This window comes from Paucimonas lemoignei, from assembly GCF_004342585.1.
GTDB classification, from domain to species: domain Bacteria; phylum Pseudomonadota; class Gammaproteobacteria; order Burkholderiales; family Burkholderiaceae_D; genus Paucimonas; species Paucimonas lemoignei.
Genome location: NZ_SLZQ01000007.1, coordinates 113,401 through 169,603, shown reverse-complemented (window position 1 = coordinate 169,603; position 56,203 = coordinate 113,401). Strand labels below are relative to the sequence as shown.

The 56,203-nt window shown below is 57.5% G+C and carries 57 protein-coding genes (1 of these 57 cut by a window edge); 24 read left to right on the top strand and 33 right to left on the bottom strand.

The features are described from left to right. The first annotated feature begins 215 nt into the window (after positions 1-215). From EDC30_RS12480 to EDC30_RS12440, 9 genes are read left to right on the top strand one after another with little or no spacing between them, the layout of a single operon-like run. Positions 216-1,094 (top strand): dialkylrecorsinol condensing enzyme, encoded by an 879-nt coding sequence (locus EDC30_RS12480; RefSeq protein WP_243656761.1) that lies wholly within the window; start codon positions 216-218, stop codon positions 1,092-1,094. After that, the gene (locus EDC30_RS12475) at positions 1,087-2,217 is read left to right on the top strand and encodes a beta-ketoacyl-ACP synthase III (RefSeq protein ID WP_132259166.1); all 1,131 of its coding nucleotides are present in this window, start codon (positions 1,087-1,089) and stop codon (positions 2,215-2,217) included. The genes EDC30_RS12480 and EDC30_RS12475 overlap by 8 nt, the downstream gene beginning before the upstream one ends. Beyond that, positions 2,218-2,613: a DarG family dialkylresorcinol biosynthesis protein gene (locus EDC30_RS12470; protein ID WP_132259165.1), complete on the top strand. Its 396-nt coding sequence runs from the start codon at positions 2,218-2,220 to the stop codon at positions 2,611-2,613. After that, positions 2,610-3,602, top strand: coding sequence for a BtrH-related acyltransferase DarH (gene darH / locus EDC30_RS12465; RefSeq protein ID WP_132259164.1), 993 nt, complete (start codon positions 2,610-2,612; stop codon positions 3,600-3,602). The genes EDC30_RS12470 and darH overlap by 4 nt, the downstream gene beginning before the upstream one ends. Further along, positions 3,602-4,507 (top strand): ABC transporter ATP-binding protein, encoded by a 906-nt coding sequence (locus EDC30_RS12460; RefSeq protein ID WP_132259163.1) that lies wholly within the window; start codon positions 3,602-3,604, stop codon positions 4,505-4,507. Before darH ends, EDC30_RS12460 begins: the two co-directional genes overlap by 1 nt. Before the next feature lie 2 nt (positions 4,508-4,509). After that, the gene (locus tag EDC30_RS12455; RefSeq protein ID WP_132259162.1) at positions 4,510-5,670 is read left to right on the top strand and encodes an ABC transporter permease; all 1,161 of its coding nucleotides are present in this window, start codon (positions 4,510-4,512) and stop codon (positions 5,668-5,670) included. Then, positions 5,667-5,915, top strand: a complete 249-nt coding sequence (locus EDC30_RS12450; protein ID WP_132259161.1) for a phosphopantetheine-binding protein — start codon at positions 5,667-5,669, stop codon at positions 5,913-5,915. Before EDC30_RS12455 ends, EDC30_RS12450 begins: the two co-directional genes overlap by 4 nt. After that, positions 5,912-6,991: a beta-ketoacyl synthase N-terminal-like domain-containing protein gene (locus EDC30_RS12445; protein WP_132259160.1), complete on the top strand. Its 1,080-nt coding sequence runs from the start codon at positions 5,912-5,914 to the stop codon at positions 6,989-6,991. Before EDC30_RS12450 ends, EDC30_RS12445 begins: the two co-directional genes overlap by 4 nt. Then, a complete protein-coding gene (locus tag EDC30_RS12440; RefSeq protein ID WP_132259159.1) occupies positions 6,972-7,559 on the top strand; it encodes a hypothetical protein in 588 nt (195 codons plus the stop codon). The genes EDC30_RS12445 and EDC30_RS12440 overlap by 20 nt, the downstream gene beginning before the upstream one ends. A gap of 105 nt (positions 7,560-7,664) precedes the next feature. On the opposite strand, the gene EDC30_RS12435 is transcribed toward EDC30_RS12440, so the two are convergent. The 4 genes from EDC30_RS12435 to EDC30_RS12420 all read right to left on the bottom strand — a co-directional run bounded on the left by EDC30_RS12435 (position 7,665) and on the right by EDC30_RS12420 (position 11,903). Next, positions 7,665-8,174 (bottom strand): DUF1993 domain-containing protein, encoded by a 510-nt coding sequence (locus tag EDC30_RS12435; RefSeq protein WP_132259158.1) that lies wholly within the window; start codon positions 8,172-8,174, stop codon positions 7,665-7,667. 63 nt (positions 8,175-8,237) lie between these two features. Continuing rightward, positions 8,238-9,227: a HEAT repeat domain-containing protein gene (locus EDC30_RS12430; RefSeq protein ID WP_132259157.1), complete on the bottom strand. Its 990-nt coding sequence runs from the start codon at positions 9,225-9,227 to the stop codon at positions 8,238-8,240. A gap of 80 nt (positions 9,228-9,307) precedes the next feature. Then, positions 9,308-10,450 (bottom strand): extracellular native short-chain-length polyhydroxyalkanoate depolymerase PhaZ7, encoded by a 1,143-nt coding sequence (phaZ7, locus tag EDC30_RS12425; RefSeq protein ID WP_132259156.1) that lies wholly within the window; start codon positions 10,448-10,450, stop codon positions 9,308-9,310. A 367-nt stretch (positions 10,451-10,817) separates the two neighbouring features. Continuing rightward, a complete protein-coding gene (locus EDC30_RS12420; RefSeq protein ID WP_165973812.1) occupies positions 10,818-11,903 on the bottom strand; it encodes a sensor histidine kinase in 1,086 nt (361 codons plus the stop codon). A 175-nt stretch (positions 11,904-12,078) separates the two neighbouring features. Here EDC30_RS12420 and EDC30_RS12415 point away from each other — a divergent pair, with 175 nt between their 5' ends. Next, a complete protein-coding gene (locus EDC30_RS12415) occupies positions 12,079-12,804 on the top strand; it encodes a Crp/Fnr family transcriptional regulator (protein ID WP_165973811.1) in 726 nt (241 codons plus the stop codon). A 58-nt stretch (positions 12,805-12,862) separates the two neighbouring features. Here EDC30_RS12415 and EDC30_RS12410 read toward each other — a convergent pair whose 3' ends face one another. The 4 genes from EDC30_RS12410 to EDC30_RS12395 all read right to left on the bottom strand — a co-directional run bounded on the left by EDC30_RS12410 (position 12,863) and on the right by EDC30_RS12395 (position 15,530). Beyond that, positions 12,863-13,132, bottom strand: a complete 270-nt coding sequence (locus tag EDC30_RS12410) for a DUF5985 family protein (RefSeq protein WP_132259153.1) — start codon at positions 13,130-13,132, stop codon at positions 12,863-12,865. Beyond that, on the bottom strand, positions 13,132-13,392 hold the full coding sequence (locus tag EDC30_RS19770; protein WP_132259152.1) for a DUF5985 family protein: 261 nt from the start codon (positions 13,390-13,392) through the stop codon (positions 13,132-13,134). The genes EDC30_RS12410 and EDC30_RS19770 overlap by 1 nt, the downstream gene beginning before the upstream one ends. Before the next feature lie 2 nt (positions 13,393-13,394). Continuing rightward, positions 13,395-13,793 carry a hypothetical protein gene (locus EDC30_RS12400; RefSeq protein WP_243656760.1) on the bottom strand — a complete coding sequence of 133 codons (399 nt, stop codon included), beginning with the start codon at positions 13,791-13,793 and terminating at the stop codon, positions 13,395-13,397. Between the two features lie 102 nt (positions 13,794-13,895). After that, the gene (locus EDC30_RS12395) at positions 13,896-15,530 is read right to left on the bottom strand and encodes a response regulator (protein ID WP_243656759.1); all 1,635 of its coding nucleotides are present in this window, start codon (positions 15,528-15,530) and stop codon (positions 13,896-13,898) included. A 267-nt stretch (positions 15,531-15,797) separates the two neighbouring features. Here EDC30_RS12395 and EDC30_RS12390 point away from each other — a divergent pair, with 267 nt between their 5' ends. Continuing rightward, entirely contained in the window at positions 15,798-21,827 is a 6,030-nt protein-coding gene (locus tag EDC30_RS12390; protein WP_132259151.1) for a HAMP domain-containing protein, read from the top strand. Then, positions 21,812-22,663, top strand: coding sequence for a CheR family methyltransferase (locus EDC30_RS12385; RefSeq protein WP_132259150.1), 852 nt, complete (start codon positions 21,812-21,814; stop codon positions 22,661-22,663). Before EDC30_RS12390 ends, EDC30_RS12385 begins: the two co-directional genes overlap by 16 nt. A 109-nt stretch (positions 22,664-22,772) precedes the next feature. Here the strand turns inward: EDC30_RS12385 and EDC30_RS12380 are convergent, their stop codons facing one another. Both EDC30_RS12380 and EDC30_RS12375 read right to left on the bottom strand, forming a co-directional pair. Continuing rightward, positions 22,773-23,174 carry a hypothetical protein gene (locus tag EDC30_RS12380; RefSeq protein ID WP_132259149.1) on the bottom strand — a complete coding sequence of 134 codons (402 nt, stop codon included), beginning with the start codon at positions 23,172-23,174 and terminating at the stop codon, positions 22,773-22,775. Positions 23,175-23,340: 166 nt separating this feature from the next. Continuing rightward, positions 23,341-24,429 carry a GNAT family N-acetyltransferase gene (locus EDC30_RS12375; RefSeq protein ID WP_132259148.1) on the bottom strand — a complete coding sequence of 363 codons (1,089 nt, stop codon included), beginning with the start codon at positions 24,427-24,429 and terminating at the stop codon, positions 23,341-23,343. Positions 24,430-24,678: 249 nt separating this feature from the next. Here EDC30_RS12375 and EDC30_RS12370 point away from each other — a divergent pair, with 249 nt between their 5' ends. Continuing rightward, positions 24,679-24,972, top strand: coding sequence for a 2Fe-2S iron-sulfur cluster-binding protein (locus EDC30_RS12370; protein ID WP_132259147.1), 294 nt, complete (start codon positions 24,679-24,681; stop codon positions 24,970-24,972). 506 nt (positions 24,973-25,478) lie between these two features. Further along, positions 25,479-26,390, top strand: coding sequence for a diguanylate cyclase domain-containing protein (locus EDC30_RS12365; RefSeq protein ID WP_243656758.1), 912 nt, complete (start codon positions 25,479-25,481; stop codon positions 26,388-26,390). Positions 26,391-26,449: 59 nt separating this feature from the next. On the opposite strand, the gene EDC30_RS12360 is transcribed toward EDC30_RS12365, so the two are convergent. Then, positions 26,450-26,902, bottom strand: coding sequence for a PA2169 family four-helix-bundle protein (locus tag EDC30_RS12360; RefSeq protein ID WP_132259145.1), 453 nt, complete (start codon positions 26,900-26,902; stop codon positions 26,450-26,452). A 438-nt stretch (positions 26,903-27,340) separates the two neighbouring features. Here EDC30_RS12360 and EDC30_RS12355 point away from each other — a divergent pair, with 438 nt between their 5' ends. Both EDC30_RS12355 and EDC30_RS19500 read left to right on the top strand, forming a co-directional pair. Then, complete coding sequence (locus tag EDC30_RS12355) at positions 27,341-28,549, top strand: RtcB family protein (RefSeq protein WP_132259144.1); 1,209 nt, start codon at positions 27,341-27,343, stop codon at positions 28,547-28,549. Positions 28,550-28,552: 3 nt separating this feature from the next. Then, on the top strand, positions 28,553-28,720 hold the full coding sequence (locus EDC30_RS19500; RefSeq protein WP_165973810.1) for a hypothetical protein: 168 nt from the start codon (positions 28,553-28,555) through the stop codon (positions 28,718-28,720). A gap of 18 nt (positions 28,721-28,738) precedes the next feature. Here the strand turns inward: EDC30_RS19500 and EDC30_RS12350 are convergent, their stop codons facing one another. The 3 genes from EDC30_RS12350 to EDC30_RS12340 form a co-directional block, all read right to left on the bottom strand. Next, complete coding sequence (locus EDC30_RS12350) at positions 28,739-29,587, bottom strand: alpha/beta fold hydrolase (protein WP_132259143.1); 849 nt, start codon at positions 29,585-29,587, stop codon at positions 28,739-28,741. A 364-nt stretch (positions 29,588-29,951) separates the two neighbouring features. Further along, positions 29,952-30,152 (bottom strand): hypothetical protein, encoded by a 201-nt coding sequence (locus tag EDC30_RS12345; protein WP_132259142.1) that lies wholly within the window; start codon positions 30,150-30,152, stop codon positions 29,952-29,954. A 33-nt stretch (positions 30,153-30,185) separates the two neighbouring features. After that, positions 30,186-30,401 carry a hypothetical protein gene (locus tag EDC30_RS12340; protein WP_132259141.1) on the bottom strand — a complete coding sequence of 72 codons (216 nt, stop codon included), beginning with the start codon at positions 30,399-30,401 and terminating at the stop codon, positions 30,186-30,188. A gap of 78 nt (positions 30,402-30,479) precedes the next feature. Between EDC30_RS12340 and EDC30_RS12335 the strand changes: the two genes are divergently transcribed. Together EDC30_RS12335 and EDC30_RS12330 are read left to right on the top strand one after the other, a co-directional pair. Continuing rightward, entirely contained in the window at positions 30,480-30,797 is a 318-nt protein-coding gene (locus EDC30_RS12335) for a hypothetical protein (protein WP_132259140.1), read from the top strand. Between the two features lie 126 nt (positions 30,798-30,923). Further along, positions 30,924-31,352 (top strand): organic hydroperoxide resistance protein, encoded by a 429-nt coding sequence (locus tag EDC30_RS12330; RefSeq protein ID WP_132259139.1) that lies wholly within the window; start codon positions 30,924-30,926, stop codon positions 31,350-31,352. 82 nt (positions 31,353-31,434) lie between these two features. On the opposite strand, the gene EDC30_RS12325 is transcribed toward EDC30_RS12330, so the two are convergent. From EDC30_RS12325 to EDC30_RS12285, 9 genes are all read right to left on the bottom strand, one after another. Next, positions 31,435-31,776: a PilZ domain-containing protein gene (locus EDC30_RS12325; RefSeq protein WP_132259138.1), complete on the bottom strand. Its 342-nt coding sequence runs from the start codon at positions 31,774-31,776 to the stop codon at positions 31,435-31,437. Positions 31,777-31,965: 189 nt separating this feature from the next. Continuing rightward, positions 31,966-32,193, bottom strand: a complete 228-nt coding sequence (locus EDC30_RS12320; protein ID WP_132259137.1) for a hypothetical protein — start codon at positions 32,191-32,193, stop codon at positions 31,966-31,968. Positions 32,194-32,349: 156 nt separating this feature from the next. Further along, positions 32,350-32,913 (bottom strand): hemerythrin domain-containing protein, encoded by a 564-nt coding sequence (locus EDC30_RS12315; RefSeq protein ID WP_132259136.1) that lies wholly within the window; start codon positions 32,911-32,913, stop codon positions 32,350-32,352. Between the two features lie 205 nt (positions 32,914-33,118). Beyond that, positions 33,119-33,913: an SDR family NAD(P)-dependent oxidoreductase gene (locus tag EDC30_RS12310; protein WP_207907272.1), complete on the bottom strand. Its 795-nt coding sequence runs from the start codon at positions 33,911-33,913 to the stop codon at positions 33,119-33,121. Between the two features lie 2 nt (positions 33,914-33,915). Further along, complete coding sequence (locus EDC30_RS12305; RefSeq protein ID WP_132259135.1) at positions 33,916-34,920, bottom strand: 3-hydroxyacyl-CoA dehydrogenase; 1,005 nt, start codon at positions 34,918-34,920, stop codon at positions 33,916-33,918. Between the two features lie 65 nt (positions 34,921-34,985). After that, positions 34,986-36,293: a histidinol dehydrogenase gene (hisD, locus tag EDC30_RS12300; RefSeq protein ID WP_132259134.1), complete on the bottom strand. Its 1,308-nt coding sequence runs from the start codon at positions 36,291-36,293 to the stop codon at positions 34,986-34,988. 176 nt (positions 36,294-36,469) lie between these two features. After that, positions 36,470-37,528: a LacI family DNA-binding transcriptional regulator gene (locus EDC30_RS12295; protein WP_207907271.1), complete on the bottom strand. Its 1,059-nt coding sequence runs from the start codon at positions 37,526-37,528 to the stop codon at positions 36,470-36,472. Positions 37,529-37,746: 218 nt separating this feature from the next. Then, positions 37,747-39,000 carry an extracellular catalytic domain type 1 short-chain-length polyhydroxyalkanoate depolymerase gene (locus EDC30_RS12290; RefSeq protein ID WP_132259132.1) on the bottom strand — a complete coding sequence of 418 codons (1,254 nt, stop codon included), beginning with the start codon at positions 38,998-39,000 and terminating at the stop codon, positions 37,747-37,749. Between the two features lie 20 nt (positions 39,001-39,020). Then, complete coding sequence (locus tag EDC30_RS12285) at positions 39,021-39,434, bottom strand: CopG family transcriptional regulator (RefSeq protein WP_132259131.1); 414 nt, start codon at positions 39,432-39,434, stop codon at positions 39,021-39,023. A 377-nt stretch (positions 39,435-39,811) separates the two neighbouring features. On the opposite strand from EDC30_RS12285, the gene EDC30_RS12280 reads away from it, so the two are divergent. Together EDC30_RS12280 and EDC30_RS12275 are read left to right on the top strand one after the other, a co-directional pair. Continuing rightward, positions 39,812-40,009, top strand: a complete 198-nt coding sequence (locus tag EDC30_RS12280) for a hypothetical protein (RefSeq protein ID WP_132259130.1) — start codon at positions 39,812-39,814, stop codon at positions 40,007-40,009. 32 nt (positions 40,010-40,041) lie between these two features. After that, positions 40,042-40,299, top strand: coding sequence for a DUF1488 family protein (locus EDC30_RS12275; RefSeq protein WP_132259129.1), 258 nt, complete (start codon positions 40,042-40,044; stop codon positions 40,297-40,299). Between the two features lie 26 nt (positions 40,300-40,325). Here the strand turns inward: EDC30_RS12275 and EDC30_RS12270 are convergent, their stop codons facing one another. Genes EDC30_RS12270 through EDC30_RS12260 form a run of 3 tightly spaced genes read right to left on the bottom strand, consistent with a single transcriptional unit; the run spans position 40,326 to position 44,832 of the window. Continuing rightward, a complete protein-coding gene (locus tag EDC30_RS12270; RefSeq protein ID WP_132259128.1) occupies positions 40,326-41,729 on the bottom strand; it encodes an efflux transporter outer membrane subunit in 1,404 nt (467 codons plus the stop codon). Between the two features lie 9 nt (positions 41,730-41,738). Next, on the bottom strand, positions 41,739-43,679 hold the full coding sequence (locus EDC30_RS12265; RefSeq protein ID WP_132259127.1) for a MacB family efflux pump subunit: 1,941 nt from the start codon (positions 43,677-43,679) through the stop codon (positions 41,739-41,741). Positions 43,680-43,692: 13 nt separating this feature from the next. Continuing rightward, complete coding sequence (locus tag EDC30_RS12260) at positions 43,693-44,832, bottom strand: efflux RND transporter periplasmic adaptor subunit (RefSeq protein WP_424446917.1); 1,140 nt, start codon at positions 44,830-44,832, stop codon at positions 43,693-43,695. 243 nt (positions 44,833-45,075) lie between these two features. On the opposite strand from EDC30_RS12260, the gene baeS reads away from it, so the two are divergent. Continuing rightward, on the top strand, positions 45,076-46,488 hold the full coding sequence (baeS, locus tag EDC30_RS12255) for a sensor histidine kinase efflux regulator BaeS (RefSeq protein WP_207907270.1): 1,413 nt from the start codon (positions 45,076-45,078) through the stop codon (positions 46,486-46,488). Then, positions 46,485-47,183, top strand: coding sequence for a response regulator (locus EDC30_RS12250; protein ID WP_132259125.1), 699 nt, complete (start codon positions 46,485-46,487; stop codon positions 47,181-47,183). Before baeS ends, EDC30_RS12250 begins: the two co-directional genes overlap by 4 nt. A 52-nt stretch (positions 47,184-47,235) precedes the next feature. Here EDC30_RS12250 and EDC30_RS12245 read toward each other — a convergent pair whose 3' ends face one another. From EDC30_RS12245 to EDC30_RS12230, 4 genes are all read right to left on the bottom strand, one after another. Beyond that, a complete protein-coding gene (locus tag EDC30_RS12245; RefSeq protein ID WP_132259124.1) occupies positions 47,236-47,796 on the bottom strand; it encodes an NADPH-dependent FMN reductase in 561 nt (186 codons plus the stop codon). Positions 47,797-47,843: 47 nt separating this feature from the next. Next, complete coding sequence (gene fdxA / locus EDC30_RS12240) at positions 47,844-48,188, bottom strand: ferredoxin FdxA (protein WP_132259123.1); 345 nt, start codon at positions 48,186-48,188, stop codon at positions 47,844-47,846. A 144-nt stretch (positions 48,189-48,332) separates the two neighbouring features. Beyond that, positions 48,333-49,670 (bottom strand): ferredoxin reductase family protein, encoded by a 1,338-nt coding sequence (locus tag EDC30_RS12235; protein WP_132259122.1) that lies wholly within the window; start codon positions 49,668-49,670, stop codon positions 48,333-48,335. 88 nt (positions 49,671-49,758) lie between these two features. Next, the gene (locus EDC30_RS12230; protein WP_132259205.1) at positions 49,759-50,187 is read right to left on the bottom strand and encodes an acyl-CoA thioesterase; all 429 of its coding nucleotides are present in this window, start codon (positions 50,185-50,187) and stop codon (positions 49,759-49,761) included. Positions 50,188-50,474: 287 nt separating this feature from the next. On the opposite strand from EDC30_RS12230, the gene EDC30_RS12225 reads away from it, so the two are divergent. Continuing rightward, positions 50,475-50,807, top strand: a complete 333-nt coding sequence (locus EDC30_RS12225; RefSeq protein ID WP_132259121.1) for a DMT family transporter — start codon at positions 50,475-50,477, stop codon at positions 50,805-50,807. A gap of 55 nt (positions 50,808-50,862) precedes the next feature. Here EDC30_RS12225 and EDC30_RS12220 read toward each other — a convergent pair whose 3' ends face one another. From EDC30_RS12220 to EDC30_RS12210, 3 genes are read right to left on the bottom strand one after another with little or no spacing between them, the layout of a single operon-like run. After that, positions 50,863-52,047, bottom strand: coding sequence for an osmoprotectant NAGGN system M42 family peptidase (locus EDC30_RS12220; RefSeq protein ID WP_132259120.1), 1,185 nt, complete (start codon positions 52,045-52,047; stop codon positions 50,863-50,865). Between the two features lie 18 nt (positions 52,048-52,065). After that, complete coding sequence (gene ngg, locus EDC30_RS12215; protein WP_243656757.1) at positions 52,066-53,826, bottom strand: N-acetylglutaminylglutamine synthetase; 1,761 nt, start codon at positions 53,824-53,826, stop codon at positions 52,066-52,068. Positions 53,827-53,858: 32 nt separating this feature from the next. Further along, positions 53,859-55,637 (bottom strand): N-acetylglutaminylglutamine amidotransferase, encoded by a 1,779-nt coding sequence (locus tag EDC30_RS12210; protein WP_132259119.1) that lies wholly within the window; start codon positions 55,635-55,637, stop codon positions 53,859-53,861. Positions 55,638-56,041: 404 nt separating this feature from the next. On the opposite strand from EDC30_RS12210, the gene EDC30_RS12205 reads away from it, so the two are divergent. Continuing rightward, a protein-coding gene (locus EDC30_RS12205) for an outer envelope protein (protein ID WP_132259118.1) crosses the window boundary here: on the top strand, positions 56,042-56,203 show its 5' portion. 657 nt of this gene lie beyond the right edge of the window; 162 of the gene's 819 nt are visible here — the first part of the coding sequence; it begins with the start codon at positions 56,042-56,044; its stop codon lies beyond the right edge, outside the window.

Below are 56,203 nucleotides of genomic sequence, written 5' to 3'. Positions count from 1 at the left end.
TTCTCGCCAGATTGTGACCAATATTTAATACTATTAGGCGCTTTTACAACTGTGGCGCCAGAGAGAAATGCTAAACTGCTTATCAATATCAAAATAACTAAAAGTCAGAATAGCGACTGCAACAGTAAATTCCAGTTTTCAGTTCAATGAAGAAGCGCATCCTTGTTCCCCTCTATTCCCAGTCCGGACAGCTCACTCGCATAACAGAACAAATCTTGGCGCCGCTTCAGGAAAATGGCGAGTTTGAAATCACGTTCTTACCCATTGAACCGATCAAACCCTATCCCTTCCCATGGTCCTTCTTTCGGTTTCTGGATGCCTTTCCCGAGTCGATCGGCCAGATAGCTCCACAGATCAAGCCGCTGGCGCTAAAGGATTCGGATCAATTCGATCTGATCCTCCTGCCCTATCAGATCTGGTTTCTGGCGCCATCCCTGCCGGTGCAAGCCTTGCTGCAAGATCCGTCATTCAAGCGCGTCGCGCAAGGCAAGCCCGTGGTGACACTCATCGCTTGCCGGAACATGTGGCATCTGGCCCAGGAAAAAGTGAAAGCATCGCTCAAGACAATCGGGGCGCGCCTGCTGGACAACGTGGTGTTGACAGACCAGGGCGGAACGTTCGCCACCTTCATCACGGTGCCGCGATGGCTTTTGACGGGCAAAAGCGATGCATTCATGGGATTGCCCGCCGCCGGCGTGCATCCCGATGAAATCAGGCGGGCACGCCGCTTCGGCCTGGCTTTGCGTGACGCCCTGTTGCAAGACAAGGAAAAGGGCGATCAGTCCTTGTTATACGGACTCGGGGCAGTCAAGGCGGATCCGACGCTGCTCGTCAGCGAACGCGCCGGCACGCGCAGTTTCACCGTCTGGGGGAAATTGGTTCGCGCGGTAGGAAAGCCAGGCGCCTTCGCGCGCATGCCTGTACTAGTCCTGTATGTCACTTTTCTGCTGGCGATCATTGCGACCGTGGTCCCGGCCAGCCTGACGTTGCAGTTCCTGTTGCGCCCGTTCTTGCGCAACAAGCTGGCGGCAGCCAAACAATATTTCGAAGCCCCGTCGGGGTCAGGCAGTGAGCGTTTAGCACAATATGAATGAAGTTTACATCACCGCTACCGGTTCGTACCTGCCACATGAACCGGTAGGCAACGACGAGATTGAATCCGTGCTGGGCATGATCGGCGGCAAGCCATCGCGTGCGCGCCGGATCATCTTGCGCAATAACGGTATCCAGTCGCGCCACTACGCCATCGACAAAGCCAGCGGCCAGCCAACCATGAGCAATGCCCAGCTTACCGCCAGGGCGATACAAGCCTTGGGAGTGAGCGGCAATGTGGATGTGCTGGCGACCGGCACCTCCACCCCTGACCAGCTGGCGCCCAATCACGGCGTGATGGTGCATGGCGAACTGGGCTGGGACACGCTCGAAGTCGTGTCCACCGCCGGCATCTGCCTTGCAGGCGCCACCGCGCTCAAGCATGCGTTCTTATCGGTCAAATCGGGCGAAGCGCAGCGCGCCGTCGCTACCGGCTCGGAAAGGATTTCCCCGCATCTTCTGGCGCGCCAGTTTGAAGCCGAATCGGAACATAAGGTGCAGGAACTGGAAGATCGTCCCGAGATCGCCTTTGAAAAAGACTTCCTGCGCTGGATGCTGTCCGATGGCGCCGGCGCTGTCTTACTCGAAAACCAAGCACGCGGGCCGCTATCGCTGAAGATCCACTGGATCGAATTATTCTCCTATGCGCACTTGCTGCCAGCCTGCATGTACATGGGCGCGGAAAAGAAAGATGATGGCTCGCTCAAAGGCTGGGCGGATTTTTCATTGGATCAGTGCGTTGCGCAATCCACCCTGGCAGTCAAACAGGATGCGCGCCTGCTGAATGAAAACATCATTCCGATCACGGTCGGCGGACCGCTGAAAGCCATTCAAGCCAAGCGAAAACTCACCAGCGACCAGGTCGACTGGTTCCTGCCGCACATCTCGTCCATGTATTTTGCCGAGCCCTTCGCGCAGCAACTGGCCGACATCGGCTTTCCGATCGAACGGTCCAAATGGTTCACGAACCTGACTACGCGTGGCAACACCGGCTCGGCGTCCCCATACATCATGCTGGATGAATTATTCCATTCCGGGCGAATTCAAAAGGGGCACAAGCTGTTGATGTTTATTCCGGAGTCCGGTCGTTTTTCCAGTGGTTTTGTTTACCTCGAGGCGGTGTAAATGGATATCGATGACGTACCACAGGAAGGCAATGCGACGCTGTCCGGGTTGCGCAAGGCTGTCTATGCCCGCGACGAAAAAGGCGAGATTGTCGCGGTCGCCAGCCGCGGCTGGGAAGTCGAGGAAATCGTGACGCAGCAGGCGGTGGATGCAATGAAGGAGCAAGCCAATGCCACGCTGGCGCGTGCCAGGGCAGGCTTGAGTTCGCCGCTCGAATACTGGATGCATGAGAAGCGCATGGATGTCGCCCTGCTCGCGCAAAGTACCGGGCTATGGCAATGGCGTGTGCGCCGCCATCTACGACTGGAACGATTCAACAAGCTCTCCGACAAACTGCTCAGTATTTACGCCGAGGCTTTGGGCATGCGGGTCGACCAACTCAAATCCTTGCCATGACTACGTCTTCCACTTTCCAACATCAACACGCGGCGCACTGCGAAAGCGGTGTCATTTCCTCGCTGTTGCGCCATGAGGGCGTCGCCATATCCGAAGCCATGGCATTTGGCTTGTCGTCTTCGCTATCGTTCGCCTACCTGCCATTCATCAAATTGGGCGGATTGCCACTGATCGCCTACCGCATGCCGCCCCGATTCATCATCAAGGGCCTGGCAAAGCCGCTAGCCGCCAGGTTCGTGTTTGAAACCTTCGGCAAACCGGAAGCAGGCAAAAAGCGCCTGGATGAACTGGTCGACCAGGGCAAGGTCGTCGGCGTGCAATCATCCGTGTACTGGCTGCCCTACTTCCCAGCCGACATGCGTTTTCACTTCAATGGCCATAACTTGCTGGTGTATGGCCGTGAAGGCGATGACTACCTGATCAGCGACCCGGTATTCGAAACCACGGTCCGCTGTGCTTCGGTCGATTTGCAGCGGGCGCGTTTTGCCAAGGGCGTACTGGCGCCCAAGGGATTGCTGTATTACCCCCGCGAGATCGGCAATAAAACGGTACAACCCGACGCCGTGCTGAAAGCCATTCGTAAAAATTGCAAGATCATGCTCGGCCCGGTTCCGATCGTCGGCATTCGTGGCATGCGCCTGCTGGCGAAAAAAATCCGCAAGCTGCCTAGCAGCTCGCCGGACGCCAAGGCCTTTGTCGGCCATATCATCCGCATGCAGGAAGAGATCGGCACAGGGGGCGCAGGCTTTCGCTTCCTGTATGCGGCCTTCCTGCAGGAAGCCGCCAAGCTTACGGGTCGCTCGCAACTCGCCAGTCTTGCCGAAGAATTGACCCTGATCGGCGATGGCTGGCGTGCCTTTGCCCTTGCCACTGCGCGCATGGTAAAAGGACGCGACCCCATGGATACGGCCAGACTGGCTGACCTGCTTGATGACCGCGCCGATGCCGAGGCGGTTTTCTTTAAAGCGTTGAAAGAAGCGGCAAGCTAATGCTGAGCCTGCGTGATTTGCGCTTCACCTATCCCAATGCGGCACGTGCGGCGCTTGCCGGCGTCTCGTTCAATGTGAATCGCGGCGAGATCGTCGGCCTGCTGGGCCCGAACGGAGCGGGCAAGACTACGCTTATTTCGCACCTGGCCGGGATGCTGCCGATGCAGCATGGCGAGATCCGTGTTGGCAACGATTCGCTGGCGCAGGCCCGAAAAAAAAGGCCTTCGTGCATCGCGATCGCGCCGCAGGAATACGCGTTTTATCCCACCCTTACCGTGCGCGAAAACCTGCAATGCTTTGGCGCCGTCAGCTCATCCAGCAACCTGAAGCCGCGTATCGAACGTGCCTCGGCCTTCGCGCAACTGGAGCAGTTCAACCGGCAGCAGGCACGCACCTTGTCCGGTGGCTTGAAGCGGAGGCTGAACCTTGCCATCGCGACGCTGGCCGAACCCGACTATATCCTGCTGGATGAACCGACGGTCGGGGTCGACCCGCAATCGCGCGCCTTCCTGCTGGATGCGGTACGGCAGCTGGCGCAGGAAGGGGTCGGCATCATCTATACCTCTCACTACATGGAAGAAGTCGAAGCCCTGGCCGATCGCGTCGTCATCATCGACCATGGCGCCGTGCTGCGCCATGGCACGCTGGATGAATTGCTGTCGCAGGGGCACCCCGTATTGAAGTTTCTCCAGGCCGGCCTGACCGAACAAGCCGTCAGCGACATCTTGCAGCCCTTCGGTACGATGCAGTCGCCACACCAGTTATTGCTCCGTGCAGGCAGCACGCCTAGCCAGGCATTGAACGCGCTGGAACTGGCCGGTGCCCAAATCACCCATGCGGAATTCGGCCGCTTCAATCTTGAGCAGCTTTTCATGCAGCTCACTCAACGTTCCTTGCGAGACTGACCATGTTACTGGCATTGATACGCAAAGAATTATTGGCCATCAGCCGCGATATCCATGGACTTGCCGCGCTGTTTATCTTGCCGATCATCTTTATCATCGTGATGTCGATGGCGCTCAAGGATGTGTATTCTCCGCATGTCGACAAACTGGCCTGGTCATCCATCGATCAGGATGACAGTGAACTAAGCCAGTCGCTCCTGGAACGCTGGAAAAAGGCAAACGGCAATCCGCTCGACCTGCCAGCCGACTGGCGGGATGCCGTGCGTGAAGGTCAATTGAAATACGTGATTCAGATCGAAAAAGGGGCGGAGGCAGATCTCAGGGAAACGAGAAAGCCTGAGCAAAAGCGCATCCTCCTGCTGACGGATCCTGCCATCGATTTTGGCGCTTTTACATCGCTGCGCGCCCAGCTGGAAGCGATCACCACCGAGATGCGCGCCGAGTCGCTGATGCAGCGAAACCCTCTTTTGCTCAATATCGAGCCGGCCGATCTCCATGGTTCCAACGTCGCCAGGGCCGAGCGCGTACAGGGCGGCCCGCGTCCGACAGCAGTGCAGCACAATGTGCCGGCCTGGCTGGTGTTCGGCATGTTCTTCGTCGTCACCACGATTGCTGGTCTGTTCGTCGAGGAACGCAGCGGTGGCGCACTTAGCCGCCTGTTCAGCCTGGGCGCCAGTCCCTTCATCCTGTTGCTGGCGAAGGTGCTGCCGTTCATGGTGATCAATTGCCTGCAAGCTGGTCTCATGTTCGCGGTCGGGGTCTATGTGATCCCATTATTGGGCGGCGACGCGCTATCGCTGCAAGGGATCAACTGGCTGGCTTTGTTGACGATGGTACTGGCGATCAGCCTGGCCGCGATCAGCCTGGCGCTGCTGGTTGCCACGCTCGTCCGAAGCCAGGCGCAAGCATCCGTCATCGGGCCGATGATGAATATCCTGATGGCGGCAATCGGTGGCATCATGGTGCCGACCTTTGTCATGCCTGCGGTCATGCAAACACTGTCGCATTTGTCGCCCATGAACTGGGCGCTCGAAGGTTTGCTCAATGTCCTGCTGCGCGGTGGCGATCTGCATAATATCCGTTTTGAAGCGCTGCGTTTGCTAGCGCTTGCCGCCATCTCGCTCGGCATCGCCTACTCCATCTTCCGCTATAAAAAATCATGACCATCGATATCGACGAATTGAAAAACCTGATTCTGGATGCCGCGGAAAAAGAGGAGCCCGACGGCGGCATCAGTCCGGATGAGGTATTGTTTGGCGAGGAGTCTCGTCTGGACCTCGACTCTATCGATGCCTTGCAAATTTCGATGGCGATTCAGCAGCGCTATGGCATCCGCTTAAGCGACAGCAAGGAAACCCGGCGCGCGATGGCTTCCCTCCAATCGCTGGCGGCATTCTTAAGCCAATGACTCCAGTCTATATCGCCGGTTTCGGTTTGGCGTCCAGCCTGGGCGTCAACCTGACTGACGCGGTACAAAACATCCTTCGCCCTCCCGCTCCGGGCCTGCGCACGATCAAGGGGCTGGACCTTCCCCTTCCCTATTTCTCCATACCGCATTCCTCGGCGAATTGGCATGCGCGCTGCGCAAGCCTGATCCGCCAGGTTGTCGATGAAGCAGGCGCCAACCGCCGGACAGGCGCGCTCTACATCGCCAGCGCATCACTCTACGTCGGAGCAATGGAATCCGGCGAACCTCATGCCAGCAGCTTGCCCGTTTTTTTGGCCGAACTGGCCGGCATGCTTGACTGGCACGGCCCGGTTCACTTGATTAATACTTCCTGCACCTCCAGCCTGAATGCCGTCCTGACCGCCCGCGATGCAATGTTTGCCGATGCTGTTGAAGATGCGGTAATCGTTGGCCTCGAATTGGAAAATCTGCTGACGCTCGCGGGATTCGCCGGCATGAAACTGTTGTCGAATACCGCAAGCCGGCCGTTTGCCGTCGACCGCGATGGCTTGGTCCTGGGAGAAGCCGTCGCTGCATTGCGTCTGTCGAGGCAACACGGCCGCTGGCGCATGAGAGGCGGGGCGCAAGTCATCGATAGCAGCCAGCTGAGTGGCGCAAGCGACGCCGCTTGTCGAATCATGCTTCAGCAGGCCCTCGCGGATGCGAACCTTCATTCAAACCAGATCGACCTGATCAAGGTGCAGGCAGCGGGAAGCATCCTCAACGATGCCATTGAAGCGCGTGCGCTCACCGAATCTTTCTCCGCAGTGCCTCATTTACTGTCGCTGAAGCCCCTGATCGGGCATACACTGGGAGCATCCGGCGCGGCGGAGATTGCCCTGCTGCTTGCCATGCTGGAGCAACAGCAATGGCCGGCTATTCCTGTCGAAATGGACCCAGAATTAGGCGTGCAGCTTGCCGCGCAACGACCAGCGCAGCTCAGGCATATCCTGGCTTGCATATTAGGATTTGGCGGCAGCCACAGTTGCATTGCCATCGAAGATACCGAGGCTTCCGATGAACGCCAAGTTCTTTAAGGTGATCGTGTCCAGCAGCGCGCCGATCGAAGAGGATTGGAGCGTGCAGCTCGTTACGCTATTGGGAAGCAGACCGCGCCGCCTGTCGCGCTGGTGCGAGCTTGGCTTGTTTGGCGGCTTGTCGTGCATCAGCAAAACCGGTCAATTACACTTGCCAAACGATGTTCCGATCAGGGTCTACAGTGAATATGCGACGATCCACTCGACCCACAAGGCCATCGAGCAAGCGAGCCAGCATCTGCCGATGCCCTTCACCTTTATGCAAACGCAGCCATCGCAATTGTTCAATGCATTAGGCACGGCACTCGGCTGGCAAGGCGATGGCTACACGGTAGCCGGCATCACTCGCAAGCAAAGCGAAACTGCGCTTTTACGCAACCTCAAGCGCTCAGCCTTGCTGGGCTGGGTGGATGAAGAACCGGAACTCATCAGCCGCTGGATCTGGCTTGAAGAAACTGACGGCAATGTCAGGGAAAATTGGCGCAATGCCGACAGTATTTTTCAGCTGCAGGCCCATACGCGTTGGCTAAAAATCGATTCTGAAAACACCTTGTTTGAGGCAGGCTGAAACGAGCCGATTTGACCGGCGGCTGACGCCGCCTTCTGACAGGCCCCGCGAAGACGGGGCCATGCCATGTGGTGAGGCCCGTCTAGGCTTGCTGACTCTACAGCGTCAGAACTTGCCGATAAAATCGTCCTTGCCCAGCTCCACGCCGTTATGCCGCAGGATGGCGTAAGCGGTCGTCACATGGAACATGAAGTTCGGCACGCCAAAATGAACCAGGTAAGTCTGCCCCTTGAATTGCATCTCATACGGCGAGCCCTTGTACACGACGACATCCCTTTCCTCGCTGCCGTCCACCTGCTCCGGCTTGATGCTGTTGAGGAAGTCGAGCGTCTTGGCGATGCGCGCGTGGAGTTCTTCAAAGGTCTGTTCGTTATCGGCAAACGAGGGAATCTCGACGCCGGCAAGACGGCCGGCGATGCCCTTGGCATTGTCACTGGCGATCTGCACTTGCCGCACCAGCGGGAACATGTCGGGATACAGGCGCGCCTGCAGCAATACCGCCGGGTCGATTTTCTTTGCCTGTGCGTGAGCTTCCGCCTTGCTCAGAATGGCGTCCAGGCTTTGCAGCATTTGTTTGAGCATCGGCACCGATGCCGCGTACATCGAAATGGTCATAGTGGCTCCTTAAAAACACGCGGAATTATACCGGGAGCCTTGCAAATCAGTAGACCGCTCTCGCTAAGATCCCAGTATCTGCGAGCGCAATTGCGCGTAATTTGCCGCCTCATCCTGCCGCAGCGGGAAACGCTCCAGCACCAGCAAGGCATTGCCTCGCACATCCCAGCTCTCCTGCGGATTATTCGCCAGGCCGAGCAACGCAGCTTTAACCGTGCCGGCTAGCGTGCCGGACTGGGCGACAGCAGTCACGGCTGCCTGGCGCACTTGCGGCGCCGGGTCCTGCAGTGCCTGCGCCCATTGTTCCTGGCTGCCGTCCGTCTGGTCCCATTGCGCCAGTTGCAGGATGCTCTGGATGCGTATGGTCGGATCGGCATTCCTGGTCAAACTCTGCAACTGCGCCACGATGGCGGCCGCATCCTTCGACTGCTTCAGCTGCGCCTGATTGCCGTCCGCTTCGACTGGCGGCTTGAGCGCAGCCAGCGCCACCTTGATGAGTTCCGGCGACTTCTCGTCGGCCAGGGATTGCAGGATGACGGGGTGCGCATCAGGCACATCGCCGCCCAGGCGCTGCAGGATGGTCAAGCCATCCCGGCGCTCTGCCATGTCCTTGCTTAGGGCAAGCCGCTTGGAGAATGCCAGCACTTCCGGCTTTTCGACGCCGGACAGCAGCGAGACGATCAGATCCCTGGCCTGCAGATCGGATTGCTTGTCATAGTTCTCCATGAGTTGCTTCATGACTGCCGGGTCGTCTTTGGCCAACTGGCGCAGCATAGCGCGCGGGTCGTTGCCCTCGGCCGGCTTGTTTGCCGGTTTCAAGGCTTGCGCCAGCAAGGCCTCGACCGGCTCGCTTATCACGCTATTGCCGATAGCGCCCCACGACCACAGACCTGCTGGCTGTCCAGCCGGCGCCGAGTGCTGCGACAAGGCTGGCGCCACAGGTTCCTTTGCCGTGGCTGCGTCGTCGGCAGGCTCATCGCTGACCAGCTGCATGCCGATAGCCACAGCGGCACACAAGCCCATGCCGCATAACGCCACCATCACGGGTTTCATTCATCGCTCCTGAATACGAAAACAGATCCACCCCAGAAAGGACGGATCTGTCTTCTTCAAGCGTGTTTCACAACTTGAGTTTAGTACGCGGCTTTAGGACCGGTCGTGTATTCGGCTGCGCAATCCAGGCCGGTACAAGTGGTCAGCAGCATGCGCTGGATGATGGCGCCGGTATTGGTCTTGGTGCGGAAGTGGCCGACACCGTTGGTGGTGTCGCCGCCGCCCGCGTTGTACGGCATGCCGTCGGCCCAGTCGTAATCGGCCTGGGTAGCATTGCTTCCCGCGCCGACATTGATTTGCGCTTTCACGTTGGAAGTCGTGCTGGCGAACTTGGCGGCAGAATCGCAACCAGCCCAGAACGACGCCGTGGCGCAACCGACCTGATCCTTGAACCCTGCCGACAGGGTGTAGAACGATACCGCGGTGCGCTTGGCCGGCATGTCGCGCATCGAATTGGTCGAGCCGCTGCCGGTCCATGGGTTGCTCACCCAGACGCCGTAATACCAGCCTTCAGGGAAAAAGCCGAAGGTATAGCTGTTGTAATAGTTTTGCGAACCGCAAGTCGGCGCTGCCGCATTGGCGTAGCCGGTGTAATAGCAGCTATACAAGCCGCGGATGCCGCCGGCGAGGTTGATGAACTTGCGCACGCTGGTCCAGTTGTTGTAGTACTGGAGCGTCGCCAGCGACATCGACACGCCCATGGAGTGGGCAACGATGTCCACTTGGGATTTGCCGGTATAAGCCTTGACCTTGTCGATGAAGGTTTTGATGATCGCGTACTTGGTCGATGAGTGATAGTTGTATTGCGCGGAACCCTGCTCGCTGGAGCTCAGGTAGGTGACGCCGAAGATCTCGCAATCGTTATAGCCGCGCGCTTTCAACTCGGCATAGACCGAGCGGGCCGGCGTGCCGTAGCCGCTGACATTACCCGGCGGCATATCGAAACTGATGGCATTGTCGCCGTTACCGTGAATGAAAATCACCGGGGTTTTCGTGGCCGTGCAAGAACCGCCGCCAAACCCGCCGTAACCCACGCCCGGAGCGAAGCCGCCGGCGTATTGGGTTTGCGTGCCCTTGCAGACAAAGCCACTGTTGGTGCCGCAAGTCAGCGCCTGCGCCTCGCCAGGAGCGACGAGGGTGCCGGCCAGGCCCCAGACGAGGGAAGTCACCGTGGCAGCGACTGCCGGAAGGAAGCGCTGCGCTCCCATGAGTTTTGAAATCATTCTTTTGTCTCCGAATAATAATATTTAGTGCGCCTTTTTTGAAATGGAAGCGCTTTTATCCATTTTCCGCGTAGGGCGATCGGCTCCTTTTCCCTTTGTCTCTTCCCTCTGCTGATTTGGCATGCTCGGCACGGAACCGCTTTGGCGCGATTTTTATGGATGCCGGACGCATGGCAACAGAAGGTCGAACGGATGCATCAGTAACTGACCGTTAGTCCCTTTGAAACGGCATTGAAAAATTCAGGAACAGGTCACTTACTGGAACCACTATATTCTATTGCCAGTCAGCAATCAATGGAGAGGAAAGGTGAGGAATTGACATTAATTAATAATGTGGAGGATTGGAAAGAAAAGGCGTGGCAGGCGCTTATGCGGCAATTGTCGGCTTGATCGATTTCGGCAGGCGCACCGTAAATGTCGTGCCCATATCCTGAGTTGAAGAGACGTTGATTGTGCCTTGATGAGCCAGGACGATTTCGCGCACGATATACAAGCCCAGGCCCAGATTCTTCCTATCGGCGGTACATTTCTCGCCATCGGCAAACCGCCGCAATGGGTCAAAAATATTTTTCTTCACTTCTGGCGGAATCGGCGGACCATCGTTATGTACCGACAGGATGATTTCCTCGCCATCTTCACGGGTAAGAATGGAAACCGGCGTTCCCGCCATCCCATATTGCAATGCATTGCCGATCAGATTTTGATAGATTTGCCCTATCCTGCCGGCATCCAGCCACCCTGACACATTACCCTCGGCATGGGTTTTTATGATTTTGCCCGGGTTTAATGCGCGAAACTCTTCAGCAATCTGTTCTGAAAGCACCGCAAGATCCACTTCCTCGATCCGGATGGGGATACCGATGCCAGTCCGGCTACGGGTGAAATCGAGCAGGTTGTCCAGAATCGCTTGCATCCTGACCGTGCTGTTGAACATGCGCGAGCCAAGCTGGATCAACTTGCTGTCTGCGTCCTCGGATCTCATGAGATATTGAGCTCCCAAGCTGAGCGCATGCAGCGGCGCGCGCAAGTCATGCCCGATCACGCCCAGGAATATGTCCTGCGATTGCCGGGCCGTCGTGGAATACCGTGCGACGGATTCAGCCAGTGCCCTGTCCAGGGCATCGTTGAACCTGGACATATCGTCAACCTCGAACCACGTCGCCGTCTTTTCCCGCCGCCCCCAAAGATTGAGTACGCTGGCTCGCAACGCCCGGTATTCGGCAACGACCTGATCGATGCTGAATCCGGATTCAACCCGCGTATCCGCATGAATTTCGGCTGCCGTATTGCCCTGTGCATCGCGTGTGCGGCTCTGGTTCGGCAAGGCCAGCTCGGCTGCGACTTCTTCCAGGATTTCCCTGGCATGGTCACGCAGCTCGATCGTATCCATCAAGCGATGGGACGGCTGGATGCTCCGGGCAAAATCTTCCCATCCTTGCAGGATAGGCTCCATGTTTTCTCGAATAAATATGGACAGCCTCATTGACCTTGACTAGTGCGCTGTTTGTTGTAGGTTGAATCCTGGTGTCCGGCATGGCTCCAGAATTTTTAGGCGCAGTTTAGCCAGCCAAATCGGCATGGTCTGTACAAAATTGTACAGACCATGCCCTATTGTTAATGGAGAGCAAATGACAGCCGTACCCGCGACCGCCAAGGCCTGTGCGAACCACCTGCTTGCCTTGCTGCCTGACAACGAGTTTCAGGCCATCAGGCCCCATCTCGAATTCTTTCCAACGCCGCTGCGCATGGTGCTGTTCGAGCGGGATGGCGAAATCCCGTATGTCTATTTCCCGCTATCGGGCAGCCATTCCGTGCTGGCGATCATGGAGGATGGCGCGGCGATCGAGGTTGGCACGGTCGGCAATGAAGGCTTGTCGACCATCGATGCCCTCACTGGCAGTACCTATGCCGTAGAAACGACGATTTGCCAGATTCCTGGCGACAGCCTGCGCATGCCGGTCGCCAGGTTCAATGAGGCTATCCAGGCGCACCCGGAACTGCGCCGCCTATGTTTTCGCTTTCTGCAGGCGTATTTGAGCCACGTGTCGCAGTCGGTGGCCTGCAATCGCCTGCACTCCACGGAAGAGAGATTCGCGCGATGGATTCTCCTGAGCCACGACCGGGTACAGGGAGATGAATTCCAGCTTACCCAGGAATTCCTTGCCGATATGCTGGGCGTTCACCGGCCGAGCGTGTCGCTAATCGCCAAGCGCTTTCAGCAGGCAGGGCTGCTCGACTACAAGCGCGGCATTGTGACCATCCTGGACCGTCCCGGACTCGAAGAAGTCACATGCGAATGTTATGCCGCAGTCAGAAAGCAGTTTGAGCGAGCGTTAGGAAAACCGATAGGTTGAGCCGGCAGGCACTTGCCGGCTCAGTTGCCTTTAGCAGCATCACCGGCCATTTGCCGATTTACTTCTTGCCGTGACGCTTGTTCTTTTCGAGGATAGCAAACAAGATCAGCGCATATGACACCAGCCTGATCAGGTAATACATTGGCATGTCCTCGTTTTGCGCGATCGACATCGTTAACCCGATCCGGTTCACCGCCTCCAGTAAAAAGGAGATGGCAAAATACAGGAAAAATTTATCTCTTGTGCTTTGCCAGAAGCGCAAAAAGAAAAGACCGACAGTCAGGCACACCATAATGATGGCGCCGGCCAATACAGCATTCAGTTGCATCATTCCTCCTCCCAGATCAGTCCAAACAGCAGCGGGAGCAAGGCAACCAGGGACACCACCAGGCGCCAGGTTGACAAATCGATTTCCGGCCCAAGCAAGACACGATCGACCATAAGTATGAAATTGTTGAGGAACAGCCCCCAGAAACACAAACCGCTCCACAGCAAAAGACGCAAACGACTGCGCATGTAGCTGCGCGTGATGAGAAATGCACATGCGAAGGCAGTGAGTGCGCAAAGCGAATAAATAATCGCAGCCACAGTCAGGATTCCTTTTTCCAGAGGAAGGCATCGGCAAATTGCTGCGCCTTCTTGTTTGTCTTTGAGTGGATGAGGTTCGTCACCTCGATGAGATTTTCCGAGTAGACTTTCGCGAGGAGGTCGATGGTTTGCGCCAGTTCGCTTGCACTCGGATGGTATCGATAAAGTCGTTTCGGCTGATCGAACGCCTCCACAATACCCTTGCTGGATAATTCGTCGAGAAGAGATTGCGCCGCGCTTTCCGCCAGATACAAGCGCTCTGCAGCTTGTCTCGCATCCCATGCGCGCTCCCTTTCGCTACGCAAAAGGAGCATGGCTTCAAGATAAGGCACCGAGGGGATACCAAGCAATATGAAGCGCACAATGTCTTTCGGGATTGGGGCCCGGGACATGTCATTCATTGAAAAATACGCATATCAAAGAGTTCGGCAACTCAAATTATATTGTGAGTAATAATGTCGAGGCAATAACGGAGGTGTGCTCAGCTTACAGAACTTGAACTGTTATGCCTCATTGATCCTGTCGGTTATACACTGGCTTAGCGCAGTCATCAGGACGTCGAGATTCACCGGCTTCACCAGGTGCATATCGAACCCGGCCTTCATTGCCCGGTCCTTGTCATCCGCCAGGCCATAGCCAGTCATCGCGATCAGCTTGATGCCGCAAGTTTTCGGATTGGCGCGAAGCGCCTGCGCCACTTCATAGCCGCTCATGCCGGGCATGCCGATATCAACCAGGGCGATATCCGGCATTTCGGCCGTGGCGACTTCAATGCCGCACTGCCCGTCGGCCGCTTGCAATATGCGGTGGCCGAGCGTCGACAGCATCATCGTCAGGATCGCGCGCGCATCCTCGTTATCCTCTACCAGGAGAATGGTTTGGGACGGGAGGGCCGGACACTGGACATTTGTCACCTGCTTCATTACCGAATCCTCACTTTGCGGCAAGCGAATGGTGAACCTGCTTCCCTTGCCCCTTCCCTGGCTGTCTGCCGTCACGCTGCCGTCATGCAGCATCACGAGTTGCCGCACCAGGGAAAGCCCGATGCCAAGGCCGCCTTGCGGACGGTCGAGCGGCCGCTCGCCCTGGGTGAATATATCGAATACCCGCGATAGCAGCTCAGACGAGATGCCGATCCCCGAGTCGCTAATCGACAGCAAGGCATCGTTGCCGCTTGCTGTTAAATCGAGATGGATTTCGCCGCCATTCGGCGTGTACTTCAGCGCGTTATCCATCAGATTGGTAACGACTTGCTCCATGCGCGTCACATCGGCGTCGACATAGACCGAGTCGGCAGTCACTTTCACGATATGGTTCTGCGTACGTCCGGCTATCGTCAGCGTCTCGACGCAGCTACGGACGAGGTTGGCAAAATCGATGGAGCGTTTGGTCAGCGATATCTTGCCTAACATTACCCGGCTCAAGTCCAGCAAGTCATCGACAATTCGCGTGAGCTGGCCGCTTTGACGGCAGATGATTTCCTTGGCGGTGGCGCCTTGTTGAGCGCTGATTCCGTCCAGGCTGAGCAGCGTTGCCGCGCCATTGATGGCGCTGAGCGGGTTGCGCAATTCATGACCCAGCATCGCCAGGAATTCTTCGGTGGTCTTGTTCTTTTGCTCTGCGCTCTTGCGCCTGCCTATTTCCCCTTCGAGCAGCGTGTTGATGGCGGTGAGCTCCTGCGTGCGCTTGTCCAGGGTGTTGGCTTGATTCCTCAGTTCGATCTTGTTCCTGGCCAGGCCGACAAATACCGATAACTTGGCCCGCAGGATTTGCGGAATGATCGGCGTGAAAAGGTAATCCACCGCGCCATGCTCATAGCCCCTTAAGCGGTTCATCTCGTCGGCCAGGTAAGCCGTCACAAAGATGATCGGGATGGAAGCGGAAGCCTTGCGCGAATGGATCGCCTCGGCGGCTTCGAATCCATTCATTCCCGGCATATTGACATCCAGGAGAATGACGGCGAAATCATGCAGCAATACCTGCTTCAATGCCTCTTCGCCTGAACGCACCGAGATGATTTCAAAGACGAGCTCCTCCTGCCACTGCGACAGTAAGCCAACCATCCCGATCAGGCTGCCCGGATCGTCATTGACGACCAGGACCTTGGGAACATTATCTGAGTGGTCTTGTTTAGACACAGCGTGACTTGGCGTGAATGGCGCTCATTTCAATTCTCATCATTCTGGTTTCTGGATTGAAAAGCGCATCAGTAAATGAATGGTAACCGCAGGATGTAGTCGGCGTTGGAAAACTCGGCATTTTCTCCTTTCGATTAGCATAATCAATAGCCTAAAGACATAGCATTGCGTTTAATCAATATATGTTGACTAAATGCAATAGACCTCTTGCAAGCTTGTAAATAGCAGGGAAAAATCCCGAGGTTCACTTCCAGCCGGATTATCACCATGAATGCCATTTCCGATTTTTCGCAAACCATTGATTCCAAACAATTACTTGCTGCCTTGATGGCGCTGAAACGTGGGGATTTTTCGGTACGCATGCCCTCGGATTTGACCGGCGTGGATGGAAAAATTGCAGATACGCTGAATGAAATCATGGAAAACAGCGAGGCGATGGCATTGGGCATCGTCAGCGTTAGCAAGGTGGTCGGCCGAGATGGCCGGTTGTCGCAACGCTGCCCGCCGCCTCAGGTCGGCGGAAGATGGGCAACGATCGTCAACTCCGTCAATACGCTGATCGATGACCTGGTTCGTCCGACCACGGAAATGGCGCGCGTGATCGGCGCGGTGGCAAAAGGCGATTTGTCGCAGACGATGATGCTGGATGTGGATGGCCGGCCACTGAAAGGCCAATTTTTGCGCTCCGCCACGACTGCTAACACCATGGTGGCGCAGCTTTCTTCCTTCGCCTCGGAAGTGACCCGAGTGGCGCGCGAAGTGGGTACCGAAGGCAAGCTCGGTGGCCAGGCGAACGTGCCTGGCGTGGCAGGCACCTGGAAAGACTTGACCGACTCGGTGAACTTCATGGCATCGAACCTGACTGACCAGGTGCGTAACATTGCGGAAGTGACCACCGCCGTGGCGAATGGCGACTTGTCCAAGAAGATTACGGTGGACGTGAAGGGCGAGATTCTGGAACTGAAAGACACCATCAACGTGATGGTGGATCAGCTCTCTTCCTTCGCGTCCGAGGTGACGCGCGTGGCGCGTGAGGTGGGTACCGAAGGCAAGCTGGGCGGCCAGGCGGAGGTGACGGGTGTGGCAGGCACATGGAAAGACTTGACCGACTCGGTGAACTCCATGGCGGGCAACCTGACTGGACAGGTGCGTAACATCGCGGAAGTGACGACAGCGGTGGCGAACGGCGACTTGTCCAAGAAGATTACCGCGGATGCCAAGGGTGAAATTCTGGAGCTGAAAAACACGATTAACGTGATGGTGGACCAGCTCTCCTCCTTCGCATCCGAAGTAACCCGCGTGGCGCGTGAAGTGGGTACCGAAGGTAAGCTGGGTGGCCAGGCGCAGGTGAAAGGCGTTGGCGGAACCTGGAAGGATTTGACCGATAACGTTAACTTCATGGCATCGAACCTCACCGGCCAGGTGCGTAACATTGCGGAAGTGACCACCGCCGTGGCGAACGGCGACTTGTCCAAGAAAATTACCGCGGACGTGAAGGGTGAAATTCTGGAATTGAAGAACACGATTAACGTGATGGTGGATCAGCTCTCTTCGTTTGCGTCGGAGGTGACGCGTGTGGCGCGCGAAGTGGGTACTGAAGGACGTCTGGGTGGACAGGCGAACGTTCCTGGCGTGGCAGGTACCTGGAAAGACTTGACCGATAACGTCAACTCCATGGCAGGTAACTTGACCGGCCAGGTGCGTAACATTGCGGAAGTAACGACCGCGGTGGCGAACGGTGACTTGTCCAAGAAGATTACCGCCGACGCCAAGGGCGAAATTCTCCAGCTCAAAAACACCATCAACGTGATGGTGGACCAGCTCTCCTCCTTCGCGTCGGAGGTGACGCGCGTGGCGCGTGAGGTGGGTACCGAAGGCAAGCTCGGCGGCCAGGCGGAAGTGACTGGCGTGGCGGGTACCTGGAAAGACTTGACCGATTCGGTCAACTCCATGGCGGGTAACCTGACCGGTCAGGTGCGTAACATTGCCGAAGTGACGACCGCCGTGGCAAATGGCGACTTGTCCAAGAAGATTACGGCGGACGCCAAGGGCGAAATTCTGGAGCTGAAGAACACGATTAACGTGATGGTGGACCAGCTCTCCTCGTTTGCGTCCGAAGTGACCCGCGTGGCGCGTGAAGTCGGCACCGAAGGCAAGCTCGGTGGACAGGCACAGGTGAAAGGCGTTGGCGGCACCTGGAAAGACTTGACGGAAAACGTCAACTCGATGGCGGGTAACCTGACGGGGCAGGTGCGTAACATCGCGGAGGTCACGACCGCGGTGGCGAACGGCGACTTGTCCAAGAAAATTACCGCGGACGCCAAGGGCGAAATTCTGGAATTGAAGGACACCATCAACGTGATGGTGGACCAGTTGCGTTCCTTCGCGTCTGAAGTGACCCGCGTGGCGCGCGAAGTGGGTACGGAAGGCAAGCTCGGCGGCCAGGCGAACGTGCCTGGCGTGGCAGGCACCTGGAAAGACTTGACCGACTCCGTCAACTCCATGGCGGGCAACCTCACTTCCCAGGTTCGTAACATCGCCGACGTCACCACCGCTGTGGCAAACGGCGACCTCTCCAAGAAAATTACCGTGGACGTGCGCGGCGAGATCCTCCAGCTGAAAGACACCATCAATACCATGGTGGACCAGCTGCGTTCCTTTGCATCCGAGGTGACCCGTGTGGCCCGTGAGGTCGGTACCGAAGGACGTCTGGGTGGACAAGCCTTCGTGCCGGGTGCGTCGGGCACATGGAAAGACTTGACCGATTCGGTGAACTTCATGGCATCGAACCTGACGGACCAGGTGCGTAACATTGCCGAAGTGACGACCGCCGTGGCGAACGGTGACTTGTCCAAAAAGATTACGGTGGACGTCAAGGGCGAAATTCTGGAGCTGAAGAACACCATCAACGTGATGGTGGATCAGCTCTCTTCCTTCGCGTCGGAGGTGACGCGCGTGGCGCGTGAAGTGGGTACCGAAGGTAAGCTGGGTGGCCAGGCACAGGTGAAAGGCGTCGGCGGCACCTGGAAGGATTTGACGGAAAACGTCAACTTCATGGCGGCAAACCTCACGGAACAGGTGCGCGGTATCGCCGGCGTGGTGACCGCGGTGGCGAACGGTGACTTGAAGAAAAAGCTGACCGTGGCAGCGCAGGGCGAAATTGCTTCCCTGGCGAACACCATCAACGAGATGACCGATACCCTGGCGGTGTTTGCCGACCAGGTGACGACGGTGGCGCGCGAAGTTGGCGTGGAAGGCAAGCTCGGTGGACAGGCCAGCGTGCCGGGCGCATCAGGCACCTGGAAAGCCTTGACGGAAAACGTCAACCAGCTGGCGGCGAACCTCAGTACCCAGGTGCGTGCGATTGCCGAGGTGGCGACGGCGGTGACGCGCGGTGACTTGTCGCGTTCCATTCAGGTGGAAGCAAGCGGCGAAGTGTCGGACCTCAAGGACAACATCAACGAGATGATCCGCAACCTCAAGGAAACCACGCAAAAGAACGCCGAGCAGGATTGGCTCAAGACCAACCTGGCGCGATTCACCCGCCTGTTGCAAGGCCAGCGCGACCTGGAAGCGGTCAGCAAGCTGATCCTGTCGGAACTGGCGCCGCTGGTGTCGGCCCATCATGGCGTGTTTTACATGATGGATTCGCAGAACCAGACCGGCCGCCTGAACATGATCGCCAGCTATGGCTACCGCACCAGCAAGAAGGTGCCGACATCGTTCGGCCCGGGCGAAGGCCTGGTCGGCCAGTGCGCGGTGGAGAAATCGCGGGTCTGGCTGACCAATGTGCCGCGCGATTACATCGCCGTCTCGTCCGGCCTCGGCGCCGCGCCGCCGACGAATATCGTCGTGTTGCCGATCCTGTTCGAACAGGAAGTCAAGGCGGTGATCGAGATTGCTTCGCTGGACCGCTTCACGGCCACCCACATCGGCTTCCTCGATCAGTTGATGGAATCGATCGGCGTCGTGCTCAATACCATTGAAACCAACAGCCGCACCGAAAGTCTGCTGACCCAGTCGCAGCGCCTGGCGCAGGAACTGCAGCAAACCAACCAGGAATTGGCGGAAAAGGCGCGCCTGCTGTCCGAGCAGAACAGCGAAGTCGAACGCAAGAACCACGAAGTCGAACAGGCCAAGTTCGCCCTCGAAGAAAAAGCCTCGCAGCTGGCCTTGTCGTCGAAATACAAGTCCGAATTCCTGGCCAACATGTCGCATGAGCTGCGTACGCCGCTCAACAGCCTGCTGCTGCTCGCGCAACAACTCGGGGAAAACCCGAGCGGCAATCTCACCCCGACCCAAGTCGAATATGCCAAGACGATCTATGGTTCCGGCAGCGACCTGCTAACGCTGATCAACGACATTCTCGACCTGTCGAAGATCGAATCCGGCACGGTAACGCTGGAAGTCAGCGAATACCGCTTTGCCGTGCTGACCGGCTATGTCGAACGGACTTTCCGCCACATGGCGGAAGCCAAGAACATCCGCTTCAACATCAGCCTCGGCACGACGTTGCCGCCGTCGCTGGTCACCGATTCCACGCGATTGCAGCAGATCCTCAAAAACCTGCTGTCCAACGCGTTCAAATTCACGCCGCATGGCGAAGTGCGCCTGAGCATCGATATGGCCCAGGCAGGCTGGAGCACCGACCCCCCCAACCTGCGAGATGCCGACGCCGTGCTGGCCTTCTCCGTGACGGACACCGGCATCGGCATCCCGACGGACAAGCTGCAGCTGATTTTCGAGGCATTCCAGCAGGCTGACGGCAGCACCGCGCGCAAGTATGGCGGCACCGGCCTCGGCCTTTCCATCAGCCGCGAACTGGCGCGCCTGCTGGGCGGTGAAATCCGCGTCACCAGCTCGGTTGGCGTCGGCAGCACCTTTACGCTCTATCTGCCGTATAACAAGTCTGGATTCGTCAAATACAATTCGCTCAACCATTCGCATGCCTACAATATTGGCGGGCCGCTTGGCGCGCCGCGCCTGCAGTCGACGGCCGCGCCCAGTGCCGAGACAGACCAGATTAACGCCACGGTCATTGAAAAAGTCCATGCCACCACCGCGGTTACGGTATTGCTGGATGACGACACGAGCGCCGATGACCGCAACGTCATTGCTCCGGGAGATCCATCCATTCTCGTCATCGAAGACGATCCGGCGTTTGCGAACGTCCTGCTGAACCTGGCGCGGAAAAAGAATTTCAAGGCGATCGTGACTTCCAGCGGCGACTCGGCGCTGACGCTGGCGCGCGACTACATGCCGACGGCGATTTTCCTCGATATCGATTTGCCGGGCATTGACGGCTTTACCGTGCTCGACCGCCTCAAACGCGATCCGAGCACGCGCCACATCCCGGTGCATATACTGTCGAGCACTTACGAGCGCGAACGCGGCCTGCGACAAGGCGCCATATCGTATCTGACCAAGCCGATATCGATGGAGCGGCTCGACGAAGAATTCACACGCGTTCAGCAATTCCTGGTGCGCGGCAAACGCACCCTGCTGATCGTCGAAGATGATGAAGCCCAGCGCAACCATGTGATCAATCTCGTCGGCGACACCGATATCGTCATCACGGCAGTTGATAGCGGCAAGAAAGCGCTGGATGCGCTCAAGTCGAGCCGCTTCGATTGCATGGTGCTCGACTTGACGCTGCCTGACATCGATGGCTTCGAGCTGCTGGACACCATCAGCAAGGATGCCAAGATGTGCGATTTGCCGGTGGTCGTTTATACCGCCAAGGAACTCAGCCGCCCCGAGATCGTCAGGCTCTCTTCCGTGGCGAAGACGATCGTGATCAAGGATGCCCGCTCTCCGGAACGGCTCGTCCACGAAACCGCCCTGTTCCTGCACCGCTCGCCGTTGAGCCTGCCCGAGACGCAGCGGCGCATGCTTGAAGCAGTCGATATCGCTGACGGAGGCCTCGCGGGCCGCAAGGTCTTGATCGTCGATGACGACTTGCGCAACATCTTTGCCCTGACCACGGTTCTGGAGCGGCACGACATGTCGGTTGCGTTTGCCGAGAACGGCAAGGATGGCATCGAGATGCTGGAAAAGGATCCATCGATCGAGATCGTGCTCATGGATATCATGATGCCGGAAATGGATGGATACGATACGATGCGGGCGATCCGCAAGATCGATCGCTTCAAGTCGCTGCCCATCATCACCCTGACCGCCAAGGCGATGAAGGGCGACCGCGACAAGTGCCTGGCTGCCGGCGCGTCGGATTACATCACCAAGCCGGTCGACGTTTCGCAGCTGCTCTCCCTGATGCGCGTATGGTTGTCCCGGTAAACAACGCGGCCAATGACAGTCCCCATGACATCGAGGAGGTCGAACTCGACCTGCTCCTCGATGGCATGCATCGGCGCTACGACGAAGACTTTCGCGCCTATGAGCGGCGCTTCTTGCGTCGCAAGACTTTCGATTTCATGCGTGCGCGCGGCCTCGAAACAGTCTCTGCGCTGCAGAACCTGGTATTGCATGACGAGGCTGCCGCATCCGAGCTTTGCCAGGCATTCGTATCGCAGCAGTCCATGCTGTTCGACGACGCAGATGAGTTTCATGCCCTGCGCGGCATGATCGGGCCGCTGCTGGGAAGTTATGTCGCGCCGAAGATCTGGATCGCCGAATGCCTTTGCGCGGAGGAAGTCTTCAGCTTCGCCATCCTGCTGTTGGAAGAAGGCCATTACGACAAGAGCCTGATCTTCGCTACGTGCTCGAATGAAGCCGTGCTCCAGGAAATCAAGAAGGGAACCTTTTCACTGGATCGGCTTGCCGCCTATGAGGAAAACTATCGGCGAAGCGGCGGACGCCGGTCCTTTGCCGAGTATTACCAGATCCGCGACGGCCGTGCCGTATTCCTGGAATCACTGCAATCCCGCATCATTTGGGCGCAATACAGCCTTTGTACGGATAGCTCGTTTAACGAGTTCCAGCTTATCTCATGCAGAAAAAGCTACGCCAGTTTCGGCATGCCGCTGCAACGGCGCATTATCCATTTGTTCAACGACAGCCTGTCGCGTTTTGGCATACTGAACGTGGCGGCCGATGTCGACATCGGTTATTCGCCCTTACTCATGAACTATAAGGAATTGGGGAGACGGGGCATTTACCGGCGCGCCAGATAAGTACGCGTCGACACCATCAAGGTCACCTACGGAGAGGCGAAAGACGCCCGCATGGTCGCCGGCGCCGCCCCCCGTAGTTATTTGGCGCCTGTCATCCACGCCCTACCGCTTACTTCGATTCATTCCTGCGCGCTTCTTCGCTATTCCTGCGCACCGTGTCAGTCGCGGCATCCCCAGCAGACTTGCTCTTGTCCTTCGCTTTTTCCGTCATTTCCGACGCGCGCTCTTTGGCGGACGGGCCGGTTCGCTTGACTGTCGCGGTGGAAGAATCCGATTTCTGCGCGGCTTGAGGGTCTTTCCGCACCAGTTCCCTGGATTTTTCCTTGACCTTTTCGGCAGCGTTACCGGTTTTCTCTTTCATCGTATGCGCACCGCTCTTTACCGACTCTTTCGTATCCTGCCCGGCTTCCCTGGTTCTTTCCGTAGCGGTCGCAGAAGAGGAAGATCCGGATTGGGCAAAGGCGAATGCGGAAAGCATGACCGAGACAATGGCGATTAATATTTTTTTCATAGAACCTCCTGTTAAAAAGAGAAAAGATTGATTCCTTTAAAAACGGAATCACTGCATGCTGCGCGAATCCTTTTGTCATCATGGCGGGCATATTGTTCACCCCTTCGCCGATGATGAATAACAACCTTGAAGTCGTTAGTAACCAGGACTCCTCGCAAAACACCGGCTAGCGGACTTTCTGATGCTTATAAAGATTAAATATGCCGGTTACCAGCTTCGACAACGCATGCTCCTTATGGGTATGCACCCATAGCTTAGCCAGGCGCAAATACGCTTGAAGCAAGGTCTTCGCTGCATTACCGAGATGCAGGAACATGGTTGCGCGGGAGCGGTAGATCTCGACGTGATCGGCGTCAGTTAACACGCCGAGCAATTTTTCCTTGTAATCAAAGCGTCCGCCGCCTAGATAAAACTTTTTCTTGCCACGTCGGATAGCCTCGCAAATCGTCAGATACATCGTCAGGATGCCGATGCCGAAGTTACGGTATGTCGGGTCGCGCGCAATCAATTCTTCGAAGTTGCTGTCGCCGATAAAGTAATTGACGGTACCGGCGCATATTTTTCCATCGATGGTAAGCACGTTCACAAAGCCGCACTGCCTGGCGAGCGCAACGATGCGTTGTTCGTCGTGCGAAAAATCACTCACCTGTTTCGAAATGCGATCCTCGCTCATGCGAATCAAATCCCTGAGCACCTGTTCCGGGATTTCATCCTTTTCATAAAAGCGGGAGGAAAAGGAAGGATAAGCACGCGCAATTTTTCGCAAGTCTTTGAGGATATCCTTGCGCAGGGATTTGGCGAGCCTATCCAGATAGGCTTCCGGCGTATCCGGCAAGGCAATGACATACGTGTCCTTGGCATTATGCTGCTGCACCGGATAGGCGAACCGGTCCATCGTCGTGCGGATCGCCTTGAAGCTGATGATATGCACCTGCGGCAGCTCGGCAAATACATGAGAAGCGAACCGCTCGACTTCCTCTTTTTCCAGGTCGATCATCTCGTTCAAGACATCGACCGTTCTGCCGTGGATTTGAAACAGCAGAATCACGGCAGGCCGCCCTTCTCGTCGTGCGACATAGGTGCTCACGTCGCTCGTGGTACGGAATATGCGAAAAAATGGCAATGAAGAATGCAGCGTATTGTATAGGCGCTCTATTTCAGGTCCGGCGAATTCTGGAATCTCGTTAAAGTAGAAATTGACGTCGGTGCCAGAGGAATTCAGCGTACCGGTCGGCTGTGCTGCAGTTGTCTCCAAACCTTACCTCCGTGATAAATCCAGTTCGCCATGCATGGCAAAGCGCAGAAAAATTTGAGCAGACAGTTCGAAAGCCAGGTTGCATGCGAGGGCGCACATCGTTCAATAATCCAGAGGCCAAATCATCAATCTTGTTCCCCTTTTTTGATTCAAGGCACCAGAATGTCACGTGAGGTTTGTTTCACCACAAACAAGCAAGAAAAATGTAGGATATTCACTGACACGAATAAAAAGTTTTTTTGAGTATTCATGACTACGCCACCCCATCGCTATCAAGTCGTGGTTCTGCCCGGCGGCCAATCTTTTGAAGCGCAAGCGGAGCAAAGCCTTCTCAAGTCGCTTGATGAGGCTGGCATTTACTGGCCACGCTCGTGCCGCAACGGCACATGCCGCACCTGCTTGGGAAAGCTGCTCGAAGGCCAGGTGCGGTACGAGGTGGACTGGCCAGGATTGAGCGCGGAAGAAAAACAGGCTGGATGCATTCTTCCTTGCGTCGCCAGGCCGCTCAGCAATCTCGTGCTTCTTGATCCGCTCGCCGACTGACGAAGCCTGTCGCCGGCATCAATGCGCCAGTCTCATTGAAGCGAAGAGCGTTGCAGCCGCACTTTTATCACTCGTGCAATTGACAGACTATTCTTATTTGTTTCACTTCTGTACAGATTCGATGATGGACTGATAAGACTGCGTCCATCAAGCTTCAAATCATTCGCCACGTGCTTACTTACATCAACTGATGGCACTGAATGATGTGCAATGATCAGGCATTCGAGAAATCATTTCTGCTGTTCACTCATCCCGTTGGGCTACCCGTTTGATGATTGCTTTGATTCACTGAAGAGCACGGTGAGCGAAGCGGCATTCGCTCGTCCAACGCATATGCTTAGCAGAAAAAATCCTAGATATTTCCACTAAATTATTGAACTGAGAAAAACTTGATTGGTCAGAATAAACAATGATCTGAAAGATTCTTCGAAGTCATTCTTTCTCGTGTTCATATTCATTTTCTTCTCGCAATGACCTCTTCCATCGATATACAGCAAGCAAAAATTTTGGTTGTAGACGACTCGGTCGATAATGCGCACTTGCTGGTCGAGGCGTTGAAGATATCCGGCTTTTGCAACGTGAGCTGGACCAATGATTCGCGCGACGTCTACGCCATGCACGCCAAGAACCACTTCGACCTGATTCTGCTTGACATGCACATGCCATATCTCAACGGCTTGCAGATCATGGAGCAATTGCGGGGGATCGAGCAGGACCGCTATTTGCCAGTATTGGCGATTACCGGCGACAGCGAGTTCAAGATTGCCGCATTACAAGCCGGTGCCCGTGACTTCCTCATGAAACCTTTCGATATCATCGAACTGGATGCGCGTGTGCGCAACATGCTGGAAGTGCGCCTCTTGTATAACGCGGTGCAGGAACAAAGCCGCATCCAGCGCGAACTGGCCATGCATGACTCATTGACCGGCCTGCCGAACCGCCGCCTGTTGATGGATCGCCTGCATACCATGATGCAGCATGCGCAGCGCTCCAGGCAGCATCTGGCAGTGCTGTATCTGGACCTGGATGGCTTCAAGCCGGTCAATGACCAGATGGGACATCAGGCCGGCGACGAATTGCTGAAGATGGTGGCGCAGCGCCTCTTGCATACCGTGCGCCGCGACGATACGGTGAGCCGCCTGGGCGGCGATGAATTCGTGCTGCTGCTGGCGGATGTCGCCGATATCGCCACGGTGGAACGCCTGGCGGAGAAAGTGCTGCGTTATCTGTCCTCGCCGTTCATCGTGCAGGACAGGCCGGTCAAGATCACCGCGAGCATCGGCATCGCTACCTATTCGCACGACATCGACAGCGATTGCGAATCGCTGCTCGCGGACGCGGATATGGCAATGTATCAAGCCAAGAATCGAGGCAAAAGCCGTTATTTCATGCTGAACAAATCCGCAGTGCTGGCATAAACGGCCGGCCTGGCAAAAGGCCGGGCGCGATGACCCGGCCCCGCATGCCGCCCCGGCTATCAGCGCTGCGCGCGTGCATGATCGCGGAAATTCTTCACCTGATCGTGATTCCGGCGGACGCCGTTGTATTGAGCTTCCACCACCCGGCGCACATCGTCGGGCAATGCCTTGGCCAGCGCATCTTCATAGTTGCGCTTGGCGATATCCTCGCCGCGCTCGCATTCTTCCAGCACGGCTTCTTCGCTCTTTCCGCTGATCATTGAACGGATATCGACCCAGCGACGATGCAACGCGCCGCTGATATGGGAGGAAGTTTCAGGCTTGCCGCCATAGGCCAAGACCAGTTCCTGCAGTTCTTCTGCCGAATCGGCACAGCGCGCGGAACGGCTGGTGAAATATGCCTTGAGCTCCAGGTCTTTGACGTCTTCGGAGCAGGTCAGGAAACCTTGCTCGCCATCCTTACAGGTTTCGATGAGATCATTCAAAGTAGCAATAACGTCGTCATTATTCATATCAATCACCTTTCAAATGAAATACCTAATAAAGGGACGATATTGGCTGCATTAAGTTCTGATGCTGGAAAAGCAAGCCATGGCGAAAGCGCAGGTAATGACTGCAGGAAATGCAGAATGGCTTCAGCAACGTCTGTAGAAAATACAACAAGGCGGAGGCAAAACGTTTGACATCGCCAAGGTGATGGCGGCAGAATCGCACCTCACGAATTTTTGACTAAGCTGATTTTTTGAAAGGACCGACCATGCCCGGTAAGGCTAAACACAATTCGCAATTCATTTAGCCCCGCGCATGACTGCTCGGGGCATGGCAATCCAGCCAACCCGAGCCGGTCTTTCTTACCCATGAACCCCGGCCAGATAGATCACTCGCCGGGTTTTTTGTTTATGCGCACAAGTTGCGCTTGAAACGCCGGCATAGCTAACACAGGAACCGTTATGCCCATCAAGCAAACACTGCACAAGGGGAAAGTCCCCGTGCATATCTTTACCGACGATATCGAGCATGAAGCCTTGCAGCAGTTGCTCAATATCGCCCAACTGCCAATCGTCCATCCGCACGTGGCGGCCATGCCCGATGTCCATGCCGGCATTGGCGCCACCGTCGGCAGCGTGATCCCGACGCGTTCGGCGATCATTCCTGCCGCCGTCGGCGTAGATATCGGCTGCGGCATGAATGCCGTGCGCACCACGCTCACCGCCAGCGACCTGCCGGATAACCTGGCGCGCATCCGCAGCGCGATCGAGGCGGATGTTCCAGTCGGCTTCGAGCAGCACCAGTGGGACAAGGTGCGCGGCTCGGCCCATGCCAAGGTAGGCCGGCCGCTGAACGACCGGCTCGACCGCATCGTAGCCAGGCACGCCGGCATCATGAAGATGCAGCAGAAATTCGCGCAGACCTGGATCTGCCAGATCGGCACGCTCGGCGGCGGCAACCATTTCATCGAGGTATGCCTGGATGAAGAAGAGCGCGTGTGGATCATGCTCCACTCCGGCTCGCGCGGCATCGGCAATGTCATCGGACGTTATTTCATTGCCGCGGCCAGGAAGGATATGCAGCGACATCAGATCCATCTGCCCGACAAGGACCTCGCCTACTTCAGCGAAGGTTCGAACCTGTTCGACGACTATGTCGAAGCGGTCGAATGGGCGCAGGACTATGCCATGATCAACCGGCGGGAAATGATGAAGCGCGTGGTGGAGGCGGCCAGCAAGCATCTGCCGCCATTCAAGCTCGACGGCGAAGCGATCAATTGCCACCATAATTACGTGGCCCGCGAAACCTACGGCGACGAGCGCTTGTTCATTACCCGCAAGGGCGCGATCTCGGCGAAGGAAGGCGAACTCGGCATCATCCCCGGCAGCATGGGCGCGCGCAGTTATATCGTGCGCGGCAAGGGCAATCCCGAGTCGTTTTGCTCGTGCTCGCATGGCGCTGGACGGCGCATGAGCCGCACCGAAGCCAAGCGGCGCTTCAGCCGCTTTGACCTGGCTGAGCAAACCAGCGGCATCGAATGCCGCAAGGACCCGGGCGTCATCGACGAGATTCCGGCAGCCTACAAGGATATCGACCAGGTGATGGCGCACCAGACCGACCTGGTGGAAGTGGTGCACACGCTGCGCCAGGTTATCTGCATCAAGGGGTGAGCCATGCGTATCGTGATCAAGCCGCCGAAGCCGCGCAATCCGTTTGCCGTCAGCGCCCGGCAACGGCGCGGCAATGTTCATGGCTCGTATCAGCCGGCCCGGCGCGATCGCCATGCAGCGCGCAATGAATTGGAGCGCCTGTTAAAGAATGAATTCGGAAAAGGAGAATAAGAGCAGCAATAAGAGCCGCTATTTATTCAGGAAGAACCGCATGCTGTCGCCGAATGCCTTCGCCGGGTTTTCGATGAAGGGAATGTGCGCGATATGCGCATACTGCTTGAATTCGGCGCGCAGGAACATCGCGGCGACGCGCTTCTGGTAAAAAGTCGGGATCAATTTGTCTTCGGTGCCGGCCAGGATCATGATCGGCGTATCCACTTCTTCTAGCTGCATGCGATACCTGGCGATGTTCCAGAGGTAATTGGATTGCGCTTCGATGATCCTCGCCAGTGCATGCCGCCTGTCGTGGTAGCGCTTGATGAGCGCGCCCTGCATTACCGGAATGGCTTCCGCGAATTCTTCCAGGTAGCGGTCGCTCAGGATCTTGGTATACAGGCTCTCCGCCCATAAATCGGCCCGGTTCTCGCGCAGCAGGCGAACGCCGAAATCCGAATCCAGCTTGAAGGTCATCGCCCTTTCCAGCAACACGCCCGACAGTACCGCGCGGTTGACACGGTGCCGGTGACGCCGCAGGAATTCCGCCACGACGATACTGCCTGTCGATACGCCAAGCAGGTTGACCTGATCCTTTTGCAGGTCCAGTTCATCGAGGATTGCCAGCAGGTGATCGGCGGACTCTTCCACGCTGTAGGGCGCGTCATCCGAGGTGGATTGCCCCTGACCGCGAAAGTCCCACAGGAGCACATCCATAATAGGCAGCACATTGGGAATCTGCCAGTACCAGGACAGCGTCTCCATGGCGACGCCATTCAGAATCACCATCACCGGGCGCTCGCGCTTCCCGAAGTATTCGTAATGGATATCCAGACCTTGAACATGTACGGCGCCCTGGATAGTAGGTTTGACTTCACCCAGCATTCCGACCTCCCGTTATTTTTTTACGGAGTATAGACTGGCTCCGGTTCGGATTGGAAGCAGAACCACTCTCTGTTTGGAGAGCGATAGCAAAAAGCCAACTTACCGCCATCTGCCGTACATGCAGCGCCCTATCCGCTTTTGCTGGTGAAGTAGCGCTTACTATCTGCCAGCAGACTCGTTGCTGCAATCCTGTTTTTCTACAGAATTCAATCTTTGGTAAGGCGCGTGGCATAAGCCTTTATCAAGAACAGTCGCCAATGCGTATTACCAGTGAGCACCCCCAAGGATTGATTTAATTCACCGCAAAAGAAACCATATTTTTATTACATCATAGAAACAAATTCTACTCTTCTGGGAACTTTGACTAGATAGCAACTTCTACTGCCTTGGCGTTCGCCAGTATGGATTTATCTTCAGAAACCGACCAAGGAGTTCTCATGAAAAAATGGATCGTTCCCATCGCCTGCGCATTGGCATTTACTGCTTGCACCACTTCCGGTACCTCCGGCACCTCTTCGAGCGGCACGTCGTCAACCGGCTCCACCTCCGGTTCGGCTTCCGGCATGGGCTCCACCAGCGGCTCGGCAACCGGTTCGACCTACCCGTCTTCCGGCAGCAGCACGACCTCGCCAAGCTCTAGCGGCTCGTCGTCTTCCGATTCGTCTTCAGGCATGGGATCGTCTTCCGGCTCCTCTTCCGGCATGGGGTCCTCTTCCGGTTCGACTTCCAGCTCGCCATCGTCGACCGGCTCGACTGGCACATCCAGCAGCTCCGACACTTCGGGCTCGACCGGCAGCACGTCGTCCGGCACCACCAGCGGTACCCGCTGATCCGAAGGCAGCCTCAGTGCCGCGCCTCGATGGCGCGGTATTGAGGCTGCATTGAAAACTCTATGCGTACCATTCCTGCATTTGCCACGGCCGTTTGCCTGTTTTGTTCGGCAGACGCGCTCATGGCTGAATCCAATACGCCGCGATCTTCCGCGGACCGCCCGACTCCCCGAGCCGAAACCAGCAGCGAGGTAAGCTTCAGCGGCAATGATGGCAGGCACGAGGTCAATGGCGACGTTCTCGAAGTCAGGCAAGGCCGGCTGAGCGTCAATGGTGAGTACTACGGCACAGTCAAATCCGATTCGATGATTCGCTACACCGTGCGAGGCGGTCAAAAAAAACTGACCGTGGACGGCAAGCCCAGGCCGCTGCGCAAGTAGGATGCCATCATCCGGCGCGGCGAGCGGACATGAACCTTTCCATTGCCTGTTAATCAGATTATTCGCGAAATACATCGGTTTGAAGTAACGGCACTCCACCAACCACTATCTCTCAAGGACTACATCATGGCGATTGAAAAAGTTCTGTACCGGGCCAAAGCCACTTCATCCGGCGGACGCGAAGGCACTTCGCGCAGTTCCGATGGCGTACTGGATTTGAAACTGACCACACCGAAAGAAATGGGCGGCAGCGGAGGAGATGGCACGAATCCGGAACAGCTATTCGCGGTTGGCTATTCCGCTTGCTTTCTCGGCGCCTTGAAGTTTGTAGCCGGTAAGGAAAAGGTCGCGCTGCCGAAGGAATTGACGGTGACTGGCGAAGTCGGCATCGGCCAGATTCCCACTGGTTTTGGCATCGAGGTCGACCTGACGATCCACGGGCCGGGCATGGAGCAGCAACAGCTGCAAAACCTGGTCGACAAGGCGCACATCGTCTGCCCCTACTCCAACGCGACGCGCAACAATATCGACGTGCGCCTGCATGTGCAAACCTGATTATCGATGCGGGCTCGGAGGTCTCGCTGAGCCCGCTGCTGTATCCATTGACGGTTATGCGCCGGTGGTTAGCCGATGATGGTTAGCCGATGATGCTGGTAATCACCGACGACATCGGAGCGGGGACGTTCATGAATTGAAAACCGGTGCGGAAGCCTTCGGAATTCAACATGCAGTAGGCAACGGAACCCGTCACGCTGACCGATTTGACGCTTCCATTGGTAAATGGGGCAAACATGACGGTGCAAACGGCACCCATAGGAAGCTGCACATCCAGGATGACGCCGATGCCGCCCGTCGACAAATCGAAGCTTACGCCATTAATCGCCTGGCCTTGCGGTCCGATGACTTTTACCTTGCAGCGAATGGGACGGCGCAGAGAGGAACGCTGTTCGGCACCCGGCTTTTTTATCACGTCATGCATTGGAATAACAATATACTCTTTATGACAATTCGCGGCGCATCCTAGCAAGTTTATCCATGACTCACAGTCGGATGCAAAAATCGACTTAAAGTTTATCGGGTTATTCTCCGGGCACTAAGGCATTGGCAATTCGTGAGAGCGGCGGCCCGGATAGATCCGCATGCTTTGTCTTCATGGGTCGAACAGGCATCACAACTCGGCAGTCGTGCGTATGGCCGTGACGCGGCTGATCAGGAATTCACCATCGATCACGGCACGATGCGGCACGCCGACGACGTTGAATCCGGGGCCGCCATCGTCAAACCACACTTTAACCAAAGCATCGAACTCCTGTGGCCGCATTTTCAGCATGGGAGCGCTGATGACAAATTGCGCACCAGCCTTCTGCTTTTTCACCAATTCTTCAAGCGATGCCATTCGATTCCTTATTTGTGCAAGTTTGTTTGCTGCACTTGCTGAATACTCTTGCTTATTGCACGACGCTCGGTAAAGCCCGCAGTAAGCGATGCGTAAAGTAAAAAAGGCACCGCAAGGTGCCTTTTTCGTTTCAGCGGCGCTGAGCCGAATTCTAACTTAGTGCTGCAATTCTTTCATGATGGCTTTCTTGCGGCTGGCGAGCTTTTTACCCAGCGCAACCATGTCCAGCTTGGCGCGCTTGGCTTTCTTGAACATTTCCTTTTCTTCTTCCTCGACATGGTGCTCGATGTACTCGCCCAGGACGGTGACCTTGGCATCGTACAGATCATCCGATGGCTGCATGGATTGCAGCTGGCGAATCAAGTCCTTGGCCGATGCATGCTCGACAGTCGCTTCGTCGACCATGTCTTCCGCATCCTTGGTCTTGCGGAAGGCAGGATAGAAGATTTCCTCTTCAATTCGCGTATGCACGGTCAGTTCCATGCAAATCTGGCTCACCAGTGCCGCCTTTTCCTCATCGCTGCCCTTCTCTTTCAATTTCTCGAAGTCCTTGAAAAGCTTCTTCGCTTTTTTGTGATCCTCTTTCAATAACGCGATGGCGTCGACGGCGTTGGTGGTGGCTGTCTTGGTCGCCACCGATTTGCTGGCAGCCGGTTTCGTCGCCGCGGTACGGCGAACGCTGGCGGGCTTGGAAGTGGTCGCTACGGCGGTATTAGGCATGGTCTCTCCGAAGTGGGTGAACTATGCATCGATCATAGCGGCTCATTCACTTGCACAATGTCGACTTGCGCAAACCAAGAATTTCTATTCCACGTTTTACAGCGACGAATGCATCGAATCGATCTCTTCCAGCGTGCAGTCTTGCAGTTTTCTCAAGCTGCTTGTCGGACTATTCCGACTTTTTTGCAGCTCAGCTTTGCATGCTTCATTTCATGGTCCAACCGCCATCGACCAGCATGCTGGTTCCGGTCACCATGCGGCTGACTGGCGCGGCCAGATAAGCGACTGCGGCAGCCACTTCCTCGACCGTCGCCATTCTCCCCAGCGGAATATTGTCCTGCACATAGCGCGCAAATTCCGGATCATCCAGGAAGGGTTTCGTCATCGGCGTCAGCACGAAGGTCGGCGCCACGGTGTTGACGCGGATCTGGTGCTTCGCCAACTCCAGCGCCATTGCCTTGCTCATGCCTTCCATCGCAAACTTCGTCGCACAATACACCGTCCGGTCACGCAGCGCGACATGGCCGGACTGCGACGACATCATGATGATCGAGCCCTCGGACTGCGTGGCGATCATCCGCCGTGCCACGGTCTGGGCGCAAAAATAGTTCACCTTGACGTTCAGGTTGAAGATCTGGTCGAAGGCCGCCTCGTCCACCTCGACAAACGGCTGTGGCTTGTTCATGCCGGCGTTATTGACGAGGATATGAATGGCCGGCAAGGCATCGACCCGCCGGCGGAATTCCTCGGCATTGTTCAGGTCCATCGCCCAGAAATCCGCCGTGCCGCCGGCATTGCGGATTTCCGCGCAAAGCTTTTCCAGGTCGGCTGCATTCCTGGCGACGAGAATGACGTGCGCGCCCAGCGAAGCGAGCATGCGCGCGCAACCCTCGCCGATACCGCGCGACGCGCCTGTGACAATAGCGGTCAGACCTTGCAGGCGCAGCGGATTGGCGCTGTCGATGGCAGTATTGATGGCGCCGTTCATGGTGGCGGACATTGTCAATTCTCCTTCCTGTTTCGCGTTGCCGCAATGCTCATCAACTGGCGGTCGCGCCAGGCACGGCGCTCGTTGAGCTGGTCTTGTGCGAGCATCGTGCGGCGCTGCGCCTCGACCTCGGCAATCAGCTCGTCGGACCAGGGTTGCTCATGCGTGCGCGAATGCGCGATTTCCTGGAACAGGCGGCCGAAACGGCGGGCATAATCCGCCACGCCTTGCGGCGCATTCAGGTCGATCGTTTCGAACGGCCCCATGAACGACCAGCGCAATCCCAGGCCGTCGCGGATCGTCTTGTCGACATCCTCGCAGCTTGCCACGCCCTCTTCCACCAATGTCCACGCCTCGCGCAACAGGACGGCTTGCAAGCGGTTCAGGACAAAGCCCGGCGTTTCACGGCGCACATGCACCACGCTTTGGCCGACTGCCTGCATCAGCGCATCGGTAAAGGAAACCGTTTCAGCAGACGTGTCCGGCGAAGGCACGATTTCCACGACGGGAACCAGATAAGGCGGATTGACGGGATGCGCGATCAGCGTGCGCCCAGCCAGCTTGAGGCCTTGCGTGAATGCCGAGGCGGGAATGCCGGAGGTTGAGCTGCCGATCACGGTGGTCTCCGTCGTCAGTTTCTCCAGCTCTTCCATGAGCTGGCGCTTGACGTCCACTTTTTCGAGAATGGATTCCTGCAGATATGCAGCATCCGTGACCGCTTCCTGCAAGGTTTCCACGGCAGTCATGCGTGCCATCACGCCATCGATATTGTCGATCAGTCCGAATGCATGCAGGTCTTCAAGCTGGCTGCGAATCAATGACAGGGATGCGGACGCGGCACCTGGCGCGGCGTCGAAAATTTTCACCGGGAACCCCGCCCTGGCAAATACGATTGCCCAGCCAGCGCCGACCAGGCCGGCACCGATGATGCCGATGTGCCGGCCGTTCACAAGCTTGTTTGGATCGAGCTGATTTGTGTCGGGCTTGTTTGCCTCGTTCCTGTTCGCATCCGCTGCCATCTTTTGTCTCCTCGATAATATGGTGCGACACGCCTGCCGCAGGATTTTCTTTTAGTCCGCGTGCCTTATTCTGCAGCGCCGCCGTACGGCACATCCTTATGGCCGTAGCGCCGCACACGGATATTGGCTTGCTCGCCGTGGCCGGCGAAACCTTCGAGCGCGCACAACCTGGAGCAATATTCACCGATCATGGCTGACGCGTCATCGGTCAGCACCTTTTGATAGGTGCAAGTCTTCAGGAATTTGCCAACCCATAAGCCACCGGTATAGCGTGCTGCCTTCATCGTCGGCAAGGTGTGATTGGTGCCGATCACCTTATCGCCGTACGATACATTAGTGCGCGGCCCCAGGAACAGTGCGCCGAAGTTGGTCAAATTTTTCAGGAAATAGTCGTCGTCGTGCGTCATGACTTGCACGTGTTCGGATGCGATTTCATTGGCGATCCAGACCATTTCCTCGTCGCTGTCGGCGACGATCACCTGGCCGAATTTTTCCCATGACTGCGATGCAATCGCGGCGGTCGGCAGAATCTTCAGCAGGCGCTGCACTTCTTCGATGGTATCCAGCGCCAGTTTTTCAGACGTGGTCAGCAGGATGGCCGGCGATTCCGGGCCATGCTCGGCCTGTCCCAGCAAGTCGGTCGCGCACAGCTCGCCATCGACGGTGTCGTCCGCGATCACCAGGGTTTCGGTGGGCCCGGCAAACAGGTCGATGCCGACGCGGCCGAACATTTGACGTTTAGCTTCCGCAACGAACGCATTACCCGGGCCGACCAGCATATCCACCGGCGCAATCGTCTGCGTGCCGATCGCCATGGCGCCGATCGCCTGGATGCCGCCCAGGCAGTAGATTTCATCGGCGCCTGCCAGATACTGCGCGGCGACGATCGCCGGCGCCGGCTTGCCCTGGAATGGCGGCGCGCACGTGATGATGCGCGGCACACCGGCAACCTTCGCCGTGATCACGGACATGTGCGCCGAGGCCAGCAAGGGGTACTTGCCGCCGGGGACGTAGCAGCCGGCAGCATTCACCGGGATATGCTTGTGGCCCAGGATAATGCCGGGCAGCGTTTCGACTTCCACGTCTTTCATGGAGTTGCGCTGATGGCAGGCGAAATTGCGCACCTGCTGCTGCGCGAATTCGATATCGGCGAGGTTCCTGTCGCTAAGCTGATTCAGGCAATCCTGGATTTCCTTGTCGGTCAAACGATAGTCATCTCGGTCGACTTTATCGAAGCGAACCGCCAGCTCGCGTACGGCCGTGTCACCCCGTTCTTCGATATCCGCCAGGATCTTTTCCACGGTTTCACGGACTTCCCGCGCCGCGTTTTTGACAAACTCGGGTTCCGCGCCTTTCTTGAGCCACTTAGCCATTTCTCACTCTCCAGTCGATTCGGTTTGGATGATTTGCATACGTATGCAATGCGACTCAGTATAGGGCAGGTCCAGGTACTTCGCAAGTTTTTTGCAGGCTACTGAAAAAGAGAAAGTTTCTTTAAGAAATCGAGGCGATGCCGCGCAGCGCGGCGCGCGTTATGTCGGCAGGCACGTTAAGTCGGCTGCCAGACCTTTACCCCGCCAATAACGGTGATTCCCTGCTCCGGAATACGCGCGGATTCCCGCACGATCAAGCTTCCCTCGACCACCTCGTGGACCGGCGTCATGTCCTTCTCGGTCACGGCTTCCTTCACGATTTCCACGACCCGCCCGACCATCTGGCGAACCGGTTGTGCATAGGTCGTCAAGCCGAAAATCGGCCACGCTGCCAATGCCGAATCATCGAAGCCAACAATGGAAATCTGCCTGCCCACCTCCAGATTGAACTCGGTTCGGGCCACGTTCACCGCCGCCAACGCCATCAGATCGTTGGCGCAAAAAATGGCGTCCGGCCGATTCTTTTGATTCAACAGTTCCCTGGTCGCCGCCATGGCGCCTTCGACCGTGTAGTTGCCGACCGCGCGCAGCGGCGCTGCATAGTCATGCTCTTTCAGATAATCGGTGAATGCTTTTTCACGGTCGTGATTGGTCGAGGAAGATTCCAGCCCGGCGATATAGGCAAAACGCTGGTGGCCGCCTGCGGCAAGAAACGCGGCGATTTGCGCCGCGCCCGACTGGTTTTCCCCCGTGACGCTGGATGCCGTTCTGCTGGTCGTCTTACGATTGAGCAGCACGACAGGCAACCCGATCTGCCGGCATTCGTCGGCGAATCGCGAAGACAGGTTCGACGCGACCAGGACCAGCGCATCGACGCGGTACCTGAGCACCTCTTCCAGCACGGGGTCCGAATTGCGATCGGGATCGGTGGTAAAGAGCATGACCCGATAGCCGATCTCTGCAAAACTTGCGGCCAGCGCTTCCAGCAATTCCGAATAAAAGGGATTCGACAGGCTCGGAATCGTCACGCCGATGATATGGGAACGCCCCGTAATCAGGGAGCGCGCCACCAGGTTGGGACGGTAGCCAAGCTGCCTGGCTGCCTGCATCACCTTTTCCCGCGTATCCGGCGACACGCTCGCCCCTTCGGTGAACGTGCGGGATACGGCGGATTGGGATACGCCCGCCAGACGCGCAACCTCATGCGCCGTCACCGGACGGCGATCGGCCGGCATGGCCTGCTCATGCTGATTCTTTGAATGCTTGCTACTCATATACCCTTGTCAACACAGACTTGTATGCGCTTATCGTCAATCGACATGAACAAGCTGGATTGTAACTGAGCCATCCACACCTTCATCCGTTCCAAACGGCATATCCATGGCACCTTAAGCGACGAGCTGGACTGGACACCAGCGCGTCATGCTTACATCGGAGTGGCTCCCGAAAATCACTAGGCTTTTTTATGCAGCATAAAGAACCGCAGCATTTCGAGCGAAGCATCCGGGCCTTTCGGATCGGTATAAGAACCCTTGCTGCTGCCGCCAGACCAGGCATGACCGGCGCCATGGATCGTCCATTGCTCGGCAAATAAACTGCCATCATCGTCATAGCACATCACCTTGGTGAACGCGCGGCCGCCCGGGATTGTGCCTTTTTCTGTAGCGATCCTGCGGTTGCCCTGAGTATCGGCACGCGAGGCCTTGGGCGGCTGATGCGCCATGCACTGCGCCAGCGCCTGGTCGCTGTTTCGCGGATGCACAGTCGTATCACGGTCGCCATGGAAAACAATCGCCGGAACCGGCGAACGACGTTGATTGGCGGAAGCCGACCGGTGCTGGCTGCCCGAGCCTGGCATGCCGTTTCTCATTGCCGCAAACGCCGACATCACGTCGTGCGCGGCGCCATGCGGCAGTCCTGAATGCAGGCCGACGGCGGCAAACAATTCAGGATAAGTATTCGCCATCACCGCTGCCATCGCGCCGCCCGCGGACAGGCCTGCGACATAGACGCGCTGCGGATCGACATGGTAAGTCCGCATGATTTCCTGCGTCATCTCGGCGATGATCGACGGCTCGCCGCGTCCGCGTTGCTGGTCGCCGGTCTGGAACCAGTTCCAGCAATTCGAGCCGTTCGCGTTTTGTGCCTGCGCCGGATAGAGCACCAGGCAGCCCTGTTCTTCGGCAAGCTGGTTCATGTTGGTGCCTGCCGCGAAGTCATCCGGATTCTGTTTGCAGCCATGCAGCATGACGATCAGCGGCAGCGCCGGGCCTTCCTTTCCACGGTAGCTACTTGGCACGTACAACTTATAGGCGCGTCGTCCGGCGCTGTTGGCAAAAGCTCCGGCAGTGAACCTTCCCGGCGCCGCTTCTGTGCGGTCCGCATCGATCACATCTACTTCTACGGCCTCTGGCATGCCAGGCAGGCTGCCGGTCCAGTTATCACGAAACGACTTGCGAAAGCGAGTCAGAAAATCCGGCTCATCCGGAGAGGTTTCCGCTTTGTCTTCCGTGCGTGGATTGATGTCATGCATGCCACTGGGCGATGGCATCGGGTTGGCCCAGGCATTCGGCGGCACGGCTGCGCCCGGCATGCTCATGCCTTGCAACGCGCGTTGAATGGCGGCTGTCGCTGCCATGGGGCCTTCGGTTTGCAGCAAGCTGGTGGCGTCGCGCAGTTTCGCGAATATATCCGCATTGAAGTTCATAATGTTGATCCTTAAAACAGTTAGCGAATCCGTCCGGCCAATGCCGCCTTGACTGCGGCGCTGGCGTGTAGAGCGCCGAGCACGGTGACGGATTCGATCGTTGCCACGGCCAGTTCCGGCGTGACGTCGTTTGCGATGCTGGCCAAACCCAGCACCTGGATATGCAATTTCTCACCTGCTGCGTGCACCGCTTCGAGGTCGGCACGGGAGTAATGCTGAAGTCCCAGCACCAGGCTTTTGCGCGCGACGGTCTGCTTGACCACGTCGGCATGCGACTGCAATTGATTGCGGATAGCGGTACGGATCAAGTCAGTCCGGTTGGAATAAAACCCTTCTTGAACGAGCAGGTCGATCTGGCCGAGATCGACCGGTCCCAGATTGATGGTGATTTTTTCACTCTCTACGATTTTGGGCCGAAATTCTTGCAAAGCCATCATTTTCTCCGGGTTACGACAAGCAAATTCAATCCAATTGGATTCCATATACCATCCATATGGATGGAGTATAGGTACATCACGCCAGATGTCAACTGCTTTATTGGTGCTGGCCGGCCCGGGGGCATTAAGCTAATTTCTGATGGGTATTTATATTTTTAGTAATTCGCAAATATGCTTAGGTAGATTGCATGTGGACGCGTATAGTGGGCTGACTGTTTGTATCAAGCCGTAATCGTTGCTGGTCTCTCTCTCGTCCACTCTTCAAAAGCGTGGCTCCCGTCTGACACTCCAGGGTTACACCGCTTAGCATCAGGCGGCCTTCGGGCGCTGCCAACCGTGCCTGCCTCGTCAATTCATTAACAGGAGGTCGCTTCGTGAAAAACGAGTGCCAATATTTTTCCGACTGTGACGAATGGTCCAATCTGGAACGTGAATTCGCCAATCGTGTTGTTCAAGCCATTGGCATGAGCCGTTGGCACGATTTGCTTACCGTGCAACGCCTGCATGGCAAGGATGCTTTTTTAAGAGAGATTGGTCAGATCTGGCCCGATGGGACTCCGCCGGGCGGGTAGCCTTAACCTAATTTATTACATGAAGGATCAACATGAACTCATCGCAACCACAGTTGGTTAAAGACGGTGTCGCATTCACAGTGTCTGTCGAATTCGTTAAGCATCACTGCATCGTTTCCAGAGATGCATTGACAACGCTAGCGTCAGGGTCAGGCCAGGCAGATTTGATGCGAACATACCTGGCTTACGAAGCCAACATCAACGGTATTGCACGCCGGCTGATCGCCGCGGGAGTGCCGGGTACGCCGCTTGAGCTAGGCCCGCAGAACTTTAAATCTTCACAGATTTAGTCTCTTCCCATATCTGCCTTCTGTAATCAAGCGCTTTTCCAGCCGCCGCCGAGTGACTTATAAAGATTGATGGTCGCGGTATAACGCGCCAGCTCGGCTTGAACGCGGCTATCTTCCGCCTGCAGCTGCGTGCGCTGGCTATCGAGCAGCGTCAGTAAATCCTGCGAGCCGGCCTGGTATCTCACATTGGCGATCCGGAATGCTTCCTTCGCTTCGCTGGCCGCATCGGTCAGCAAGCCTTGCCGCGCCTGGGCTGTCGTGACGGCGTGCAGGCTATCCTGCACTTCTTTCAGGCTGACCAGCACGCTTTGCAGGTATTGCTCGACCAGTTCATCCCGTTGCGCCTGGCTCAGATCGACTTGCCCGCGCAGACGGCCGCCGTCAAACAGCGATTGGGTCAGCGAAGCCAGCAGCGAGCCAACCACGTTCGAGCCTCCCGTGACGATGCCGCTGGCTACCGCCGAGGCGGACAAGCGCACATGCGGATATAGCGCGGCACGGGCGGCATTGATATCCGCATTGGCGGCAACCAGCCGGGATTCGGCACGCTTGATATCCGGACGGCGCTCAAGCAGCGATGCCGGCTGCTCCGTTGCGACTGCCGGCAAATGCATGCCGGCCAAACTATTACCCTGAATCGAAAAACCTTGTGGCGCTTGACCGAGCAAGACAGCCAGTGCCGTTTGCTTGGCACGCAATTCCTGCTCCAGTTGCGGGATCTGGGCTTCGATATTCAAGACTGAAGTGCGCTGCTGCGCAACTTCGAGGCCGGTTGTCGCGCCCTTGTTGTAACGGACCTCCACCAGCGACAGAACACTGCGCGCCGCCTCCAAATTTTTTCTTGCGATGGCCAAACGATCATTCAAGGCCAATGCCTGGAAATAATTGGCTGCCACATCGGCTTGCAAGACCAGCGCCACGGCATCGCGGTCATAGGTATTGGCATCCACCCGCGCATTGGCCGCCTGCGATTGCGCTGCCTTGCCGCCCCACAGGTCGACTTCATAGGCAATCGAGACACCCAGCTGCGACTGTTCGCTGGTCGAGCCGCCGGCCTGGTTGCTATGGCTGCGCGTACCGCTTGCGGACAGGTCCGCCGTCGGCAGCCTGCCGGCATCGGTGATACCAGCCGAGGCGCGTGCCTGGCGAATGCGGATCGTGGCGGCAGCCAGATCATGATTGGCTGCCAGCGCCCGTTCCATCAATTGATCGAGCTCGGCGCTGCCGAACTGCCTCCACCAGTCGGCAGTCGCAGTCGCGCTGTCTGCCACATCCTTTGCCGCACTGCCTGAGGCCTTGGCGGCAACCACCCCATCCCATTGCGCAGGCATGGCGACATCGGGCCGCTGGTATGGCGTGCCGACGGCACAACCGGCGAGAAGGGATGCCATCACGGCACCAAGTACGGTAGATTTCAAAGACGTATTCATAGTTATTCCTTATTCCGATGCCAGTGCCACGACAGGGTCGAGATTGGCGGCTTTGCGCGCCGGCAGATATCCGAACAACAGGCCAGTGGCGAATGCCGAGAAAAATGCCAGGATCGCCGGCGTCGCGGTGAAGGCGACTTTCATGCCGAGCGCTTCGGCCAGCCACCCGGAAGCGAATCCGAGCGCCACGCCGATCAGGCCGCCGATGCCGCACACGACCAATGCCTCGGTATTGAATTGCAAGAGGATATTGGCGGTGCGCGCGCCGGTCGCCATGCGCACGCCGATTTCGCGAGTACGCTCGGTGACCGTCACCAGCATGATGTTCATCACGCCGATGCCACCCACCAACAGGGAAATCGCCGCCACCGATGCCAAGAGAAGCGTCAGCGCATTCTGTGTTTCCGTCGCGGTTTCCATCAGCGATGACGTGCTGCGCACCTGGTAATCTGCCGTGCCGTGACGCTGCAACAACATGTTCTCGATGGCCGCCTGCGTCGCGTCGGCCTGAGTGCCATCCTGTACCTTGACGCGGATATTGTTGAGATACTGCTTGCCGAACAGGCGCATGTAACCGGTCGACAGCGGCACCAGCGCGGTATTGTCCATGTCGGAACCGAAGGCATTCGCGCCCTTCCCGGCCAGGACACCGACCACTTCGAACGGGACGTTCTTCACCAACACGTAACGGCCGACCGGATCGTCGCCATCCGGGAACAGGCTTTTTGCGACGGTCTGGCCCAGCACGATCACTGGCGCATACCCCTTCACATCGGCGCGCGTGATGAAACTGCCGGACGCCATGCTCCAGTTCTGCGTGGCGGCATAATCCGGCCAAATGCCGACGACACTGGTTTGAAAGTCCTGGCTGCCGTAACGGACAGTCGCGCGGGTGCTGCGCTCGGGCGACACGGCGGCGATATTCGGCAAGTCGCGCATGGCTTCCGCATCGGCGGTGACCAGCGTGGCGACATCGCCGCTGGGACGCGTGCCAGGCGCGCCGGGAAAAACCAGCAAGAGGTTGCTGCCCATGGCTTCGATACGCTGCAATACATCCTGCTTGCTGCCATTGCCGATCGCGAGCATGGCCACCACGGCAGCCACGCCGATGACCACGCCCAGCAGCGTCAGCGCGCTGCGAAACAAATTCCCGCGCAGGGATCGCAATGCCATCTTTACCGCCTCGCCCAGGTCCGGCAGCCAGGAAGCATTGCCATGAGACTGGGACCGGGTGCGCTGCTGGCTTGCTGCGTCAGCCACCACGCCGCTATCGCTGACGATGCGGCCATCGGCGATATTGATGACGCGCTGGGCATGCTCGGCGATCCTGGGGTCATGCGTAATCAGGATGATCGTATGCCCGTCCGCATGCAATTGCTTCAGCAGGCGCAGCACTTCTTCGCCGCTCCGTGAATCCAGCGCGCCGGTTGGCTCATCCGCCAGGATGATCTCGGCGCCGTTCATCAAGGCGCGGGCGATCGATACGCGCTGTTGCTGGCCGCCGGAGAGTTCGGTGGGCTTATGGTGCACGCGCTCGCCCAGGCCAAGCTTTTCCAGCAAGGCTTGTGCGCGGGCGAGGCGTTCGCGCTTGCTGCTGCCGGCATAGATGGCGGGCAGCTCCACATTTTCAGCGGCGCTCACCGACGGCAGCAGGTTGTATCGCTGGAACACGAAGCCGAAGGTATCGCGCCGCAGGCTGGCCAGCTCATCCTTGGATAGCGTGGTGACGTCGCGCCCGTCGACGGCATAGCTGCCGGAAGTAGGACGATCGAGACAGCCGATGATATTCATCAGGCTCGACTTGCCAGAGCCGGACTGTCCCATGATCGCGACGAATTCACCGGCATGGATTTTTAGCGACACGCCATCGAGCGCCCGCACCACGGTATCGCCTGTCTCGTAAGTGCGGGTAATGTCCCGCAAGTCGAGTATCGCTTGAGATGAGCTCATGGTCTCGCTTCCTTTACAGTTTCGGACCCATGCCGGCGCCGCCGCGCTGACCACCGCTCGGGCGGTTGCCTGCCGATTTGGCCGAACCGGCTTGCGCCGCCACCACCTTGTCGCCGACGTCGAGGCCGGAGACAACGGCGGCAGTCGTGCGGTTGGCGACGCCGACCTTCACCGTGCGGGATGCCACGCCTTCATTGGTCACGACGCGCGCCCGGTACAGCGACGGGTCATTGCCCGGTTCCTGGCGCAAGGCTGCCAGCGGCACCAGCACGGCATCCTGCGCCTGCTCCAGCACGAAGAACACCTGCACCGTCATATCAGTCATCAAGGCTTGCTGGCTGTTGTCCACGTCGACGAGGACGTTGTACAGCACCACGTCGTTCACGGTTTCCGGCGTCGGCATCACCTGGCGCACGGTGCCCTTCCAGCGTTGCTCGGCATTGCCCAGCGTCGTGAAATAGGCGGGCGCGCCAGCCTTGACCTTGGTGATGTCGGCTTCCGCGACCTGCGCCCATACCGTCATGGTGTCGAGATTGGCCACGCGCACGATCACCGGCGCAGCCTGGTTGGCATTGACGGTCTGGCCTTGCAGAGTGGTTTGCGAGACCACCGTGCCTGCCATCGGCGCATAGATCTTGGTATAGCCGAGATTGGCGGTATCGCCATCCAGTGTCGCTTGCGATGCCTTGATCTGCGCCTGGGTGGCGACGACCCTGGCCTTGGCCACCTTCAGCGCCGACAGGTTGGATTCGACGGTTTCCTGGCTGATGGCGCGCTCTTTCAGCAAGTCGCGGTTACGCTCGTACTGCTGCTGCGCCAGACTGGCTTCGGCTTGCTGCTGCTGAAGCTGCGCGCGCAGATTTTCCAGGTTGGCATTACCCGTGCGGATCTTGGTCTCATAGACGGTCGGGTCGACCTCGGCGATCAGGTCGCCCTTCTTGACGCGATCGCCGATCTGCACATGGACTTTCTTCAGCTGGCCCGATACCTGGGTGCCGACATCGACATAATCCTTGGGTTTCAGCTTGCCCAATGACGTGACCGTCTTTTCGACGTCGCCCCGCGAAACCGTGACGGTATTGAGCGGTTCGGCATTTTTCTTGCCGAAGTAACTATTGGCGGCAACGCCGCAGCCGACCAGTGCGGAGATCATCACGCCGGCTGCAATCAATTTGCGTGTGCTGAACAAGCGAGTCCGCGACGATGTATTTGTTTTTTGCGACATCTTGTATTCCTTTCAAAAGGCGGAGTTCAGCTGGGTGCCTGGCCTTCCGCTTTTATCGACAGGTTCATGATGCCAACCAAATGTGAAGAAAATATGAAGACTGCGCCGGACCCGGTTTCGGGCGGATGCGCGCCTCTATAATGGTGGCTCGTCTAAGTGGATAAAAAACCAATGACTATCCGGCCCGGCATCACTTCGAAACTGTTCTTTGCCATCCTGTTCACTTGCGTCGTGGCGGCGGTGGCAATGGCGACCGCCATGCGCACCAGCTTCAACGAAGGCTTTCTCGGCTATTTGAACGAGCAGGAAGAGCAGCGCCTGGAAGCGCTCGCCCCGACGCTGGCGCAAGCCTATGAAGAGAATGGCAATTGGGATTTCTTGCGCGACAACCCGCGCCGCTGGTTTTCCCTGATTCGTCCGCCCGGCATGCCGGCTGCCGATGCCACTCCGGCCGAGCGCAGGCAGCCGCCGCCGGAATCCGACCTGACCGGCCTGAACCTGCGCGTCAGCCTGCTCGATGCGCAAAAAAATCTGGTGATCGGCAATCCGCGCCTGAATCCCAACGCGAAATTGAAGGCGGTGAATGTCGCCGGTCAGACTGTGGGCTGGGTCGCGCTGGTGCCGTTCCAACAGGTTTCTACCGGCGCCGCCTTACGATTCCAGGAGCAGCAATTAAAAGCCAGCCTTGTCATCGGCGGCATCGTCATCCTGCTGGCGGCGCTGGTCGCGTGGCTGTTGGCGCGCATGCTGCTGGCGCCGGTCAAGCACATCGCCGATTCCACGCATCGCCTGGCGGCGGGCGACTATGCGAGCCGGGTTGCCGTGTCGAGCAAGGATGAACTCGGACAGCTTGCGGAAGATTTCAACCGGCTCGCCGTCACGCTCGACAAAAATGAGAAATTGCGGCGCGCATTCATGGCCGATGTCTCGCACGAATTGCGCACGCCTTTAGCCGTGTTGAAAGGCGAGCTGGAAGCATTGCAGGATGGCGTGCGTCCTTTGACGCCGGCCGCGATCCATTCCCTGCAAGCGGAAGTCGCCACGCTGGGCAAGCTGATCGATGATCTATACGAACTGTCGCTCTCCGATGTCGGCGCGTTGAGCTACAAGAAGGCGCCTGTCGATGTCCTGGAGGTGCTGCACATGACGGCGGATGCCTTCCAGGATCGCTTTGCGCAACAAGCCATCGCGCTGGAATTGCGCATTCCTGACCATCCCGCGATCTGCCATGCCGACCCGAACCGCTTGCGCCAGCTGTTTTCCAATTTACTGGAAAACAGTGTCCGCTATACCGATGCCGGCGGCAATCTGATCATCAGCGCTATCATGGAACAGCGCATGCTGAAGCTGGTGTTCGAGGATAGCAAGCCGGGCGTGCCGGACCACATGCTGCCGCAATTGTTCGAGCGCTTCTTCCGCGGCGAGCAGTCCAGAAACCGCGGCACGGGCGGCGCCGGGCTGGGCCTGGCAATCAGCCGCAATATTGTGGAAGCGCACCAGGGAACGATTGCCGCGAGCGAATCGCCGTTAGGCGGCGTGCGTATTACCGTCACTCTGCCGATGGCGAATGGAGCGCCGACATGAATGAAAAAGCTGCAAACGATGCCTGCATCATGATCGTGGAAGATGAGCCGAAGCTCGCGGCCTTGCTGGCGGATTATCTGCATGCCAGCGGCTTTCGCACTTCCATAGTCGGCAATGGCCTGGATGTGATTCCCGCCATAAAAGCCGCGCCGCCGGACCTGGTCCTGCTCGACCTGATGCTGCCGGGCCGCGATGGCACCGAGATTTGCCGCGAACTGCGCGGCTTCAGCCATGTGCCGGTCATCATGGTGACGGCCAAGGTGGAAGAGATCGACCGCTTGCTGGGCCTGGAAATTGGCGCCGATGACTATATCTGCAAGCCTTTCAGCCCGCGCGAAGTGGTCGCGCGGGTGCAGGCGCTGCTGCGGCGGGCCGCTTACAACCATGATAAACCTGCGCCTGCAAGCAGCCTCGTCATGAATGAAGATACGCACGAGGCCACCTTCAAGGGGCAGCCGCTTGACCTGACGCCGGTGGAATTCCGCTTGCTGCAGGCGCTCTATCAGAATCCGGGCCGCGTATTCTCCCGCGAACAATTGATGGGCAAGGCGTATTCAGACTATCGCATCGTCACCGACCGCACAGTCGATACGCATATCAAGAACCTGCGCCGCAAGCTCGACCAGGTTTCGCCGGATTATGAATTGATCCGCTCCATCTACGGCCTGGGGTACAAATTCGAACAGCAGCCCTGATTGAATCAAGCGGCATCAATTTGCACCCCAGGCGATTCAGGCGCCTGGAGAATCAGGCGCTTTTACTCCGCCGCACCCATTGCTCGAACGCCTTGATGAAAGTCTGCAGAAACTCTTTGGTGGAGGCGTTCACCAGCTTGCCCTGCTCATCGAATGCGGTCGCGATGCCGCCGATATACGCCTCGGGGGTCGGCATCGTGTTGACGCCGATGCCGACAAGCGACTGGCGCAAATGGTGATTGGCGCCGAAGCCGCCGAGCGCGCCGGGCGACGAGGAGATGACTGCTGCCGGCTTACCTGCCAATACGCTTTTGCCATACGGACGCGAGAGCACGTCAACGGCATTCTTCAACACTGCCGGCACCGAGCGGTTGTATTCCGGCGTGACGAACAAGACGGCATCCGCCGCGCCCACTTCCTGGCGAATGCGTTGCCAGGATGCCGGCAAGTCGGCTTCCAATTCATCGTTGTAGTAAGACAGATCGCTGATTTCGACAATCCGCAGCGACATCGACGGCGCAACCAATTCCGCCAGGCTCTGCGCGAGCATGCGGTTGAATGACTTTTTACGTACGCTGCCGACCAATACGACGACTTCAATGGCTTGAGACATGGGTTCTCCTTGTTATGTTAATTGGAGCCTGACTACCGGCGACGGTGTCAGCCTTCTTTCCATTCGCGCTTCAACAAGCCGAGCTTGTCGTTGACCGCAGCCCATTTTTCATGCTCCGGCAGCGGCGACTTCGGCCTGGTAATGCGCTTCCATTCAGGATGACGGGAAAGCGTGCGGTTGAGTTCAACAAAAGGCTCCTGGTCGGCTGACACTTCGTTCGCCGACACGATGGCATTGACCGGGCATTCGGGCACGCACATCGAACAATCGATGCATTCGTCCGGATTAATGACAAGAAAATTAGGACCTTCGAGAAAGCAATCCATGGGACAGACACTGACACAGTCGGTGTATTTGCACTGGATACAGCTTTCGGTAACGACAAATGGCATGGCAACAGTTGTTGGTATGTTTGCATCCCAGTCTATAGGGAAGGCATGACGGGATAAAGTGACTTTGGCTGAATGGAATGTTCAGCCAAAGAAGACAATCAGTGAAATTTCGGCATCCATCGACGGTAATGTGCTTACGGCTGACTAGCGCATTTCGAAAAGCTCTTGATGAAAATGCTGCGGCGCCAGGCCATGATGTTGAAAATCCGCCCGCAGCGCTTGCGCAAAGCCTGCCGGGCCGCAAAACCAGATGCTGGCATTCTTCCAGTCGGGTACCACGGCACGAATTCGCGCACCATCCAGGCGACCTTCCTTGCTACTGATGACGATATGAAGCCGGATGCCGGCAGCCTTGGCATCGGCAGTCAGCTTGCCGAACGCATCCTCGTCAATTGCGGAGGTCGAGTGAAACAAATCGACAGGCAGATGATCCGGAGCGGCAGCCAGGTGCTTCATGCGGGCGATAAAGGGCGTGATGCCGATCCCGGCGCCAATCCAGATCTGCCTGGGTTGCTTATCCTGGAAGTCGAAACAGCCGTAGGGCCCCTCGACAGTAATCGGCATGCCGACTTTCAAGCGGTCATGCAGACGGCGGGTATGATCGCCCAGGGCCTTGGTAATGAAGGTGATGCGCCGGTCTTCCGGATTCCAGGCGGAAGCAATCGTGTAGGGATGCGCGCCTTCCTTGCTATCGGAAGTGGCAAAGGCGAACTGGCCGGCGACATGCCCAGGCCATCCAGCTTCCAAGGCGATGCCGGTTTCCAGCACCCGCAGCTCCGGGTAGTACCTTAGCGATTCGATAGTTCCGCGGACTTTTCGGCCGGCGCCGATGCGCCCCGAAAGAACCATAATTGCCGCTACGCTGCCGCCCGCCAGCAGGGCCGCGACGAACCAGCCGATCGGCTGGGTCCAATAGGCGAACTTGAGCAGCACAACAGCATGGTAGACAAACGCCAGGTACAGCGCAGCCAGCCAATTGTGCGTTTTCTTGAACAAGCGATAAGGAAACCATTTGACCAGCGCCAGCACCAGCAAGACCACTGCCGCATAGAAGGCCCATTCGCCGACGGTTTCAGCCAAGCCGCGCTGGCTGCGCAGCCAGGCTTCCAGCATGCCAAGTTCCGCGTCTGTCGGGCGTCGTCCGCGCGCCGGCCGGATCAGCCAGCCCCAGCTGACCATCCACTTCGTGCCCTGCCCCCACCACCAGTGCAGGATGGCGACGACCAATGCAGTAATGCCGAGCCACTTGTGCAGGCGGTACATCTTGTCGAGCCCATCCAGAGCCGGCTCCACCATCCGGGGGCGCAATGCCAGCAGCATCGCGATACTCATCACGCTGATGGCAATGACGCCGCTGTACTGCATGAATACGGTACGGAAGGAGAAATAGGTAAAGGGCGTTGGCGCAAGGGTATCGGCCAACAGCCACAGGAATGTGAGCGTCAGCAGCAGCGCCAGATAAAAGCGTTGAATCGGCTTCATGCGCTATGTGTCCTTCTGAATGGCGGCACGCTTTGTCGTCACGATTACCGAAGCCAGGACATAGGCTTAGCTTCGTGCAGCGTTGACTTCAGCGTGTCGCCGCCCGCCGCATTTCCTTCCTTGCCTGGGCGGCGGCAAATCGTCTCTGCTCGTCGGGAGTCGTTGGCTGCAAGGGCTGCACCGGTGTCGGCTTGCCATGTTCGTCCACTGCCACCATCGTGAAGAAGCAGCTATTGGCATGACGGACCGTGCGCGCCTGGATATTTTCCGTGATCACCTTGATGCCGATTTCCATCGAGGTATTCCCCGTGTGATTGACCGACGCCAGGAAGGTGACCAGCTCCCCCACATAGATAGGCTGACGGAAGGTCACCTGGTCAACCGAGAGCGTGACGACGTAACTGCCGGAATAGCGGCTGGCACAGGCATAGGCAGCCTGGTCGAGCAGCTTGAGAATGGCGCCGCCGTGCACGTTGCCGGAAAAATTGGCCATGTCCGGCGTCATCAGCACCGTCATGGTGAGTTGATGATTGGGAAGGGTTAAATGATCCAAGAGTGTTGCCTTGCTTTTATTATGCGAGATTCAATGTCGCATTATGAAAGACAATATTATATGTCGTAATCTTCTCTTCTGCTTAACAGTGCCAGTCACCCAGATCAAACGAACCGAAAAATCAGATAACAAGAGACAAGCCGGAATAGCGTTTGTAAACTGGGCGAGGCATCAAGCTCTTATCCAGGGGGTGAATAAATCGCGTGCCATTTATAGCGGCATGAGGCATGCATGACAAAGGCAGTCATCAGATGAAGAATTGGATCTTTCTATTTATTGCGATTCTGACGGAAGTGATCGCCACGACGGCGCTCAAGGCCAGCGATGGCTTCACCAGGTTGTGGCCATCGGCGCTGGTGGTCGCCGGTTACGGCATAGCGTTCTATTGTCTCGCACTGACCCTGCGCACCATTCCGATGGGAATCGCCTATGCAATCTGGTCAGGGGTCGGCATCGTCCTGATCTCGGCCATCGCCTGGCTCTGGTATGGCCAGAAGCTCGACATGCCGGCCATCCTGGGAATCGGACTGATCGTGGCCGGCGTCATGGTCATCAATCTTTTTTCCAAATCAGTGGCTCATTAGCCTTTTGCACATGAGGTAAAAGAACGTCAACTGGATTGGCGCCACCACTGCCGGTTCATTCCACAATACTTCCGGCGTCCGGCAAAGGCGTTTCGTTGCGCGCCATTTGGTCGGCATCGAGTTGGTGAGAAAAGTCGTCAACCGATTCCAGGACGGGATGGCGGTCTTCCGGCAATGTCGGCCCGGCCTGCATATACAGCACCAGCAATTCCGCGAGATGCACCAGAGAGGAAAGATGCGTGCGCTCGTAGCCGTGCGAAGCATCGGTGCCGAAACACAGCAGCGCGGTGCGCACGTCGTGTCCTGCCGACACCGCCGCGCCGGCATCCGAATGGTAATAGCGGAACACATCGCGATTGCTCGGAATGCCGTACTCACGGCATAAGGCCAGAAGCCGCCGGGTCAGATGAAAGTCATGCGGCCCGGCGGAATCCATCAGGGGTATCGTCACGCCCAGCTCGCGCGCGCCCTGCCCGGTCGCCACCGGCCCGATATCGACGCCGATCACTTCGCTGACATCCTTGTCGATCCCGGCGCGCGCGCCCAGGCCCACCTCTTCGGTCAGCGTGAACAGGCAATGACAATTCATCGGAATCGGCACCTTCGCATCCACCGCCGCCTTCATCGCCGTCAGCAAGGCTGCGGCGCCTGCCTTGTTATCCAGGTGGCGCGAAACGATGAAACCGTTTTCCAGGATCTCAGGGTTAGGGTCGAATGCCACGAAATCGCCTACCTGGATGCCGATCGCAGCCGTGTCCTGCGCAGAATACACTTCCGCATCGACGCGGACTTCGAGCTGATCCCAGGTGACGGGCTGGGTATCGACAGCTTCGTTATACACGTGACCCGATGCCATCAATGGCAATACCGAGCCGCGGAAGCTGCCATTTTCCGTGAAAATCGTGACGCGCCCGCCTTCGGCCCAGCGGCTCGACCAAGTCCCGACCGGCATCAGCAATAGCCGGCCGTTCGAATTGATCGCGGCCACCATGGCGCCCAGCGTATCGAGATGGGCCGCGATCGCGCACGCCGGGCTGAACCGGCGACGCTCCGGCATATTGCGCGGCAAAATGGCACGGATCGTCCCCCGCCTCGTCAACTCATAGCGCACGCCGATCCGGTCCAGCTGCTTGCCCGTGTAATGCACGATGGCGTCGGTCAACCCCGTAGGGCTGGGAATGGCCAACAGCTCAAGCAGGCTGGACTTCAGGAAGTCGACATCGACCGGGACTCGTTCCATCTTCTGCTCCCACATCCGTCAAGCCGTCAGCGGGAACAGCAAATCGATGAAGCGTTGCGCCGTCGGTTGCGGTTCATGGTTTGCCAGCCCAGGCCGCTCGTTGGCTTCGATCACGACGTATTCCTGCGCATCGGGAGACTGCACCAGGAAATCCAGCCCCACCACAGGAATGCGCAAGGCACGCGCAGCAGTCTCGGCCGCTTCGCGCAAGTCCGGGTGCAGGATATCGGTGACATCGTGTATCGTGCCGCCGGTATGCAGGTTGGCCGTCTTGCGCACGGTGATCTGCTGGCCATTCTCCGGCACGGATTCCATCGTCAGGCCCTGCTCGGCAAGGCAGCGCACGGTTTCTTCATCCATGGGAATCTTGCTTTCGCCGCCAGTGGCCGCCGCCCGCCGCGCGCTTTGGCGTTCAATCAGTTTGACGATGGTGGATTCGCCATTGCCGATGATTTCTGCGGGCCGGCGAATCGCTGCGGCCACCACCTTGTAGCCGATGACGACGATCCGCAAGTCCTGGCCTGAGCAGAATTCTTCCAGCACGACATGGCCGCCGACTTCCGCGGCACGCTTGATCGCATCCGGCAAATCGGCTTCCGAGCGGATATCGACGCTGATGCCGCGCCCCTGCTCGCCCATTGCCGGCTTGACCACCACCGAGCCGCATTCGCGCAGGAATTGCGCGTTGGCGTCGGCATCGCCGACGACTTGCTGCCGCGGCACGCGCAATCCCACCGAGGCCAGCCGGCGCAAGGTCAGCACCTTGTCCTGGCACCAGGTCATGGCCACGCCGCCCGTCAGTTCGGTCAGCGATTCGCGGCACATCACTTCATGCCCGCAATAGCGCAATTTGAAAATTCCCGCTTCCGCATCGATCACCTCGACGCCGATGCCGCGCCGGCGGGCTTCATCGACGATCAGCCGGGCATATGGATTCAAGCCGGCTATGCCGTCGTTGCCGTCGCTGTTGACGAAGAGCTTTTCATTGATGGCGTTCTTGTGCTTGATGGTGAACCCGGGTACATGCTCGAAGCCCATTTTCTGATACAGATTGATCGCGTGCTCATTGGTATGCAGCACGGACAAATCCATGAACGTGCGGCCGCGCTCGTTAAATATCTGCATCAGGTGGTTGATCAGAGACGGGCCGGTGCCGGAGAGGCCGGTTTGCGGATCCACCACCAGGCACCAGAGACTGCTACCGCCCTGCTCGTCGCCGAACGCGACCTGGTGGTCGACGCCGATCGCCGAACCGATGATTTCACCGCTATTTTCATCCTCGGCAACCAGATAGACGATCGCATCGCTATCGCGTTGCATCCAGACGGTGCGCGGATTCATGGGCACCATCTTGCGCATCAAATAAAGCCGGTTGATGGCATTGATGTCGGCGCGGGTAGCGAGCCTGCGCAGGGTAACGCCTGGCACGGGCTCCTCGACTTTCATGTCCGGGCTGAACGTGCGCCTAAAAATCAGTGACGGGTCAAGAAACAGGTTGGCCGGCGCCTCGGCCAGCACGAGCTGCGGCTCGTTGACGTGCAAGGCGATATCGCGGGTTCCCGGTGCTTCCTGAAGCAGCGTCTGCGCCAGTTCTGCCGGCGAGGAGAACGAAGGTCCATAGATCAGGCGCCCCCAGCCGCAGTCCAGCATGGCATTAGGATGCACCGTGGACTGCCTTACGCACGGCGACGGCACAAGGTCATCTATGCGGCGCAGCATGGTCGGTGGAATCGGATTTCCCGTTGCATTGTTTGTAGTGTCCAGTTGGATGGTATTCACGGTTTCTATCCTAAAAAAGCTGGCTAATGAAATTAAATACCATGGGTTTGCAGCCATGCTTCCAGCAAGGCCATTTGCCACAGCTTCGATCCGCGCAATGGCGTAATGTGGCTATCGGGTGATTGCAGCATGTGGTCGATGACTTCACGCTTGAACAAGCCGCGCTGGCGTGCCGCCGAGTTATCCAGCGTGCCTCTGACAAAATTCAGGAAGTCGCCGCGCAGGTATTTCAGCGCCGGCACGGGGAAGTATCCCTTGGGGCGGTCGATGACTTCGGCAGGCAATATCGAGCGTGCCGCTTCTTTCAGCACATACTTGCCGCCCTGGGCGATCTTGTGCTGCCCCGGAATGCGCGCCGCCAGTTCGACCAGCTCATGGTCGAGAAACGGCACGCGCGCTTCAAGGCCGAACGCCATGGTCATGTTGTCGACACGCTTGACCGGGTCATCGACCAGCATCACGGTAGTGTCCAGGCGCAAGGCGCGGTCCACGGCATTGTCGGCGCCGGGCCTGGCGAAATGCGCTTCGAGATACTGGCCGCTGATATCCTCGGGCGCATGATCGGCGCCCAGCAATTCTTGGATTTCCTGGTGGGTCCGGTCGAAAAACACTTTGCGGTAGGCTTGCACGCCGGCGGAGTCGGTGGCATCCATCAGCGGCGGATACCAGTGATAGCCGCCGAATACCTCGTCGGCGCCCTGCCCGCTTTGTACCACCTTGCTATGCTTCGCCACCGCCTGCGACAGCAGATAGAAGGCCACGCAATCGTGACTCACCATCGGCTCGGCCATCGCGGTAATGGCACGCGGCAGCGCGTCCAGCAGATTGGCGGCGGGAATATGCAGCTTTTCATGCACCGTACCATAGTGGCGCGAGACCAGGTCGGAGTAGTAATACTCATCGCCGGCTTCCTCGTCCACCGCCTCGAAGCCGATGGCGTAGGTGCGCAAATCCCGCGTGCCGGCTTCCGCCAGCAAGCCGGTGATCAGGCTCGAATCCAGCCCGCCGGACAGCAGCACGCCGACCGGCACATCCGCCACCAGGCGTCGCTTCACCGCCTGGCGCAGGGAGTCGAGCACTTCGCTCTTCCAGTCGTCAAAGCTGCGCCGCTCATCGTCTTCGCCGCGCTTGAATTCCAGGTTCCACCATTGCGTCGTGCGGCAATTGCCATCCGGCGAAATGGTCATCATCGTGCCCGGCGCCAGCTTTCGCACGCCGCGCAGGATCGTATACGGCGGCGGCACCACGGCATGCCATGACAGATAAAAGTGCAGCGCCTTCGGGTCCAGCGTCGTATCGACGTCGCCTGCGGCAAGCAATGCCGGCAAGGTGGAAGCGAAGCGCAGCCGCTCCTTCTCGAGCGTGTAGTACAGCGGCTTGATGCCGAGGCGGTCGCGCACGAGATAGGTGATGCCACTGTCGCGCTCCCATAGCGCAAAGGCAAACATGCCGTAAAAGCGGTCGAGCGCCTTGGCGCCCCAGGCATGCCAGGCCTTGAGGATGACTTCGGTGTCACCGGTAGAGCTGAATTGATAGCCGGACTTTTCGAGTTCCTGACGCAACTCGTGGTAGTTGTAGATGGCACCATTAAAGACGATCCCGAGGCCGAGCGCATTATCGATGAATGGTTGATGCGCGCGCTGGCTCAGATCCATGATGCTCAGGCGGCGATGGCCGAAACAGCGTTGTCCCAGACTGAAGATGCCTTCGTTATCGGGGCCACGGTCCGCTTGCACGGACATCATTTTCAATACTGCTTCGACATCGGCGAACTGTTGATTAAAGCGTAATTCCCCTGCGAGACCGCACATGTCGATATTGTTTCCTAAGATAACCAGCAGACCAATGCATTGATTTGCCGGATAGTTATGAAGAGAAAGAATGGATTCGGTATGTCAGAACATAGAATCTATTTTTAAGAAAACAATTAAGCGAATTGGTTCATGTCATTTTTTAAAGTTTTGAAATTCGCTTGACGAAATTTGTCATTAACAAGTTTTTAAGGAAAAACTGCATTCAAAAAATAAATGCATATCTGTATCTTTCAGGTATACAAAATTGCTTTATGGATAGTGAATTCTCGTGGTATTTTCCATCGCCGCTAAGTTGGCGCAGCAACATATGAAATGTTGCTTTTCCCTTACGATCATTCTGTTAGCACCACGACAATCAACCAGTCACTTGCTACAGCGCACATATTTTTGAAGGAGTAGGAATGCAGTTTTCCGCTGTTCGTCTGGCTACCGCCATGGGTCTTTTTGCGGGCTTGCTGAGCGGCCCTGCCATGGCAGCCGACTGGAGTGACAATGCCATCGGCTATCGTTATGGCACCAGGTTTGCCGAGCCCTATGTCTCGTCCGATATCCACAAGCACATC

What these genes read in the sequence shown, in the direction of transcription:
- EDC30_RS12475 (WP_132259166.1), top strand. Translation starts at nt 1,087, where the DNA reads ATGAATGAAGTTTACATCACCGCTACCGGTTCGTACCTGCCACATGAA.
- EDC30_RS12470 (WP_132259165.1), top strand. Translation starts at nt 2,218, where the DNA reads ATGGATATCGATGACGTACCACAGGAAGGCAATGCGACGCTGTCCGGG.
- darH (WP_132259164.1), top strand. Translation starts at nt 2,610, where the DNA reads ATGACTACGTCTTCCACTTTCCAACATCAACACGCGGCGCACTGCGAA.
- EDC30_RS12460 (WP_132259163.1), top strand. Translation starts at nt 3,602, where the DNA reads ATGCTGAGCCTGCGTGATTTGCGCTTCACCTATCCCAATGCGGCACGT.
- EDC30_RS12455 (WP_132259162.1), top strand. Translation starts at nt 4,510, where the DNA reads ATGTTACTGGCATTGATACGCAAAGAATTATTGGCCATCAGCCGCGAT.
- EDC30_RS12450 (WP_132259161.1), top strand. Translation starts at nt 5,667, where the DNA reads ATGACCATCGATATCGACGAATTGAAAAACCTGATTCTGGATGCCGCG.
- EDC30_RS12445 (WP_132259160.1), top strand. Translation starts at nt 5,912, where the DNA reads ATGACTCCAGTCTATATCGCCGGTTTCGGTTTGGCGTCCAGCCTGGGC.
- EDC30_RS12440 (WP_132259159.1), top strand. Translation starts at nt 6,972, where the DNA reads ATGAACGCCAAGTTCTTTAAGGTGATCGTGTCCAGCAGCGCGCCGATC.
- EDC30_RS12435 (WP_132259158.1), bottom strand. Translation starts at nt 8,174, where the DNA reads ATGACCATTTCGATGTACGCGGCATCGGTGCCGATGCTCAAACAAATG.
- EDC30_RS12430 (WP_132259157.1), bottom strand. Translation starts at nt 9,227, where the DNA reads ATGAAACCCGTGATGGTGGCGTTATGCGGCATGGGCTTGTGTGCCGCT.
- phaZ7 (WP_132259156.1), bottom strand. Translation starts at nt 10,450, where the DNA reads ATGATTTCAAAACTCATGGGAGCGCAGCGCTTCCTTCCGGCAGTCGCT.
- EDC30_RS12420 (WP_165973812.1), bottom strand. Translation starts at nt 11,903, where the DNA reads ATGGAGCCTATCCTGCAAGGATGGGAAGATTTTGCCCGGAGCATCCAG.
- EDC30_RS12415 (WP_165973811.1), top strand. Translation starts at nt 12,079, where the DNA reads ATGACAGCCGTACCCGCGACCGCCAAGGCCTGTGCGAACCACCTGCTT.
- EDC30_RS12410 (WP_132259153.1), bottom strand. Translation starts at nt 13,132, where the DNA reads ATGCAACTGAATGCTGTATTGGCCGGCGCCATCATTATGGTGTGCCTG.
- EDC30_RS12400 (WP_243656760.1), bottom strand. Translation starts at nt 13,793, where the DNA reads ATGAATGACATGTCCCGGGCCCCAATCCCGAAAGACATTGTGCGCTTC.
- EDC30_RS12390 (WP_132259151.1), top strand. Translation starts at nt 15,798, where the DNA reads ATGAATGCCATTTCCGATTTTTCGCAAACCATTGATTCCAAACAATTA.
- EDC30_RS12385 (WP_132259150.1), top strand. Translation starts at nt 21,812, where the DNA reads ATGGTTGTCCCGGTAAACAACGCGGCCAATGACAGTCCCCATGACATC.
- EDC30_RS12380 (WP_132259149.1), bottom strand. Translation starts at nt 23,174, where the DNA reads ATGAAAAAAATATTAATCGCCATTGTCTCGGTCATGCTTTCCGCATTC.
- EDC30_RS12370 (WP_132259147.1), top strand. Translation starts at nt 24,679, where the DNA reads ATGACTACGCCACCCCATCGCTATCAAGTCGTGGTTCTGCCCGGCGGC.
- EDC30_RS12360 (WP_132259145.1), bottom strand. Translation starts at nt 26,902, where the DNA reads ATGAATAATGACGACGTTATTGCTACTTTGAATGATCTCATCGAAACC.
- EDC30_RS12355 (WP_132259144.1), top strand. Translation starts at nt 27,341, where the DNA reads ATGCCCATCAAGCAAACACTGCACAAGGGGAAAGTCCCCGTGCATATC.
- EDC30_RS19500 (WP_165973810.1), top strand. Translation starts at nt 28,553, where the DNA reads ATGCGTATCGTGATCAAGCCGCCGAAGCCGCGCAATCCGTTTGCCGTC.
- EDC30_RS12350 (WP_132259143.1), bottom strand. Translation starts at nt 29,587, where the DNA reads ATGCTGGGTGAAGTCAAACCTACTATCCAGGGCGCCGTACATGTTCAA.
- EDC30_RS12345 (WP_132259142.1), bottom strand. Translation starts at nt 30,152, where the DNA reads ATGCCGGAAGCCGAACCGGAGGTGGAGCCGGTTGACGACGTGCCGCTC.
- EDC30_RS12335 (WP_132259140.1), top strand. Translation starts at nt 30,480, where the DNA reads ATGCGTACCATTCCTGCATTTGCCACGGCCGTTTGCCTGTTTTGTTCG.
- EDC30_RS12330 (WP_132259139.1), top strand. Translation starts at nt 30,924, where the DNA reads ATGGCGATTGAAAAAGTTCTGTACCGGGCCAAAGCCACTTCATCCGGC.
- EDC30_RS12325 (WP_132259138.1), bottom strand. Translation starts at nt 31,776, where the DNA reads ATGCATGACGTGATAAAAAAGCCGGGTGCCGAACAGCGTTCCTCTCTG.
- EDC30_RS12320 (WP_132259137.1), bottom strand. Translation starts at nt 32,193, where the DNA reads ATGGCATCGCTTGAAGAATTGGTGAAAAAGCAGAAGGCTGGTGCGCAA.
- EDC30_RS12315 (WP_132259136.1), bottom strand. Translation starts at nt 32,913, where the DNA reads ATGCCTAATACCGCCGTAGCGACCACTTCCAAGCCCGCCAGCGTTCGC.
- EDC30_RS12310 (WP_207907272.1), bottom strand. Translation starts at nt 33,913, where the DNA reads ATGTCCGCCACCATGAACGGCGCCATCAATACTGCCATCGACAGCGCC.
- EDC30_RS12305 (WP_132259135.1), bottom strand. Translation starts at nt 34,920, where the DNA reads ATGGCAGCGGATGCGAACAGGAACGAGGCAAACAAGCCCGACACAAAT.
- hisD (WP_132259134.1), bottom strand. Translation starts at nt 36,293, where the DNA reads ATGGCTAAGTGGCTCAAGAAAGGCGCGGAACCCGAGTTTGTCAAAAAC.
- EDC30_RS12295 (WP_207907271.1), bottom strand. Translation starts at nt 37,528, where the DNA reads ATGCCGGCCGATCGCCGTCCGGTGACGGCGCATGAGGTTGCGCGTCTG.
- EDC30_RS12290 (WP_132259132.1), bottom strand. Translation starts at nt 39,000, where the DNA reads ATGAACTTCAATGCGGATATATTCGCGAAACTGCGCGACGCCACCAGC.
- EDC30_RS12285 (WP_132259131.1), bottom strand. Translation starts at nt 39,434, where the DNA reads ATGGCTTTGCAAGAATTTCGGCCCAAAATCGTAGAGAGTGAAAAAATC.
- EDC30_RS12275 (WP_132259129.1), top strand. Translation starts at nt 40,042, where the DNA reads ATGAACTCATCGCAACCACAGTTGGTTAAAGACGGTGTCGCATTCACA.
- EDC30_RS12270 (WP_132259128.1), bottom strand. Translation starts at nt 41,729, where the DNA reads ATGAATACGTCTTTGAAATCTACCGTACTTGGTGCCGTGATGGCATCC.
- EDC30_RS12265 (WP_132259127.1), bottom strand. Translation starts at nt 43,679, where the DNA reads ATGAGCTCATCTCAAGCGATACTCGACTTGCGGGACATTACCCGCACT.
- EDC30_RS12260 (WP_424446917.1), bottom strand. Translation starts at nt 44,832, where the DNA reads ATGATCTCCGCACTGGTCGGCTGCGGCGTTGCCGCCAATAGTTACTTC.
- baeS (WP_207907270.1), top strand. Translation starts at nt 45,076, where the DNA reads ATGACTATCCGGCCCGGCATCACTTCGAAACTGTTCTTTGCCATCCTG.
- EDC30_RS12250 (WP_132259125.1), top strand. Translation starts at nt 46,485, where the DNA reads ATGAATGAAAAAGCTGCAAACGATGCCTGCATCATGATCGTGGAAGAT.
- EDC30_RS12245 (WP_132259124.1), bottom strand. Translation starts at nt 47,796, where the DNA reads ATGTCTCAAGCCATTGAAGTCGTCGTATTGGTCGGCAGCGTACGTAAA.
- fdxA (WP_132259123.1), bottom strand. Translation starts at nt 48,188, where the DNA reads ATGCCATTTGTCGTTACCGAAAGCTGTATCCAGTGCAAATACACCGAC.
- EDC30_RS12235 (WP_132259122.1), bottom strand. Translation starts at nt 49,670, where the DNA reads ATGAAGCCGATTCAACGCTTTTATCTGGCGCTGCTGCTGACGCTCACA.
- EDC30_RS12230 (WP_132259205.1), bottom strand. Translation starts at nt 50,187, where the DNA reads ATGACGGTGCTGATGACGCCGGACATGGCCAATTTTTCCGGCAACGTG.
- EDC30_RS12225 (WP_132259121.1), top strand. Translation starts at nt 50,475, where the DNA reads ATGAAGAATTGGATCTTTCTATTTATTGCGATTCTGACGGAAGTGATC.
- EDC30_RS12220 (WP_132259120.1), bottom strand. Translation starts at nt 52,047, where the DNA reads ATGGAACGAGTCCCGGTCGATGTCGACTTCCTGAAGTCCAGCCTGCTT.
- EDC30_RS12210 (WP_132259119.1), bottom strand. Translation starts at nt 55,637, where the DNA reads ATGTGCGGTCTCGCAGGGGAATTACGCTTTAATCAACAGTTCGCCGAT.